Source organism: Polyangium sp. 15x6 (assembly GCF_029960785.1).
Taxonomy (GTDB): domain Bacteria; phylum Myxococcota_A; class Polyangia; order Polyangiales; family Polyangiaceae; genus Polyangium.
The window spans coordinates 1-57671 of record NZ_JASBQE010000058.1; the positions used below are offsets into that span (position 1 = coordinate 1).

Here is a 57671-nt window from a genome sequence, read left to right on the forward strand (position 1 = left end):
CAAACCTTTCAAGTACCTGGGCAAACCGGGCGCAAGATTTGGAGGACAAAGTAAGAAACAAACGACACAACCCCACCCAGGACCCGCTCGAGCCCGCGCAGAGGTGGATGAAGGTCCCGCAGTAGTGCTAGCACTCCTGCATATACGTCTCGAACCCACCGCCCCGCGCGCCCGCGACCTTTCACTCCGCCACGCACCGCAGCTCGTACCTGACGGCCTCGACGTCCTTCCCACTCCACGACGGGAAAAAAGCAAAGTTGAGCTGCCCGAGGTCCTGGCTCAGGCGAATCTCCGTGAGGTCGCCCGTCTCGACGCTGCCCGACGTGCCCGCGAAGGAAATGCGGATCTTACCAATGCCCGTACCGTCTTCGACGAGGCCGGCGATCTCGTACGTCTGCTCGGGGACGGGCTGGGACGTCCCGTAATAGAACGCCGCACATTCCTCGAACAGGCACATCGCCTCGTACCGCCCGAGCGCGTCGAACGTGATTTCGACGGGATACTCCTCGTAGGGAACCCAGCCGGCCGGGGTCTTCGCCATCCCCCGCCACTGCGCGGTGAAACCATAACGAAGGAGCCCGATGGCGTCGCCGGGCGCAGGCGCGCCGAGCGGGTCGCGGCCGCACGGAGGCGGCGTGAGATCGGGCGGATCGTCGGGCGGAGCCTCGCGGTCGATGACCACCTTGCCGCCGCAACCGACGCAAAAAAACGCGATCGAGGCGGCGAGGCACGCGAGCCGCGCGGACACGGAGAGAGAGCGCATGGCGGAATCCCTCGGGCGCTTCAGCACCCCTTCATGCACATGTCGAACGTGCCGCCCGGCGTCGGGCTCGCGATCTCCGTGCACGACGCGTTCACGATGCACGCCGATTCACACGCGTACTTCCCCGTGCATTTGTCCGGGTCCGGCTCGGCACACACGAAGTTGCATTCGTCGCAGAGCTTCTTCGCCGCGGCGCTGCACTGATTGCCGCCGCCGCAATCCGCGAGCGCGTCCTCTTCGATGTCGCAGCCGTCGAACGCGAACTTCTCGCCGTCCCGGCACTCGGCCTCTTTTTCGACGCACACGAGCCACGCGTCGTACTGCTCCGTGCAGCCCTTGCTCTCGGCCAGCGTCACCGTGCTCTCGATTTCGCCGACGCAATCGTCGCGCTCGGCCTCGGTGCAACCCTCGCACGCGCACTTGATGTCGCAGATGTCCGAGGCCCCGGGGCTGCAGCCGCCCGCCGAGCCGGCGAACGACACGAGACCCGCGCCGAGGGCGAGCCACGCGCCGAGCCTCGCGAGCGGTCGATTCTTCGTTTCCATCCGTGTCCTCCTCCCCCTCACGGACCACCACCGGAGCTCGAACCACCACCGGAGCTCGAACCACCGCCGGCGCCCGATCCCGGGTTCGAGCAGGCGACCACGCAATTGACGTAGGGTGAATCCGGCTGCGGGTTCGACAGATCGTCGCAGCTCGCCGAGAGCGCGCAGTACGCCGAGCACTCGTCTCCGCCCGTGCACGGGGAGGCGCCGCCCCCGCTGAGCCCGCAGGACTCGCGCTTCGCGCGCTCTTCCTGGCAGGCCGTCTTGATGAACGCCGCCGATCGAATCGAGCAACCCCGGAGCGCGTCCACCGCGGCCGCGCAGCTCGACGAGATGAACGCGCCATTGTTGCACGTTCCTTCATCGACGTAACAGGTGATGTAATTCGAATACTCGGCCGCGCAGCCGTCGTGCTCCGCGAGGCGCTCGGCGTCCTCCACGTCGTCCGTGCAGTCCTCGGTGTCGCGTTGGCTGCACCCCTGGCAATCACAGCGCGACGCGCAATACGACGCCGTGTCGCTCTGGCAGCCCCCGCCGACCGAGGCGAGCACGACGGAGAACCCCGTGAGCGCCGCCGTGACGAACCCCCGAAAGGGCCCGCGTCCCCTTGTGTTTCGCACGATTTCCCCTCCTTCGTCGCCCGGGTTCACGGCGCCGTGGGCTTGTTCATGTCCTCGCAGGACATGGGCCAGTACCCTTTCACCTTCGGCTCGACGCAGGCCGTGCACGCGTTCGAGAACGTGCGCGGCGTCGTCGAGGGGCAGGGCGCCTTGATGCAGCGGATGCCGTTATCCATCTCGCCGCAGACGGGCCGCAGGTCCTTGGTACACCCCGCCGCCTTGCGCGACTCCTCCGAGCACGCCTGGAACGCGAGCCTGCCGGCGGGTTTTTCCACGGGCGGGGGCGCCTCCGTGTTCGTGGGCGTGTCCGCGGGAGGCGGAGGAGGAACCTCGGTCGTGGCGGCCGTGGGCGCCGGCTCGACGGGGACCGTGGCCGTGGGGGCCGAGCCGTCGGTCGGCGGCTGCGTCGAGGCGCAGCCGAGGGCGAGGGCCGAAGCGAAAAGAGCGAGGGAAGCCAGGAATTTCATGATGGGGCGCGTTTCTAGCCGTTTTCCCTGGCCGCTTCAAGGCGAGGCTATACTCGGATCCATGCTCTCCCCGCGCACCCCCTCCTCGGTCTTCGTCGCCCGCCGCCGCGCCCTCGCCGAGCGCTCGCCGAACCCGGCGCTGCTCGCGGCCGGCCTGCCCCCGGCGCGCCAGTACCGCGCGAACACCTACCCGTTCCGCGCCAAGAGCCACTTCCTGTACCTCGTCGGCGAGCACATCCCCGGCGCGGCCCTGCTCGTCACGCGGGACCGGCAAATCCTGTTCGCCGAGCCCGAAGCCGACGGCGACGCGCTCTGGCACGGGCCGCGCCCGTCCTTCGAGGAGCTCCGCAAGACGCACGCCGTCGACGAGGTCCGCGCGCTCGCCGACGTGGACGTGGTCCTGCGTGATCTCGGCGCGCCCGTGGCCACGCTCCCGACCGAGGATGCGCCGAGCGCCGCGTGGCTCTCGGCCAAGCTCGGCCGCGTGATCACGGCCTCGGGCGGGGACAAACTCGAAGCGGGCGGCCCCGACGCCGCGCTCGCCGAGGCGATGATCGGCCTGCGCCTGCGCCACGACGAGGCGGCGATCGAGCAGCTCCGCGCCGCGGGTCAAGCGAGCGCGCGCGCGCACCTCGCAGGCATGCGGGCGACGCGTCCGGGCGGCACCGAGGCCGAGGTCTGTGGCGTGATGATCGGCTCGCTGCGCCGCGAGGGTTTCGAGGATGCCTACGGTCCGATCGTCACGATTCACGGCGAGGTCCTGCACAACGAGCACCACCACGGCACGCTCGCCGCGGGCGATCTTCTGCTCGCCGACGTGGGCGGCGAGACGCCCGAGGGCTTCGCCGGCGACATCACGCGCACCTGGCCCGTCTCGGGCACGTTTTCCCCCACGCAGCGCGCGCTCTACGACGTCGTGCTCGCGGCCCAGCGCGCCGCCGTGGCCAAGGTTCGTCCGGGCGTCCGCTACCGCGAGGTCCACGAGACCGCGAAGCGCATCATCGTGGAAGGCCTCTGCCACCTCGGGATCTTCCGCGGCGATCCGAGCGGCCTGCTCGAGCGCGGCGCGGCCGCGATCTTCTTCCCGCACGGCATCGGTCACCTCATCGGGCTCGACGTGCACGACATGGAAGACCTCGGCGATCGCGCCGGCTACGCGCCCGGCCGCAGCCGCTCGAAGTCCTTCGGCGACTGCTACCTCCGGCTCGATCGCGACCTCGAACCCGGCATGGCCGTGACCATCGAGCCCGGGTTTTACCAGGTCCCGGCGATCCTCCGCGACGCACGGTACGTCGGCGCGGTCGGCGACGATCTCCGCCGCGACGTGCTCGCGCGTTACGCCGACGTGCGCGGCATCCGCATCGAGGACGACGTCCTCTGCACGAACGGCGAGCCCGAGGTGCTCACCTCGCTCGTCCCGAAGGACGCGTCCGAGGTCGAGGCCGCGATGCGCGGCTGACCCCAGATCCCCTTACTCCCGGTACGGATTCGCCGCCTCCACGTACTTCCGCTGCGCGCGGGCCTTGTCGATCCCCTTGGGCTTCGCGGCGACGTCCTTCTTCGCGCCGGAGATCGTGCTCGTCTGCGCCGCCAGATCCTCGGCGAGCGCCTCGCCTTTGGTCCCTCCGGCCGCGCGCCTCGCCCGCTCGGTCACCTCGCGCAGCGTCTTTTCCTGCTCCGCGAGCTTGGCCTCCGCCTCCTCCGTGCGACCTTGCTCGAGGAGCTCGTTCACCGCGTCGAGCGTGTCGGCCGTCCGGGTCCGCTCGATCCGCGTCGCGATGATCGGATCGAGCTCCGAGCCCGCCTCCCCGTCCGCGCCGATGCGCACGTCGAGCTTGCCGCTGCACGAACCTCTCCCGCCCGCCTTCCGATCGTCGAACCCGAGCCGCACGTCGGCCACGGGCGTGATCCCTTCGGCGTCCGCGGGCACGCGCAGCTCGAGCAGCAGGGTCTTCGTGTCACCCGCGGAGAAGTTTCCGAGCGGGACCGTGAGGCGCTGCCCGTTCCGGGTGAACGAGCGATCGAACACGCGTTCGAGCGTGACGCCCTCGGCGAGATCGACCGTCACGGAGGCCGAAACCGCGACGGTCTTTCGCAGCTTGTCGGCCTCGGCGAGGAAGACGCGCTCGAGCGAGGCCGCGTCCTCGATGAAGTGGTGGCGCCCGCCCGAGTGCAGCGCGATCGCGCCCATGATCTTCTGGTTGTACGACGTGCCCACGCCGATCGTGCTCACGCCGATCCCCGCGTCCCGCGCCGACCGCGCGATCGACTCGAAGCCCGGCACGTCCCGCACGCCGGCCGTCGCGTCGCCGTCGCTGAGCACGATCATCCGATCGGCCGCGCCTTCGCTCTTCCGAAGCTCCTCCACGCCGGCCTGGATCCCGCACGAGATGCACGTGTCGCCGCCGAGCGAGATGTTCTGGATCGCGGACCGGATCGCCTGGCGGGTCGAGGGGTTGACCGTGGTCATCGAGACGTCGGTCGTGGGCCGCGTGTCGAACGAGATCACGCTGACCCGGTCGCCGTCTTCGAGGTGATCGACGGCCGCGTTCGCGGCGGCGAGCGCCCGTGGGAGCCTGTCGCCCTTCATCGAGCCCGAACGATCGATCACGATCGCCAGGTGGTTCTCGGCGACGCGCTTTCCATCCTCGGCGCCGTCGGCGTGCACCTCGACCATCACGTACGTCGTCCGTGTCCCGCCTTTTTCGAGCCGCCCGTGCCCGAGCCGGCCCTCCATGTGGAGCGTCGTGCCCGTGCTGAAGGTCGCGGCGGCCTCCGGCGCCGTCGTCGCCGGCGCGACGTCGCCGTTATGCGCTTCCGGGGCTGCGCCGAGCGTCGTGGCGCCCGAGGACGCGGGGGCGAGGAGGTAGACGGACGAACCGGACACCAGCATGCCGAGGGCGCTCAGGAGGGCGACGCTTTGGACCTTCATCGGGGGACCTCGCTCGGGCGCGGCGCGGGGAGGGCGCGCGCGGGACCCGTTCAGACGTACCACGGCCCGGGAAGATCCATCCCGGCGGGCGCGGGCGTCAGCGGCCTTCGTTCGAGGCGCGCAGCATGCCGAAGCGTTCTTCCGGCGTGCTCACGGCGTGCAGCTTGCCGTGGCGGACGTCGAGCACCCCGAATACGTGCCCCGGGCAGATGCGACCGAGGCGGCCCGCGAGCAGGCTCAGCATCACGCTCGTGCGGCGCGGCGTGAGCGGCTCGCCGCGGAAGTACATCTTGATCACGTGCGGCGTCTCGTCGATCGCGAGCCCGAGCTCCGGGTTCACGTCGACCTCGTGCGCGCCCATGCGATAGCGGGACCGCGGTGGATCGAACCATTTCATCGTCCCCGTCTCGAGGAAGCGCCGGTAGCCCTCGATGGCGCGCGCGAACACGCGGCGCTTCTTCTCGCTCGTCTCGCGGGCGACCACGGCGTCGAGCGTCACGGGCAACTGATCCTCGCGATGCATCGCCACGATCGCGTCGCGAAGCGGGTGATAATAATCGGGGGACGAATCTCCCTTGCGCTCCTTCAGCGGATCCGCGACGCCGCCTGCGCCAGCTTCGAGCACGAAGTCGACGAATCCCGTCAACGAGATTCTATCCATGATCCCTCCGCCACATCGTTACGCCAAGCTGCCGTATGCGTACCGGCACAGGCTTCCATACCACGGATCCCCTCGCGCCGATGGGCCATGGCAGATTTCCCCTGACGAAAAATGTCCGTGCGGACCCCTACAGCGGGGCCGATTCGTCCAGGTCGACGCGATCCAGCGGGGAAATCGACGCTCGCCGGAAAGTCGAGCGACCACCCCTGCGAAAGCAAGTTCGCGTCAAAGCGCTTCGTAAATCGTGGAGAACGCGGCGGCCTCGCCGCGCAGCAGCACTTCGAGGCGCGGATTCGGCAGGTCCTTCGCGGTGTGGAGCTTCGCGCGTGGCACGTCGAGCATCGTGATCACGTGATTCGGATAGAGGCGCGAGAGGCCGCTCGTGAGCAGCGCGAGGGCCACGGCGCTGCGCTTCGCGGCGAGCGGCTCCTGGCGGAAATACAGCTTGACGAGGTGCGGCTTCTTGTCGATCACGAAGCCAACCTCGGGGTTCAGGTTGATCTCGAGGTCGCCGAGCTTCATTGCGCCGTGGGGAGGCTCGAACCAGCGCTTGTCACCCGATGCCAAGAACTTCCGGTATCCGGCGGCGACGTGAGGATAGATACGGCGCCTTTTCTCGTCGGTCTGCATCGCGATGACCGTGTCGAGGACGGATTCGCACTCGCCCCGCCGGTGCATGGCCACGATGCCTTCCCGGATCGGACGATAAAAATCCGTGCTCAGCTCGTCCTTGCGTTCCTTGTATTCGCGGACGCCGGTCAGCTTGGGTGTCCCGGATCTCAGCACGAAGTCGACGAAGTACGTCAGCGAGACCTTCTCCATGGGGATCCTCCCGTGGGCACCGCTCCGGAATGTCGACCCCCCCGAGGCCGACATCACGAATTGGTATTTATCACGAACGTGATTCGAATGCTGCCCCTCGTTGGGGGTCGATGCGACGAAGAATGTCCCACCTGAACATGGGAAGTCCGCGATCAGGTGTTCCGCTTCCGCATCCAAGACGGCTTCTGCGAATCATGCGCGGACGCAATATGTCCCATGCACCGGGAGCGTTGCAGCAATGATATGTCGCAGAACGTCCGATCGGTCCCGCGGAGGCCCCGCGATCGGTCGTTTTCGATCCGAGGGTTGACGCCGCCCCGAGACCGTGGAACGGGCGGGCGGAGGAGGTCTTCGTGAAGGCAATCGTCATTCAGGGCTCGTTCGGGCTCGGCTCCCTCGCCGAGGTCACGCTGCCCGATCCCACCCCCGGGCCCGGCCAGGTCGTGATTCGCATGCGCGCCGCGTCGCTCAACTATCGCGACCTCATGATGGTCAGGGGCCAATACAATCCCCGCCAGCCGCTCCCACTCGTTCCGCTCTCGGACGGCGTCGGCGAGGTCGTGGAGGTGGGCTCTTCCGTGACGCGCCTGAAGAAAGGCGACCGCGTCTGCCCCATCTTCACGCAAGCGTGGCAGGACGGCGAGCTCGACGCCGAGAAGCTCAAGACGACGCTCGGCGGCCCCCTGCCCGGCGTGCTCTCCGAGCTCTTCGTGACCGGCGAGTCCGGCGTCGTGAAGGTGCCCGCGCACCTCTCGGACGAGGAAGCGGCGACCCTCCCCTGCGCGGGCGTGACAGCGTACAATGCGCTTTTTTTCGCCGGCAGGGTTTCTCCGGGCGATACGGTGCTCGTGCAAGGCACGGGCGGCGTGTCGATCTTCGCGCTGCAATTCGCCCGCCTCGCCGGCGCGCGCGTGATCGTGACGTCGAGCAGCGACGCGAAGCTCGAGCGCGCAAAGTCGCTCGGCGCGTGGGCCACGATCAACTACAAGACCACGCCCGACTGGGACAAGAAGGCCCTCGAGCTCACGGGCGGCGTGGGCGTCGACCACGTGATCGAGGTCGGCGGCGCGGGCACGTTCACGCGCTCGATGCGCGCCACGCGGATCTCGGGCACGATGAGCGTGATCGGCGTGCTCGGAGGCGCGGCGCAGGAGATGAGCGTGCTGCCCATCCTGATGAAGCACCTCCGGCTGCAGGGCATCATGGTCGGCTCGCGCGTGATGTTCGAGGCGATGACCCGCGCGATCGAGGCGGGCGGGCTCCGTCCGGCGATCGACGAGAAGACGTTCTCCTTCGGCGAGGCGCGCGAGGCGCTCACCTACATGGAGAGCGGCGGGCATTTCGGAAAGATCGTGCTGCGATTCTGAAGCGGCAGCCGAGCGCGCGTCACGCTCGTTCGAGGTGCACGCGCGTGCAGACGACCCGGAAGCCCACCCGCTGCACGTTGCGCTCGGTGGGCTCGCCGGGGAGCGATCCGATCGTCGCCACTGTCGCGCCGCGCGCCCGCGCCTCCGCGAGCCGCGCGCGGATGAGCGCCTGCTGAATGCCGCGCCTCCGCCACGCCGGCAGCACGCTCGTCCCGAACAGCGCCGCGACCTCGCCCCGCACCTCCGCGCTCCCCGCGCCCACCGCCTGGTCCCCGGCCCAGGCCATCACGCAGATCGATCGCGGGTTCTGCATCTGGCGCAGGCTCACCTCCAGATCCGCCTCCGACATGGGCTCGCCCTCGGGCCGGAAGCCGCTGCTGGACACCTCGATGAACCGCACCTCCTCGCCCGGCGAAACCTTTCGCACCACGATCCCGGCGGGCAGCGCCGCGCCGGCCACGGGATCCTCGTCCGCGGGGAGCTCCCGCGCGAGGAGATTCTCGAACCGCGTGAGCACGAACTTCCGCGCGGCGAGCATGGAGAGCAGCCCCGGATCCACGTACGGCGACAGCTCCATCCGGATCGGAACGCCGCGGCCCTCGTAAAACGCCTCGATTTGATCGAGCTCCTCGGCCTTGACCGGCCCGGCGAGGCCGATTCCAATGACGACGTTGCACCATGATCCCGGCGCGGCGAAGCAGGCGATCCCGCCGGCGACGCGGATGGATTCGGGCGCGATGGAGGCGAAGGCCTGCACCTGTCGGGCTTCTTCGATTCGGGAGAGCTCCTCAGCGGTTCTCATGGTCGCTCCTTGTCACCATCACCGTATCGAATACGAGAACAACCGGCACTCGATCGGACCATTCCAGACCGTGATCTCCTTCGACGGCCGGATCCGCATCGCCCGCGAGATCTCCGGCGTCCCCGCGAGCAGCACCACGGTGTGCCCCGACAACCGCCGAAACGCCTCCGCCATCCCCCGGTAGAGCTCCTCTCCTCCGGACAAACGCTCCCCGTACGGCGGGTTCGTCACGATGAACCCCGGCGGCTCCAGAGGCTCCACGTCCCGCACGTCCGCGCGCGAGAAATGCAGCCGCACGCCCGCGGCTTTCGCGTTTTGCTTCGCCGTCTCGATCGCCTGCGGCGACACGTCGCTCCCCGCGACGAACGGCCCCTCGCTCTTCACCCGCGCCCGCGCGGCCTCGCGCATGTCCGTGATGCGCCTCTTCTGCGTCTCGTCGTGGTTCGGCCACCGCTCGAAGCCGTGCCGCTCCCGCAAGAGCCCCGGCGCCACGTCGCGCGCCCAGAGCGTCGCCTCGATCGGGATCGTCCCCGAGCCGCACATCGGGTCCACGAGCGGGCTTTGCCGGTCCCAGCCGGAGAGACGCAGGATCGCCGCCGCCAGCGTCTCCTTGAGCGGCGCCTCCTCGATGCGCTTGCGGTAGCCGCGCCGGTGCAGCGACTCGCCCGAGAGATCCACATACAGGCTCGCCCGATCGCGCACCACGTGCACGAACACCCCGAGATCCGGGTCGTCGAGGTCCACGCTCGATCGCGCGCCGAGCTGCTTGCGCTGCTGATCGACGATCGCGTCCTTCGTCTTCTGCGCGATGAACTGCGTGTGCGTGAGGCGGCTGTCCTTGCACGCCGCGCGCACCGCGAGCGTGCGCTGCGGATCTACGTACGGGCTGAAATCCACGCGTGAAACGCCCTCGTAGAGCGCCTCTCCCGTCTCCGCCTCGAACTCGGCGAGCAGCGCGAGCACGCGCACGGCGATGCGCAGCTCGAGGCACGCGCGCATGCCCTCCTCGATGGGGCCCTCGAAGTGCACGCCGCCTCGATCCGCGCGCACCTCGCGGAAGCGCGCCTCGCGCAGCTCGTCGCGCAGCGCGCCCTCCGTGCCCTTCGCGGCCGTCGCGAAGAAGCGCATCACCTCGCCCCGGTTCTTCCGCTCGGTTCGCATGTCGTCGGTCCGGGGCGTACGCTTGTACAGCCCTTCGCGCAAGAGGTTGTTCGTGCCCGTCCCCCTTGCCGAACTCGCCCCGGAGGGCCTACGCTCCGCGCCCATGGCAAATCCGACTGCGCTCCTCGAGACCTCCCTCGGCAACATCAAGGTCGAGCTCTTCGTCGACAAGATGCCGATCACGGCGAATAACTTCATCAAGCTCGCGAAGGACGGCTTTTACGACGGTCTGCATTTCCATCGCGTCATCAACAACTTCATGATCCAGTTTGGCTGTCCGCACAGCCGCAACCCGAAGAGCCCGATCGCGGGCACGGGTGACGCGCCGCACGGGACGATTCAGGACGAGCATCCGGAAGGCGCCAAGATCTCGAACGAGCCCGGCACGCTCGCCATGGCGAACACCGGCGCGCGGAACAGCGGCTCGTGCCAGTTCTTCATCAACACCGTGCACAACGATTACCTCGACTGGTTCACGCCCGGCCCCTCGAAGCACCCCGTCTTCGGCCGCGTCGTCGAGGGCCTGGACGTCGTGCGCCAGATCGAGAAGACCCGCACCGACGGCGACGATCGGCCCCTCACGCCCGTCCGCATGAACCGCGTCGTCGTCGAAGGCGCCTGATGTCCTTGTCGGCTCGCCCGTTCGCCCTCCTCGCGGCGTGGGTCGTGCTCGCTTCGGGTTGCGGCGGAAATCGCCCGGCCGCGGCGCCTGCCGTCGACCTCGCCGCGGGGCCTCGCGCCGCGCCTCCCGAGGCGGAGTCCGATGGCGAGGTCCTGCTCTGGGGCAAGCAGGGCGACGGGCCGAAGACGACGTATCGCGTGGCGGACGACGGGCGAGTGCTCGGCGAAGAGCCGGGGATCGTGATTGCGACGAGCCGCGGCGAGCTCGTCTGGCGCGAGCGCGAGGCGGAGGTCAAGCTCGGCGGCTGCGAGGAGGGCACGCCCCCGGAAAACCTCGAGCCGGGGATCGTGACGCATGCGTGGCTCGCGCCGCGCGACGATGTGGCGCGGCAGGTGATCGTGGATCCCGGCGACGACGGCGCCGGCGTGGGCGAGCTCTCGCATCACGTCGAGCTCCTCGGCAGCGTCGGGCCGTATCTGTTCGTGCACGAGGACGTGTACGTTTACTCGTGCGGCGCGCACGGGAACACCGTGGCGAGCTTCAAGCTGTGGGACGCGGAGGCGGGCAAAGAGATCGATCTCATGCACCATCTGCCGAGCAAGGAGGCGCTCGCGCGGCGCGCCGAGCCCATGCTCGACGAGGGCGACATGGATCCGGAGGAGGCGCGCAAACACGAAGATCTGCCCGATCTCGTGCAAATCTTCCCCGTGTATGGCGAGCGCGGCGGGCTCCGCGTCGACGCGCAGTTCGCGCGCGAGGATTGTTATGCGTGCAGCGACGGCCTCTGGAGCGGGTACACGCGCAGCGTCATCGTACCGAGCGAATGGATGCCCGAGCGATTCGCGCCCTGGTCGACCCCGCCCGTCGCCGTCGTGAAGTTCTTGCAGTCGCATCCCGGCTTCGGGGTCGGGGGTTGGTCCCGGCGCTAGGGATTTCTGCTATCCTCGGCGCGCCATGCACGGCTCCCCCGAAGCGCGCGCGCTCCACGACCTCTACCCCGCGATCGATTTGCATGCCGACAGCTTGATGTGGTCGCGCTGGGTGGGCTACGACCTGCACGCCCGCCATGATCCGCCGCTCCCGCTCGCCGCGCTCGGCGGGCACGTCGACGTGCCGCGCATGAAAGAGGGCGGGATGGGGGCGCAGTTTTTTGGGCTCGTCTCGCTGCCGATCGGCCAGCGGCACGGGCTCGCGCGGGTCATCGACGAGCAGATCGACGCGCTCGAAGGGCAGATCTCGCGCGCGCCGCACCGCCTCGCCAAGGTGCGCACGGCGGCCGAGATCGAGGCGGCGCGGGCGCGCGGGCAGGTCGGCGCGCTCCTCGGCATCGAGGGCGGACACGCGCTCGAAGGTTCACTCGACAAACTCGCGCATTTCGCGCGACGCGGCGTGCGTTACCTCGGCCTCTGCCATTTCAGCCGGAATGAGCTCTGCTATCCGGCGTATGGCCGCGGGCGCAAGGACGATGCGGGGCTCACGCCGTTCGGCCGCGAAGTCGTGACCGCTTGCGAGGCGCTCGGCGTCGTCGTGGACCTCGCGCACATCAATCGCACGGGGTTTCTCGAAGCGTGCGCGATGGCCAAACGCCCGCCGATCGTCAGCCACACCGGGGTCATCGGCGCGTTCCAGCACTGGCGCAACGTGGACGACGACCAGCTCCGCGCCATCGCGGACAAGGGCGGCGTCGTGGGCGTCATCTTTTGCCCGCAGTTCCTCGGCGGAGACGGGCTCGCGCCGGTGGTGAAGCACCTGAAACACATCATCGACGTTTGCGGCGAGGATACGCCCGCGCTCGGATCGGACTGGGACGGCTTCATCGTGCCGACCCGCGATCTTTGCGACGCCGCGCGATTGCCGTTGCTCACGGACGCGCTCCTCGAAGCGGGGATGCGGCCCGAGACGATCGGAAAGATCCTACGGGGAAATGCGATGCGGGTCCTGGCGGAAGTGCCCTGACGGGGGAAAGCGCGGGCGACGGGGGGATCGCCGCCCGCGCAGCACGAATCAGAGGTTCGGCAGGGGGCCCGTGCCGTTGTCGCCGAACGTGGTCGCCTCTACGCCCACGCCCTGCAGCATCGAAATGAACAGGTTCGCGAGCGGCGTCTCGTCCGGATACACCACGTGCCTGCCGGGCTTGAAGATCCCGCCGAGGCTGCCGCCGACGAGGACCGGCAGGTTCGTGTGCCTGTGGGCATTGCCGTCCTCGATCTCGCTGGAGAAGAACACGGCCGAGCTATCGAGCGCGCTCATGCCATTACCCTCGTCGATCGCCTGGAGCTTGCCGAGCAGGTAGGCGAATTGCTCCACCTCCCACCGATCGATGATCGTGAGCTTCTCGTAATTCGTGTCGAGGTTCTGGTGGTGCGAGATCTCGTGATGCCCCTCGTTCACGAGCAGGAACGGATAACTCCGGCCGCTGCCCGCGTTGCCCAGCATGAAGCTCACGACCCGCGTCGCGTCGCATTGCACCGCGAGCGCGATGAGGTCGAGCATCATCATCACGTGCTCGGGGTAGGGCAGGTCGCCCGGCGGGCGGTTCATCGGCGTGCATTGCGGGCCTTCGCCCGTCTTCTGGATCTTCTTTTCGAGCTCGCTGATGCCCGTCATGTACTCGTCGAGCTTGCGCCGATCCGTGGTTCCGAGCCTGCCGTTCAGCGAGTTCGCCTCTTCGAGCACGTAATCGAGGACGCTCGTGCGGTAGATCTTCTGCCGCGCCTGCTCCTCGGCCGTGGCCTTGGGATCGAAGCCGCCGAACAGGATGTCCCAGACGACCTGGGGATTCACCGCTTTCGGGAGCGGCTGCGTCTCCGAGGCCCACGAGATGTTCCGCGCGTAGGCGCAGCTATACCCCGAGTCGCAATCGCCCGCGCTCGACCCGCCGTCGATGCCGAGCTGCAGCGACGGGATCCGCGTGAACTGGCCGAGGTGCGCCGCGGCGACCTGGTCCATGGAAATGCCGTTCTTGATGTTCGCGCCCTCGGTTTTCACGACGTGGCGGCACGTCAAGAAGCCCGCCGTGCCCGCGGCGTGATCGCCGGGCCCGTCGGGCCGCGCGGGCGTGTTCGCGAGGCCCGAGAGGACGAGGACCTTCTCCCGGAGCGCGCCGAGCGGCTCGAGGATCGTGGGGAGCTGGTATTGCTCCCCCTCGGTCGTCGGCGTCCAGGCCGGCATGTGGATGCCGTTCGGCACGTAAAACGTGATGATGCGTTTGAGGTCGTTCGGCTCGGCCTTCGCGTTTTTCGGGGAGAACATCTCGAGGGCCGGCAGGGCGAGCAGCGCGCCCGCTCCGCCGAGGAATGCGCGTCGCGACAGCTTGAAACGTTTCACTTTGCACCTCCCGGCGCCTCACCGCGCCGCATCCGGAACGGCTCGCTCGTCGCGACGAGCTTGATCAGATCGACGAACCTCTGCCCACGCTCGTCGAGCTCCTTCGTCAGGTGCTCGAGGTCGTCCGCGTCGGCCGGCTCGTGGCCGCGCCCGAGCGCGTAGGTGAGCATCTTCTCGGAGACGCAATGCAAGAAGCGCGGATCCTCGGCGAGGATGGCGCTGAGCTCCGTGAGTCCATTGAATGTCTTGCCGCCCGGCAGGACGCCGCTCGAATCGACGGGGAAGCCGAGGTCCTCCGTGCGGAACGAGCCGATGCCGTCGAAGTTCTCGAAGCCGAAGCCGAGGTTGTCCATTTCCTCGTGGCAGCCGGCGCAGATCGGGTTCGCGCGGTGGATTTCGAGCCGCTGCCGGATCGAGCCCGTGGGCATCTCCTCGGTGACGAGCCCCTCGACCCCCGGCGGCGGCGCGTCGGGCTCGGTGCAGAGCATCTGCGTCATCACCCATTTGCCGCGTTTCACCGGCGAGGTGCGCGTCGGATAGGACGTGACCGTGAGGATCGAGCCCTGCGCGAGCAGGCCCTGTCGATTGGGATCCTCGATCGTGACCTTGACGAATCCGGCTGGCCCGGGCGAGGGCATGTTGTAATGCGTCGCGAGCCGCTCGTCGATGTACGTGAAATCGGCCGAGAGCATCTCGGGGATCGGAAGATCGTTCTTCAGGAACTCGCGGAAGAAGAGGCGCGTCTCTTGCCGCATGGACTCGCGCAGCGTCTCGTCCCAGGTCGGGAACGCGTGATAGTCGGGCTGGTGATCGTCGAGGGCCCGCGTGAAGAGCCATTGCCCGGCGAAGTTGTCGACGAGCGCTTCGGCCCTCGGGTCGGCGAGCATGCGCTCGACCTGCGCCTCGATCTCGGCCGGATCCTGCAATTTGCCCTCGCGCGCGGCCGCGAAGAGCTCCTCGTCCGGCATGCTGCTCCAGATGAAATACGAGAGGCGCGAGGCGAGCTCGAAGTCATCGAGCGGGTGCGCCGGCGTGCTGGCATGCGGGTTCGGATCGAGCTCCGGACGGAACAGGAAATGCGGCGACGTGAGGATGGCGCGGAGCGCGATCTCGAGGCCTTCGTTGACGGTTTGTCCTTGCTGCTCGGCGAGCGCGACCACGCCCGCGAGCCGGTCGAGCTCGGCCTCCGTGACCGGCCGGCGGAACGCGCGCTCGGCGAACTTTTGCAGGATCTCCCGGACGCATGCGGCGCCGCCCGTCGGATCGCAGACCACGATGTGCTCGCGGATGGGGTTTTCCCCGACGACCCCGAGCGGGCCCTCGATCTCGATCCAGTCGACGTGCAGGTTCCGGTCGGCGCTCGCGGCCTCGTCGTAATAGTCGTTCGTGAATTCGACGGAGACGACCTGCGTGCCCGCATTCGCGTCGGCCTCGGCCTCGACGACCACGGGATCCGCGCTCGTCTGGCTGACGTCGAAGCTGCCCGCGATGGTGCCGCCGACGAGCAGGTTCACTTTCACGGGATCGGGGCCCGCCTGATCACCCCAGACCCGCGCGGCGATACGATATTTTCCGGTCGAGGGGAATTCGTGCGTGACCGGCAGCTCGCCGCTGCTCCACAGGTTCCAGTCCTCGCCTCCGGCCGCGCCGACCTGGCCCGTGAGCGTCTCCGCTTCCACGCGCAGCGTCGTGGAGGACGACGGGAGGTTCATCGCCTCGCGGGCGAGATCCTCGGCCGCGCGGGCATAAAGCTCGGCCTGGAGCGGCGAGATCGATAACACGTCGGCGATGTTGTCGAAGCCGTAACCACGATCGTCGGCGGGAAAATCGTCCGCGGGCCTGAGCGCCGTGCCGAGCAGGTCGCGGACCGTATTGTTGTACTCGACCCGATTGAGCCGGTGCATGGTGACGCGCCCGGGATCCGTCGCGGGCGTTCCGGCGTCGCTGGAGCACCCGATCGCGGCCGGCGCGAGGACGGCGGCGAGCACGAGCGGGGCAATGGTCCTTCCGCGCCTCCTCGGGCGCGGCCGATGAGAAGCTATCGAACGAGGCATCGTGTTCCTCCCTGGCGGCGAGGGTACACCGATGCCCGGCGCGGACGTGGATGAAATGGGGCGATGCGAGGCGAAATGGCCCTCGAATTCGTGAAATGTTTCGGCGAGGGCCGACGTGACGCCCTGCGGGTGGGCATCATTGGGGATGGTGGATACAGGCTACGCAGTGCAGTATGGGACGGCGCGAGCAGGCCCGCGCGTCATGCCCGATGCGCGAGCCATTCGTCGATGAGCTTGCGCGCAATGCTCATCGACGAGGGGAGCTTGGGCAAGGAGCCCCGGTCGAACCAGGCGGCCTCCTCGAGCTCGCCGTGATCGACGACGAGCTCGCCGCCCGAACGGCGCGCGAAGAAGCCGATCATGATCTGGTGCGGGAATGGCCAGGGCTGGCTGCCGAAATAGCGAATGTCGTCGATCTCGATGCCCGTCTCCTCGCGCGTCTCGCGCTTCACGCAGTCCTCGAGCGACTCGCCCGGCTCGACGAACCCCGCGACGAGGCCGTACATGCCCGGAGGAAAACGTGGTTGCCGCGTCATCAGGATGCGCGGTCCGTCCTCGATGAGCACGATGATCGCCGGGGTGACGTGCGGAAAATGCTGGTGCGCGCATCGCGTGCACCGCTTCGACCGGCGCCCGATTTCGAGGTCGAGCGGCGCGCCGCATATCCCGCAGAACTGGTGCGTTCGGTCCCAGTACTGCACCTGAAACGCCGTGCCCGCGGCGACTTCGAAGTCCGGATCGATGCGGCCGTGCAAGCGGCGGAGCGAGACGTAGGCGAAGCCGGGCGGGACGGGCGCATCGGGCGAGAGCTCGGCGGATCGACACGGGACGGCGTCGAGCCAGCCGAGCGGCTGGACGCGGACGGGTTCGAGGCCGAGCGCGCCGAGGGTTTCGAGGAGCGGCACGTCGTGAGGGAAAGGCGCGGGCGGGTCGCCGTCGACGAGGCGGACGAGGAGGTCGTCGCCGCGATACGCGAACCAAAGGCCGAGCGACGGCGCGCCGAGGAGCGCGGGATCGGCGCGGAAACGGGGAATCTTGTTCATGGTGTGAGAGACCTGCCGCGCCATGGTAGCAAGGCCGCGCTTTACCGCGGATCGAACCTCCGGTATTTTTCGTCGAGAAACGAACACGCCGGCGGGCGGCGGGCGTATCAGGGGGAGACGCAATTTTCATGGGGGCGCCCGAGCGCGTGATCGGCGGACGGTTCGAGATCCTCGAGCGCGTCGGCAAAGGTTCGTTCGGGGAAGTGCTCCGCGCCCGCGATCACGCGACCGGCGGCCTCGTGGCCATCAAGCGGCTCTTCGACGCGGACGCGAGCGCCGATCTGCGCGAGCGTTTTCACCGCGAGGCGCGTTATCTCGCGTGCATCCAGAGCCCTCATGTCGTCCGTTTCGTGGGCGAGGGGATGGACAGGCAGGGCAAACCGTGCATTGCCCTCGAATGGCTGGAGGGCACGGACCTCGCGCACGTCCTCCGGCGCGGGCCGCTCCCCGTCGAAGTCGCCGTCGAGGTCGCGCGGCGCGCGGCGCTCGGCCTGCACGCGCTCCACGAGCAGGGCATCGTGCACCGGGACGTGAAGCCCGCGAATTTCTTCCTCGCTTGTGATGCCGAGCGGCTCGCGGAGATCGAGTCGCCCCCGGTGAAGCTCATCGACCTCGGCATCGCGCGCGCCTCGGGCGAACGGACCCTGACGGAGCGAGGGAGCCGGCTCGGGACGCCCGTCTACATGTCGCCCGAGCAGGCCCGAGGCGAGGAGCAAGTGACGGCGGCCTCGGACCTCTTTTCGCTGGGGATCGTGCTGTACGAGCTCGCCGCGGGAAGACGGCCGTTCACCGGGGACCGGACGCTCATCGTGCTGGCGAAGATCGTGCTGCACGATCCGCCGCCGCTCGATGTCGCGCGCCCGGACGTGCCCGCCGAACTCTCGGCCCTCGTGGCGCGCGCGCTTTCGAAAAACCCCGCCGAGCGGTTCGGTTCGTCGCTCGAAATGGCCCGCGCGCTCGAACGTGTGTCGATCGAGCTCGCCCGGCGCGCGCGTGGATCGATGCCGCCGCCTTCGTGGGCCGCGGTGCGGGCCGATCCGTCGCGCCCCGCGTCGGGAATCGAGCCCGTGCCCCACGCGAGCCTTCCTTCGAGGCCCGCGAGCGAGCTGCTCTCGGGGCGCGGCGAGCAACGCGTGATCACCGCGGTCTTCGCCGATCTCTCGGCCGCCGCGGACAGGACCGCCGGGCGGCTCGCGCTGGAGCTCTCCGCGTCGGAGCTCGGAGGCGTTTGTCATGGCACGCTCGGCCATCAGGTGATCGCCGTGTTCGGCAGCGCCGCGTCGGCCGGGGACGAGGCGCTGCGGGGCGCGCGGCTCGCGCTTTCGGTGCGAGCGCGCGTGCCGGGCGTGCGGATCGCCGTGGCGACGTCGCGCGCGCGCGTGGGCGAGACGGGGCTCGCCGCGGACGCGATCGAGCGCGGATCGGGGCTCCGGCCGACCGGGGCCGGGGAGGCGATCGTGCTCGATGCGCCGACGGCGCGGCTCGTGGGCGCGCAGCTCGCGGTCGAGGAGATCGACGGCGGATTCCTCCTGCGTGGCGAGATCGGCGCGAGCGTGCCTGCCTATCCGCGCTTGCTCGGGCGCGCGACGCCGACGGTCGGGCGCGATCGGGAGCTCGCGATGCTCGAGGCGATGTACACGTCGTGCGTCGCCGATCGGGCCGCGCGGCTCGCGCTCGTGACAGGGCCCGCGGGCGTGGGGAAATCGCGGTTGCGCTGGGAGATGTCGACGCGGCTCGCGGGGCGCGCCGAGACGCCGACGATCTTGCTCGGCCGGGGCGAGTCGCTGCGCGCGGGTTCGCCGTACGCGATGATGGCCGACCTCGTGCGCCGCGCCGCGGGGATCGTCGAGGGCGAGCCGTCCGAGGCGCAGCGTCGCAAGATCGAGGCGAGGATCGCGCCGCTCGTGAGCCCGGTCGATGTGGGCCGACTGGTCGATTTCCTGGGCGAGCTCGCGCAAGTGCCGGCCGCGCCGGGCGCCGCGAGCGCCGCGCTGCGGGCCGCGCGCTCGGATCCGGCGTTGATGGGCGACGCGACGCGGATGGCCTTCGAGGACTGGATCGTGGCCGAATGCGCGCGCGCGCCGGTGCTCATCCTGCTCGAAGACCTGCACTGGGGGGATCTGCCGACCGTCAAGCTCGTGGCCTCGGTCGTCGCGGTCGCGCGCGACCTGCCGCTCCACGTGCTCGCGCTCGCGCGGCCGGAGGTGCACGTGCTTTTCCCGTCGCTCGCGAAGGAGGAGCGCGCCACGGTGATGCGGCTCGAAGCGCTGCGGCCGGAGGCCTGCGAGGCGCTCGCGCGCGTGGTGCTCGGCGCGGACGCGGATCCGGCCGTGGTGCGGGTCGTGGCAGCGCGTGCGGGCGGCAACGCGTTTTACCTGGAGGAGATGATCCGGGCCGCAGCCGAGGGCAAAGAGGGCCTGCCCGATTCGGTTCTGGGGCTCGTGCAGGCGCGCCTCGACGCGCTCGGGCGAGCGTCGAAGCGGGTCCTTCGGGCGGCGAGTATCTTCGGCGAGCGGTTTTCACCGGCGGGCGTGTGCGCGCTTTGCGGGGGGGATGAGGCGCTCGTCTCGGACGCGCTCGACGAGCTCGTCGCGCGGGAGGTGCTGATCCGCTGCCCGGATCCGGCGCGGGCCTCGCAGGACGATCTCGCGTTCCGGCACGCGCTCGTGCGCGAGGCGGCGTATGCGATGCTGTCGCCGGAGGACCTCGCGCGCGGGCACAAGCTCGCGGCCGAGTATCTGGGCGCGTCCGGGGAGACGGACGCGGCGCTCGTGGCGACGCATTGCGAGCGAGGCGGCGAGCCCGAGCTCGCGATCCGCTGGTGGGTACGAGCGGCGGAGCAGGCGCTCGTGGGCAACGATTTCGACGCGGCGATCGAACGGGCGGAGCTCGGGGCGCGGCGCGCGGAGGGCGAGGTGCTCGGGAGCCTCCGGCTCGTGCAGGCCGAGGCGAGCCGGTGGAGCGGGGACGCGCAGCGCAGTTCGTCGTGGGCGCGGGAGGCGGTCTCGCTCTTGCCGCGCGGCTCGGCCGCGTATTTCCGCGCGATCGGCGAGCTCGTGTCGTCGGCGGGCCGGCGCGGGGCGTGGGACGAGGTCGAGCGCTGGCTCGACGAGGCGCTCGCGCTCGAAACCTCACGCGAGGCGCGGAGCGCGCAGATCGCGTGCGTTTGTCCCGGCGCGACATTGCTCTTGCAGGCGGGCCGGACCGAGCGGGCGGCGCGGGTGGCCGAGCGGGCGCAGGCGCTCGCGAGCGGGGTCCGGGACCTCGAGCCTTATGCGGTGGGGCGCATCGGGCAGCTCCGCGCGTTCCGCGCGCTGCACGAGGGTGATCTCGCGGGGGCGCGGCGCGGCTACGTGCGCTCGATGGCGCTGTTCGAGAGCGCGGGGCACGTGCGGCAGGCGTGCGTCGAGCGGATCAACCTGGGGCACGTCTGCGCCGAGCTCGGTGATCTCGATCGGGCCGAGGAGGTGCTGTCGACGTGCCTCTCGGCGGCGCAGCGGATGCGGCTCGGGACGGTGGAGGCGGCGTGCCATTTGAATCTGGCGCGCGTGCTCTCGGAGCGGGGGCGGCTCGCGGAGGCTTGGCTCGCGGCGGCGCGCGCGGAGGAGCTGGGACGCGCGCACGGTGGGCATCGCATTGCGGGCGCGGCGGAGGTGCATCGATCGGGGATTGCTTATCGCCGGGGCGATTTCGTGGAGGCCGAGGTGCTCGGGCGCAAGGCGGAGGTGACGCTCTTGAACGTGCCGCCGCTCTGCGCGGGGGCGATGGCGTCGCGGGCGCGCGCGCTCGTGGCGCTCGGGCGCGTGGAGGAGGCGCTCGTGGAGGCGCGGCGCGCGAATGCGATCGTGGAGAGCGGCAAGCACGAGACGCTCGACAAGCTCGTGCGATTGGTCCACGCGGAGGTCTTGTGGGCGGCGGGGGCAAAAGAGGAGGCGCGGGCGGCGATTGCAAAGGCCCGGGCCGAGATCCTGCGGAGCGCGGATCGAATCGTGGAGCCCGAGCTGCGCCGGAGCTTCCTGGAGAATGTCGAGATACATGTGAGGACGATTGGGCTTGCCGCCGCGTGGGGAGCCTGACGGGCGGAACGGGCTGCAATGCCGACCGGGCCGGCGCGGCCAATGAAACGAAAATGCCGTATGCCGGGCGCTCCGTTTGACGTAGAAGGGCATGATGAGCCCTCCTCGCGAGTGGATGTGCGGGCAACAACGATTATGGATGGAGAGGTCAGACCTCTTGTGCATGGAGCTACACGGCACCTTCGAGGTCGCGGCGGTCGAGGCCTACCTGCGCCTCATCTTCGATCTCGGTGACCGTCAGGGCACGTTCTCGCTCCTCGCAGACATGCGCGACCTTCGAGGCATTTCGCCCCAGGCGCGGTCGAGGCTCTCCCGGGTCGAGCGCCCGTATCCGTATCGCGCAGTGGCCCTTCATGGCGCGAGCTTCACGTTCACAATCATGTCGATGATGGTCGTCAAGGCTGGACGCACGCTCGCCCCCGCCGCTTTCCCCTTCGAGCTCGCCTTTTTTCAGACGGAGGCCCAGGCGCGCGCGTACCTCGCCCCCTATCGGGATCCGCAGGGGCGAGGGTAGCCCATTCCCTCGGGGCGTTTACCCGGGCATGCCCATCGCCGGATCGGTGATCGACGGCTGCCCGTTCTCGATGCGCCCCGCGACACGACGGCTGAAGGCAGTTTGTCCCTCCACGGTCAGGGCGAAATCGTACCAGCGGCCGCTCTCCGATACGTCGAACCACGCGTCCGCCGTCTCCCCAGGGCCGACGTCGAGCGTCGCGCCCTCTTTCGTGTACGCGCGTGGCGTCACGAGGAAACGCTGCAGGGTCCCGCCGGCATTCTTGCAGCGAATCCCGAGTCGCGATCCTTCCGCGTCGTACATCGTCTCGATTTCGAGCCCGCCTTGCGAGCCGGCATCCACGAAATCGCGATGGAAGCCGTTCGGCCCGAGCACGAAGAGCGAATATTGGTTTCCCGTCGCCGGCCACCGCCCTTCGAGGGACTTGCCTGCTTCCACGGCGTAGCGCCGGGGGATCTCCGCGAGCGCGAGCCGGTCGTACACGTGGAACACCGCACCTGCTTTGCCGGTGTTCACGAACGAAAGCACCGCCTCGTCCCCGTCGACCACGCACCCGACGTCGAGCTCGTAGGGCAATGCGCGTGAAGGCCGTGTCCCCGTCTCCTGCTGCGGGAGCGAGCCGTTCTCCCCTGTCGGTACCGTCACCTGCGCGAGCTGCTCCTGGTCCGTACGAATGGCATCGGCCTCGTCCTGCGAGAGGCTCGGGAGCATGGGCAGGTCTTCGTCGTTCGGCGTCACGAAATCGAACGCCGAGAGGAGATCGCCGCACATCGCGCGCCGATAGGGGCTGATGTTGGTCTCCTTCACGCCGAATCGAGCTTCGAGAAAGCGCAGGATCGACGTGTGGTCGAAGTTCTCGGAGCAGACGAATCCCCCGCGGCTCCACGGCGAGACGACCCACATGGGGACACGCACGCCGGGCCCGTGCGGGTGGCCTCCGAGCGGATCCGTGAGCGTCTCGTCATAACGCTCGCCGGTATCGTCCACCGTGCTCGCGCCCATGAGCACGCCGTCGTCCCGCCGCGAGGGAGCGCAGGGCGGCGGCACGTGGTCGAAGAATCCGTCGTTTTCGTCGAACGTCACGAAAAGGACCGTCTTCGCGAAAACCTCGGGGTTGTCGGTGAGAGCCTCCAGCACCTGCTGCACGTACCAGGCGCCCTGCACCGGGCTCGACGGGCCCGGGTGCTCGGAGTAATCGGCCGGCCCGACGATCCAGGAGACGTGGGGCAGCCGTCCCGCGAGCACGTCCTCCCGAAATCCGTCGAGGTTCTGGTTCGATAGCCTCGAGTCGATGCCCTTCTTGAAGAGCGTCGACTCCTGGTCCTCGAAGAACGCCTTCCGGAACGACCGGAAGCCGACGAGCGGATTGTCGGAGAAATTGTCGGTGGAATCCTGATACACGAGCCACGAGACTCCCGCTTCCTCGAGCCGCTCCGCGTACGTCTTCCAGGTGTATCCCCCCTCGATGGCGCCCAGGAAATCGTGCGAATTGTCGATGGCGGGGCCGCCGTTCTGCCCGAGGCTGTCGATCGTGCCGGTGAACGCGTAGAGGCGGTTCGGGTTCGTGCTCGTGTGGGCGCTGCAAAAGTAGGCGTCACAGACCGTGAATGCCTCGGCGAGCGCGAACTGGAACGCGAGTTCGGCGCGCTTGTAATATCCCATCGATTGGGGCTGTTTCCACTCGGGCCACTTGCCATACCGGCCGTGATCCCAGGCTTCGTGGCCGTCGACGAAGCTGTGCGGCGTGCCGTCCACGCGCTGGGCGTTGCCGGCCGTCGAATCGAGGTGATAAGGGAGGATCACCTCCACGCCGTTTCGCTGGCGGAAGACGTTCGGCTCCTCCACGAGGGGAATGGTGAAGCGGTCGCCGAAGCCACGCACGCCGCGCATCGTGCCGAAATAATGGTCGAACGAGCGGTTCTCCTGGATGAGGATCACCACGTGCTCGACGTCCATGATCGATCGTGTCGCCGTGTGGGCCGGAATCTCGACCGCCTTCTCGATGCAGCCCGGAAAAACCCAACCGCCCGCGGCAACGCCGCTCATGTGAAGAAAGGAACGCCTGCTCAGCTTCGACACGGGAGACCTCCGTCCGGAAAACCAAGGACTCCCGGGAGACTATCCTGGCAGGTGGAGCTCTGTCCATGCACTTTCAATGGCGGATCCGCCGCAAGAGCTCGGCGCGCCGCCGGGCGGTATCGAGAACGAAGACGAAGGCCGGGACGGCGGAGCCGGATCGGCTGCGGGATCGGCTTTCAGCTCCGCCATTCTCGGGTCATGTTTGGCGTATGGATCGCGCGCATCCTCCTTGGTGGCATCGGAGACGCCCGCTGCGGCTGAGCCGGCTGCTCTCGCTGGCGATCGCTGCGCTCTCGTTCCTGGTCGTCCTCTCGGCGGTATCGCTGTTTCTCTCGACCGCGGTCCTGCATCGCAATACCGAGCGGCTCGACGCGGCCATGATGGGCGCCGGGCTCGCGCGTGACGTGGAGCTCGAGCTCCTGCATTACGGGCGTCTGGTCGAGCACGCCGTCACGCGCGACGGCGTGGAGCCGCACGACCAGCGAGGGGCCGTCCAAAAAGCCGTCCAGGACCGGCTGGTCGAGGCCGAGGCGCACGTCGGCAGCGACATGGAAAAGCAGGTCCTCGGCGAGCTCTCGACGCGGACGGAGACGTATTTCACGGCGCGGGATCGCCTGGAGAAGGCCGGCGTGCCGCTCGGCCAGGCGCTGCAGCAGACGCAGATCGATTTCGACGACGCGCTGGCGAAGGCGGCCGAGCTCGTGACGATCAACCTGGCGGACGCGGCGCAGACGCGGAAAACCGCGGCGTTCTGGGACGACGCGCTGGATACGGTCAGCATCATCGTCATCAGCGGGCTGCTCCTGCTCGTCCTCGCGCTCGTGCAAGGCGCGCGTTCCCAGATCTACGTCCCGCTGTCCGCGCTCCGGGGCGCCATCGAGCGGTTCGCGCGCGGGGACGACCATACACGCGCGCCCGATGTCGGGCCCGTCGAGATCCGGGAGCTCGCGGCGGTGTTCAATGAAATGGCCGCGTCGATCGCGCGAAAACGCGAGGAGCAGATCGCCGTGCTCGCGGCCGTCGCGCACGACATCCGCAACCCGCTCGCGGCGATCAAGATGTCCACCACCGTCCTCGCGCGCGGCGCGCCTTCCACGGACCCGCGCGTGGCCCGGACGTTGACGATCGTGGATCGGCAAATCGATCGCCTGGCCCGGATGACGGACGATCTCCTGCAAGCCACGCGCATCCAGGCGGGCCAGCTCGAGCTCTCGAAGAAGCCCTGTGATATCTGCCGGATCGTGAACGACTCCGTCGAGCTTTACGCTTCGACGTCGCCGAACCACCGCATCTCGCTCGTGATCCCCGAAGGAACGCTGGTATGCGACGTCGACGAGACGCGGGTCGAACAGGTCCTCGACAACCTGATCGGCAATGCGATCAAGTATTCACCCACGGGCGGCGAGATCCGGATCTCGGCGAATCGCGACGGCGAAGAGGCGGTCCTGGCCGTCTCGGATCAGGGGGTCGGGATCGAGCCGGAGGAGATCGAGCGGATCTTCGAGCCATTTCATCGCGCGGTCTCGACGCGAAAGGTGGCGCACGGGGTCGGGCTCGGGCTCTCGGTCGCGCGGAAAATCATCGAGGCCCACGGCGGCCGCGTCGAGGTGGAGAGCCGGCGCGGGGAGGGCACGACGTTTCGCGTGCACCTACCCTTGCTGCGCCACGAGTCCATCCGGCGATCGGCGTGAAGGCGAATCAGATTCCGCCGTTCGCGCTGAGGACCTTTCCGTTCGCGTAGGTGTTGTGGAGCGCGATCCAGGTGATCGTTTTCGCCGCCTCCTCGGGCGTTCCGAGGCGCCGGAGCGCGCTGAAGCTCCGGTATTCCTCGGCGAGCTTCGGATCGAGCTCTTTCCCGATTCCGGCGTCGAGCAGGCCCAGGGCGATGACGTTCGCGCGCACGCCGCGCGGGCCGAGATCCTTCGCGGCAGCCATCACGAGCGCGGACGTCGTGCCCTGCGACGCGGCGAAGATCGCGGGCACGGGCAGCGATTGCGTGCGATCGAGCGCGGAGACGAAGACGAGGTCGCCGCCGCGGCCTTCGAGTCGCCGGCCGAATTCGCGACAAACCTGGAAGACCGAGCGGGCATTGATGGTCATCGTGGCCTCCCAGTCGTCATCCGTCGCCTCGAAGATCGCCGCGGGGCGCACGACGGCGGCGCAATGAATCACGACGTCGGGGAGCGCGCCCTCCGTTTCGAGCGACGCCGCGAGGCGACCGAGCGCCGCGGGATCGGCGAGGTCGAGCCGAAAGGGGCGCGCGGAAAGCTCGCTTTCGAGCGCGCGGGCGCGGGCCTCGGCGCGATGGTACGTGAATGCCGACGGGACCCCGGCGCGCGCGAGCTCCGCGAGGACGGCGCTCCCGACCGCGCCCGTGCCGCCGAGGACGAGCGCTCTGCGTTTCGATTCGTTCATCCGAGCCCCTCGATGTAGTCGAGCTCCTCGCCCACGGCCACGACGAACGCGTCGAGTTTTTCCTCGGGGATGTCGAAGCGCGGCTGGAGCCGGAAGAGGCTCCAGTCGTGACCGCAGGTGAAGCAGAAAAAACCGCGGCGGTAGAGCCTGTGGCAGACGAGCGGGGAGATGATCGATTTCTGGCCGAGGTCCTCGAAGCCGAAATGCTCGAACGAGAGCCAGGGGTGATCGGGGCTGTTCAACGCGACGCCCTGCATGAAGCCCGCGCCCCGCGCCTCGCGGAAGAGCGGCGAACGCGCGAGCGTATCGGACAAACCTTTCTTGAGCTTCGCGCCGAGACGACCGACGCGCTCGATGCGCTCGTCGGTGAGGAGGTCGAGCGCGGCGAGCGCGGCGACGCAGGAGAGGGCATTGAAGCCCATCGTCGTGTTGTGGCTCTCGCCCGAGGCGAAATGGTCGCCATAAGCGCGGAGGAAGGTCTCCCGTTTGGTGAGCATCGCCGAGATCGGCGTGATGCCGCCGCCGAGGTGTTTGGCGAGGAGAACCACGTCGGGGCGGCGCGGCCAGCTCGCGGTGGCGAGAAAGCCTCGGCCCGTGCGGCCGAGCGCGGTCTGGACCTCGTCGGCGACGAGCAGGGTGCCGTGTTTTTCCGTGAGCTCGCAGAGCGCCTCGACGAACGGAGCCGGCAATTCGCGCACGCCGCCTTCGCCCTGGATGGGCTCGACGACGATGGCCGCGACGTCACCGGGCGCGAGGGCCTTGGCGAGCGCGTCCACGTCACCGAAGGGCACGTGCTCGGCGCCCTCGACGAACGGGGCGAACGGGTCGCGGAGGTAGCCCTTCGTCATGAGCGAGACGCTGCCGAAGGTGCAGCCGTGATAAGCGCCTTCGAGGCCGAGGAGGCGCGGGCGCTTCGTGAGCGCGCGGGCGAGCTTCAGGGCGGCCTCGACCGCGTCGCTGCCGGTGCAGGCGAAGAAGGCGTTGTCGTAATGGCCGGCGCGCTCGCAGAGCCTTTTCGCGAGGCGGCCGGCGAAGGGATTGACGCGGGCCGGGTACCAGGAGGGCGCGTCGGAGTCGAGGTACCTCCGGATCGCGTCGGCGATGTACGGGTTGCGATGGCCGAAGGCCTGCGTGCCGTGAAAATCCTCGACGGCGTGGCCATGTTCGTCGTACAGGACGCCGCCCTCGGCGCGGACGAGCTTGATGGGCTCGCCGGCGAGCGCGGCGCGCTGCGCGATGAGGGGGTTCACGAATTCGCGGTACTCGTCGAACCCGCGCCGAAGGATGTCGTCGTACGAATCCACTAGAGCCCTCCGTCGAGCACCACCTTGGCGCCCGTCATGAAGGTGTTCGAATCGGAGACGAGGAACGCGGCCATCTCGGCGATCTCGCCCGGCCGCGCGAGGCGGCCGAGGGGGCATTTGTCGAGGTACTCCTTTTGCCGGTGCTGCGGCAATCCCTGCGCCATCCCGACCTCGGCGAGGCCCGGCGCGAGCAAATTCACCCGGATCGCATAGCGGCCGACCTCGCGCGCGAGCGCCTCCGTGAGCCCGCGGAGCGCGGATTTCGAGGCGGCATAATGGATCGGCGACTCGATGATGCGCTCGGAGGCGAAATTGCCGATGTTGAGGATGCTGCCCTGCTTCGCCCGGATCATGTGGCGCAGGACCGCGCGGCTGTAGAGGTAGACGCCCTTCACGTTGACGTCCATGAGCTCGTCCCAGTCCGACTCTTCGAGGAGCGAAATGGGCAGGACCTGCGTGATCGCAGCGTTGTTGACGAGCACGTCGATGCCGCCGAACGCGGAGACGACGGCCGCGACCGTGGATTTTACGTGCGCGCTGTCCGCGACCGAGCCCTTGAAGACGAGCGGCTCGTTCCCCGCGGCGGTGACGGCGCGTTTCGCGTCCTCGGCGTTCGCGTCGTCCTTGTGGTAGGTGAGCGCCACGCGGGCCCCGTGGCGCGCGAACGCGACGCACATCGCGAGGCCGAGGCCACGCGTGCCGCCCGTGACGATGCAACGTTTTCCCTCGAGGAGGCGCGTCACGTCACGTACCCCCTTGCACGAGCGGGAGCGAGCGCCTCCCCGCGCGCGGCCCCCAAATGCGCGGCTTCTCCATGAAGCGCGCCTCCTTCTCCCGGTAGAGGATGTTGTAATTGCAGACGGGGATCGTCGAGCCGTCCGCATAACAGTTCGAATCGCAGCATTGATACGTGCGCTCCACGTCGAACGTCTCCTCGTCCATGTGCGAATGCACGTAGACGGCCTTCGCGGCGCGCTCCGAGATGCGCAGCGCCTCGGCCGGCGAGAGGCGTTTGTCCTTCGGGAAGAGCTTGCGGACGAGTTGGTCGAGGAGCTTCAAACCGCGCTCGTCCCCCTCGTCCCCGCGCGCCCAGAGCATGTCGATCGCGTCCTGCAGCGCGCGTTCGAGGCGCGTGCCCGGCTCCAGGTAGAGGTGGTCGGCGAGGCAATCGTACATCGTGTCGGGATCGAGGAAACGGAGGAACGGGAGCGCGGGGCCGCCCTCGTCGTCGAGCAGGAGATAGGCGATCTGGTAGCAGAGCGGGTGCGCGCTCGGCGAGGGCACGAAATCGGAGACGCGGAGCAGGCCGTCCGTCGTCTCCTCGATGGATTCGAGCACCTCCAGCATGGAGATGCGGCCCGAGCGATCGAAGGAGACGCCGCCCTGGCCGGTGTACGTGATCGTGTGGATCTCGAGGTGGCGCACGCACGAGAGCTCGAGGCCCATGCGGATGATCCGCCCGACCTCCTTGTCGTTGTAGCCACGCGTCATCACGGGGATGAGCGTCGTGTCGACCTGGTGTTTGTCGAGGAGCTCCAAAACGCGGGTTTTGAGGTCGACGAGCGTGGCGCCTTGCAAGGCGCGATCGACGTGTTTGTCGAAGGTGTCGAACGAGAGCGCGATGCGCGCGCCGTGGTCGGCGAGGCGCTTGACGAAGTCCTCGTCGCGCGCGAGGCGCACGCCGTTCGAGCACACGCTGACGCGGTGGATGCCGCGCGCGCGGGCCATCGAGACGAATTCGAGCAGGTGCGGGTGGAGGAGCGGCTCGCCGCCGGTGAGGTTGACGATGTCGAGATCGCCGCCGTGATCCTCGACGAGGTGATCGAGGACCCGGGCGAACTCCTCCCGGCTCATGTGGAATGCGTCGTCGTTCTTGTTGTGGACGTAGCAGATCGGGCAGTCGAGGTCGCACGCGCTCGTGATCGTGACGACGGGCAAACGGACCTTCTGCGTGTGGCTCTCGCACGGGCCGCAGTCGAAGGGACAACCATGCTCGATCGGGCGTCGGATCTTCGCGGGGCGCGCGTCCTTCGGCACGATGGCGCGCGTGCGCTCGTACCAGGCCGCGCTCGTCGAGAGCCGCACCTCCTGCTCGCCGTGCGTCGGGCAGCGCTTCTGCATCCATGCCTCGCCGTTCGGCGTCGCCACGACGCGGGCCGGGAGGGCGTCCTTGCACATCTTGCAGAGGCTCGTGGTTTCGTGGAGAAGTCGCTCCGCAGCCTGCATGATGGTGCGAGGATACTCGAAGAGCTGGGCGAATCGGATAGGCTTCGGGGCGGCATGAACGAGGCGCGGGCCCAGGAGATCGTCCGAGCCGTGGGGCTCACGAAGCGCTTCGGCGAGACCGTGGCGCTCGACGACGTGAGCTTCGTGGTGGAAGGGCCCGGGCTCTGCGCCGTGCTCGGCCCGAACGGAGCGGGCAAGACGACGCTGCTCGACATCCTGGAGGGGCTCGCGGAGCCGACGCGTGGCGCGTATCGGCTCTTCGGCGAGGAGCCGCGGCCGTATCCGCGGAGGCGCGTGGGCGTGGTGATGCAGAAGGAGGCGCAGATCGAGCGGGTGACGGCGCGCGAGTACGCGGTGCTGTTCTCGTCGATCTACGGCGTGCGCGGCGGGCCTTCGCAGATCCTCGCGCGCGCGCGGCTCGAGCACCGCGCGGGGACGGCCGTGACACGGCTCTCGGGCGGCGAGGCGGCGCGGCTCTTCATCGCGACGGCCGTGGTGCACGATCCGACGCTCGTGTTCCTGGACGAACCCACGGCGCATCTCGATCCGGAGAACAAACGGATCGTGGGAGAGATGCTGCGCGAGCTCGCCGAGGAGAGGACGCTCTTGATGACGACGCACGATCTGCGCGAGGCGGACGCGCTCGCGGATCGGCTGCTGTTTCTCGTGGGCGGGCGCGTGCGCGCGAGCGGCACGAAGGACGAGCTCGTGCGGGCGGTGCCCGAGGCCGAGCGGCGCGGGCTCGGGGTCGAGGACGCGTTCTTCCATTTCTGCGCGATCGAGATCCGCGAGGGCCAGGCGATCGGGCGCGGGGAGGCGACGTGAGCGCATTCTTGGTGCTCGTACGAATGCGGCTGCTCGACACGCTCCGGAACCGGAGCTCGGTCGGGTTCACGTTGGTTTTCCCGGTCGTGCTGCTCGCCGTGCTCGGGCTCGTGTTCATGAACGGGCATCCGTTCGAGCGGCGCTACGTGGCCGTGGTGTCCATGGAGACCGAAAGCGCGGCGATCGAGCGGTGCGTGGCCGAGCTCGGGGCGTTCGAGGAGGTGCGCGTGGGGCGCGAGCGGACCGAGGCCGAGGCGCTCGGCAAGCTCCGCGCGCGCATGGCGAGCGCCGTGCTCTCGGCCGCGCCGGACGGGGAGGGCGTGATCCTGCGCGTGGGGACGCGTGATCGGATCTTCGGCGGCGGGCTCGCGGCGGCGCTGCCGGCGCGGGCGCGCCTCGACGTCGTGGAGGGGCCCGCGTGGGGGTACGTGCATTACCTCTTCCCGGGCATCCTCGCGTTCTCGGTGCTCGCGTCGGGCCTGTTCGGGATGGGGTATCCGATGGCCCTGTTCCGGCAGAATCTGTTCTTGAAGAAGCTCGCGACGACGCCTTTGCCGAAGGGCACGTTCATCGCGGCGAACGTGGCGGCGCGGTCGTCGATCGTGCTCGTGCAGGTCGTGTTGCTGATCGGGACGGCGCGGCTCTTCTTCGATTTGCCGCTGACGCTCGTTTCGTTCGGCTGGCTCCTCGTGATCTCGATGCTCGGCGTGATCACGTTCCTCGGCGCGGGCTTCGCGCTCGCGACGGCGATCGACAACGCGGAGCTGCTCGTCGACGTGATCAGCGCGATCAACATGCCGATCGTCTTCCTGTCGGAGATGTTTTTCCCGCTGGAATCGCTGCCGCGGCTGCTGTCCACGGTGGGCGCGCTCTTGCCGTCGACGGAGATGGTGCGGCTCTCGCGCGCGGTGTTGCTCTACGGGGTCACCGACGTTTCGAACCTCGCGGGAGGGCTCGGGATGATGGCCCTCTGGGCGGCGGCGACGTTCGCGATCAGCCTCGTGTCGTTCGAGTGGCACGCGTGAGAGGGTGCTGCCACAGGCTGCTGCGCGGCTCGACGCTTCGATCGGCCTCGCTCGACGTACAGTGTACGCCTCGCTCGGCCTCCCTAGCCTCGAGCCGCTCGCGACGCCTGTGGCAGCACCCTCTGAGGCGCGCGCCCGACGTGCATGCGGCGCTTTCGTAGAGGTCGGTGCCGCGTCGTCGAGCGCCGCGCCGCGCCCGCGACGTGTGGAGGGGACACGCTGCGGGCGCGGCGACAGGCGCGAGGGAGAGCATGGCAGACGGAAAGGATCCAGGAAAGGGGGCGATCGGACGTAATACGTCCTATGGACAGAATATGTCCGGTCGTGGAACGGTGGGACGAGAAAGTTCCTTCACGGGGGCTTTCTCGGTAAGGTGCGGCTCCGCGATGGCCGACGTTCCGGTGCGTCTCCTCCTCTCGATCGGCGTCGCGCTCGCGTGGGTGGGGGCGCCTTCGCGCGCGCAGGCGGGCGCATTCGAGGTGCAAGGGCTCGGGCCGGAGGGCGTCGCGGAGGCGTCGGCGAGGAGCGCGCGCGCGGAGGACGGGACGGCCGCGTATTTCAACCCCGGCGGGCTCGCGCTCGGGCAGGGGACGTCGATCGGCGTCGCGCCGATCGTCTCGGTGTCGACGCTCGAAGCACAAGGAGAACGTTTGCCATTCGAGGAGCCGCTCGGAATCGCGGTGTCCGCGAGCGGGACGGTTCCTCTGGAGGGCCCGCTCGCGGGGCGCATTCGCCTGGGTTTCGCGGGGCATTTTTTACCGACGCGGGCGCTCCGGCTGCTCGCGCGGGCGGGGGATCGGGCCTTTCAACCGTATTACGACAATCGCACGCAGCGGCTCGTCGTGCTGCCGTCGCTCGGCGTGCGGATCACGCGGCATCTCGGGATCGGTGCGGCGGTCAATGTGCTCGCCGGGGTGCGTGGGCCGGCGCGGCTCGAGGCGGGCGCGACGGGGGCGCCGGAGCCGCGAATCGATATCGATGCGAATACGGTGATGGCCGGCGTGTTCGGCGTTCGTTTCGATCCGACCGAGGGCGCGCGGGTCGCGCTCGTGGTGCGGCAGGCCTTCGGCATTCCGATGCGCATCGAGACGACGGCGGACGTGGGCGGCGTGCCGCTCGTGACGAACATCGAGACGAAACGCGCCATGTTCGATCCGCTGACGGTGGTGCTCGCGTCGAGCTTCGACGTGGGGCGCGCGAGTTTCGAGATCGACACGGCGTGGCATCAATGGTCGGCGTGGGAGGGGCCGTTTCTTTCGGTGCGCTCGACGCTCCCGGGGGTGAACCTCGGATCACGTCCGATCGGACGGCTCTTTCGGGACGTGGTTTCGCTGCGGATCGCGTCGAGTGTGCGGTTCGACCTCGGGAAACAGAGGACGCTCGTGCTCCGCGCCGGCGCGGGCGGCGAGCCGACGATGATGACGAGCGCGCCCCAGGGGAGGACGAACCTGGTCGACGGGGACAAACTCACGGTCGGGCTGGGGGCGACGCTCGTGCTCACGAACGTGCTTGCGAAGGCGCTCCGGATCGGGCTCGGTGGGAATGGGCAGTTTGTCTCGGCGGCGGGGAGCTTGTTCTCGACATCGCTCGGCGTGGGGGTGGATCTGTGAGCGCGGGGCGGCTCTCGGGCGGGGTAGGCCTCGCAATTCTGCTCGCGAGCGGGCGCGCGGAGGCGACGGCGCCTGCGACGTTCGGGCACGGGGGGCGGAGCGCGGCGCTCGTGCGGGCGGACGTGGCGGACGCGGATCCGGCGGGCGCGCCCGTGCAAAATGCGGCGCTCGCGGCGGCGCCTGGAGCGCGGGTCCGGCTCGGATACGGGTATGGGGTTCTGGACCTGCGGATCGATGATCGACGGGCCGACGTGGCCGACGTGTCGGGTCTGGATCTCGGCGTGCAGGCGGGATTTCGGCTGCCCGCGTCGTTTACCCTGGGATTCGCGTTCGCGGCGCACGTGCCGGACGCCCAGATTGCGAAGATAGGATTTCGGCCGGGGACCGAGCCGCAGTTCGTCCGGTACGAGGCGGCCTTGCAGCGGGCGACGTTCGATCTCGCGCTCGCCTTGCGGCGCGGGCCGTTTGCCCTCGGCATGGGCGCGGCGCTCGCGCTCGACATGGGCGGTGAGGGGACACGTTTCGAGCTGGGGCAGGATGCGGAGGGGACGTATGCGGACGCGGCTTCGGACATTTCGCTCGCGTATCGAGCGGCGCCGATCGTGGGGATTGCGGTGGATCTCGGCCGCGTCGCATTCGGGGCCTCGCTGCGCGGGGGGCTCGGGGTCTCCGTGGCGGTCGACAGCGACGTACGGATCGCGCTGGCGGAGAATCCGCTCAATGGGACGACGCAGGTGCGCGTGCGTGGGGTGAGCGGGTACGATCCGCCGCGGTTCGTGTTCGGGGCGCGGGCCAAGGTGGGCTTGGGTTTTTCGGTGCTGGGATCGATCGAATGGCAGGGGTATTCGGACGCGCCGCCGCCGGTTGCGGACGTATCGCTCGACGTGGCGCTCGGGACGTCGCCCGGGCGGACGGAGGTGCAGTTCGTCGCGCCGAACTTCCGGGATGTGCTCGTGCCGCGGCTCGGCCTCGAATGGGCGACCGGCCGGTGGGCGGCGCGCGCGGGGTATGGGCTCTCGCCGTCACCGGTGCCGCCGCAACGTGGATTCACGAGTTATGCGGACGCGACGCGGCACGCGGTGGGCCTCGGCGGCGGCGTGGCGCTCGGGCGGGTCTGGGGCGTGGATTTGCGGGCGGATCTGGCGGCGCAGGTGTCGGTCCTGGCGGAGCGGGCGGAGGAAAAGGCGAGCCCGGCCCTGCCAAACGCGCGGTACGTGGTTTCGGGTCGCGTGGTTCACGGGGCGCTCTCCGTGGAGGCGGCATTTCGATGAAGAGAGCGGCGGCGTGGATGTTGCTCCTCGCCTCGTGCGGGCTCGCGTCGGGGGAGGGGGAAAGGGCGCCCTTTCCGGCGGACGGCGTGGGCGCGTTCGGGGAGGCGTCGCCGGTGGAGGTTTGTCGGGGGGCGGCGCGGATCGTGGCGCCGGCGCTGGCGACGGGCGCGACGGCGCTCTGTGTACCGGAGGGACAAACGGAGCGCGCTTGCGGGGCGGATGGGGATTGCGAGGGGATCGAGCGGTGTATCTGCGGCCGCTGCGTGGTCGCGCCTTGCCAGGGGGCGGGATCGTGCGAGGGGCAGGAGGTTTGTCGGGGGAGGCGGTGCACGCGCGCCTGCGGGGCGGACGGCGATTGCGCGTCGGGCGAGCGTTGCGTCTCCGGGGGATGCGCGCGGTCGTGCGCGTCGGATGGCGATTGCCACCACGGGGAGTCGTGCGACGCGCTCGACGATGTCTGCACGGCGTCGCTGTGCGGCGGCGGCGCCTCGTGCGGCAGCGGGAATTCGTGCGTCGCGGTGGCCGAGGTGGCCACGCTCGGCGAGCCCGCGCTGCTCGGGGATGAGCCGATCGCATTCTTGGAACTCACGCGCGGGGCCGAGACGGTTTTGCTGCGGGCGCGTATCGAGGCGCCCTCGCAGTGGCGCATGGATCCGGAGGCTCCGGTGTTCGTCGTGCCCGGGGAGGAGCGGGTGGGGGCACCGAGCGTGCTCCGGCGCGGAGCGCGCATGGAGCTTTATGCGGAGGTGGGGGATCCGGCGAGGATCGTGCGGGCCATCTCGACGGATGAAGGGCGGAGCTTCCTCGTGGACCAGGATCCCGCGCTTCTTGCAGCCGAGCCGTGGGAGGAGGGCGCCGTGGGATCCCCGTCGGTGTTCGATTTCGACGGCGCGACGTATCTGTTTTACGAAGGCGGGAGAGGCCGGGGGATCGGGCTTTGCCAGGTGACCGAGCAGGGCTGCACGCGTACCTCGCCAAACCCGGTCCTCGCGCCCGCGGACGTGGAGGATCCTGTCTTCTGGCGAGGTGTGACGGAGGTGGGGGCGCCGCACGCGCTCGTCAGGGGAGGCATCGTGCAAATCGCATTCACGGCGCGCGGGACGGAGGGGCGCGCGGCGGTGGGGCCGGAGGGCGCTCTGCCGCCGGATCCCAATGATTCGATCGGGCTCGCGGCGACGACCGATCTGAAGACGTTTTCCCTGTACCCGGTGGGGCCGATGTACGCGCGGCTCGTGAACCTGCGCGCGTACCTGGGCGAGCGGGAGGCCGCCGTGCGGGCGCTCTCGGCGGGGGCCGAAATGGTGTTCGTCTCGGCGGATGCGTCAGGGGAAGGCGTGACGGGGATCTATCGGGCGGCGGGGCGCGGTGCGCCCTGAATCAAGCCCGCGGGCGATTGCGGCGCGCGGTGAGCAGGGAGACGGCGGCGAGGGCGAAGAGCCAGGCCGCGCGGGAAGGCGCGGGCGCGCCGGGGGCCGCCGTGGTGCAGCTCGCGGACGCCGAGGAGGATTGCGCGTCCTCGAATGCCTTCCAGTCCATGCAGTTCGAGGTCTTCTCGTCGCAGATGACCTCGGCGCCGGAGCAATCGTCCACGGACGCGCACGTCGCGAGGCAGGCGCCGTTGCGGCACGCGTAGGGGGCGCAGCTCTGCGGGGTGCCGTCCGGGAGCTCGAGCATCTCGTTGTCGAGGCACTTCGTCGGCAATGTGATGCAGATCTTCGTCTCGGTGTTGCAGGTCGAGCCGAGGGCACACGAGGTGTTGCTCGTGCACTTCGTCTCGCAGGAGAGCTCGACGGCATTGCAAGTGTACGGCGCGCAGTTGTTGCTCGTCGACTCCGCGCAATTGCCGCTCCCGTCGCAGGCGAACAGCGTGAGCGTGGACTCGTTGCATTTCTTGTCGCAATTGTTGCCCGACGGGTAGGAGCATTCGAGCGGGTTCACGCCGTCACACGTGGCGCAGGCCTCGCTCGTGCCGTCGCACGCCGGGCGAGCCCCGTGAGGTTTGCCCGCGACCGGCTCGCAGATGCCGACGCGCGGGCCGTCGCAGGCCTCGCACTGGCCGTCGCAGGGCGCATTGCAGCAGACGCCGTCGACGCAGAAGGAATCGTCACACGGGGTCTCGAGGCCGCACGGCGCGCCGAGCGGCGTGTAGATCTCCGCGTCGACGAGGACCCCGGCCGGCCCCGTCCCGCCCACGACGAGGACGCGGCCATCGAGGAGCGTCGTGGAGGTGTGGAACGAGCGGGGTTTTTCCATGGCCCCGGCCGCGGCCCAGCTCTGCGTGGTCGGGTCGAAGATCTCCGTGGTGTAAGGGATGTCCTCGAATCCGCCGCCCGTGACGATGATCCGACCGCCGGCCATCACGCTCGCCGCGTGATCCTTGCGCGGGCGCGTCATGTTGAGCCCCGGATGCCATTCCTCCGACGCGGGATCGAAGAGCTCGATGGTCTGAGCCAGGATCATGCTGCCGCCGGCTACGAGCACGCGCCCCGAGGGGAGCCGCGTGGCCGTATGGCCGGAGCGCACGCGGTTCATGGAATTCGTCGACTTCCAGGTCTTGGTCTCCGGATTCCAGAGCTCCGCGGTCTGCGAGGGGCCGGCGCTCTCGCCGCCCGCGACGAGGATACGATCCTCGTCGAGCAACGTCGCCGTGTGATTGTAACGCGCTAGGTGCAGGTCCCCGACCGTCTCCCACGTATCGGCCTCGGGGTCGTAAATTTCGGTCGTGCCGACAAGTGCGGAGGTTTTTCCGCCCGTCACGAGGACACGCCCATCACTCAAGAGCGTCGCGGTGTGCAGGGCGCGGGCGAAGTTCATGGGCTTCACGGTGGACCACGAGCCCGGTGCGTTGGGCTGGTTGTTTCCGGGGGTGAAGATCTCGGCGGAGGCCGTCACGTTGAGGACCCCCTGCACCATTCCCTTGCCGCCGAGGACGAGCACACGGCCGTCCTTCAGCGTCGTGGCCGTATGCCCGAGTCGGGTTTGCCCCATGGACGGCGCTTGCATCCACATTTTGAGGCTCGGGTCGTACACCTCGGCGAACTCCAGCGGGACTTCGCCGCCCTTGTCGCCGCCCGCGACGAGGACACGGCCGTCGGGCAAGAGATTCGCCGTATGGCGGAGGCGCTTGAGGGCCATGGCGTCCGTGAGGGTCCACGCGGGATCGACGAGCAGCGGCGCGCGTACGGTCGTACCCTCCCAGGAGAGTTTTACCTCGCATTGCCGCGCGCCGGGATCGACGACCGGGCGGCCCATCGGCAATCGTGGATCCGCGCCGATCTTGCAACCCTCGACGGAGACGTTCATCCAGACGGTTTTGCCGTCGCCGTCCTTGGCCCAGGGCGGCGCCATGCGCAGGCGCGGCGCGCCGCCCGCGTCGAGCAGCTCCAGCGTTTTGCCCACGAGGCGGAGCCCGGCCACGTCCTCGCCGAGCGTGATCGTGTACCGGAGCTCCGGGACGTCCGGGAGGGCGTCCCGGAAAAACACGTAATCCTCGGTGCCACGCTCGGTCGGGCGATGCACGATGTCGGCGACGCCGCGATAGCCCGACGGATACATGACGATCCCCGCGCCCGCCTCGCCCGCGACCTCACGCGCGCCCGCGAGCGCGACCTCGACCGCGAGCCCGCTTCCCGGGTCCGCGACACGAAATGCGCCGCTCGCGCGCAGGGGCAAATGCACGTCCGCGCGCGGGGCCTCCCTCCGCGGCGAGGCCATTTCACCCATGGGCGCGAGGCCACGGGCGAGGTGGAGGCGGATCGCCTCCGCGGTCTCCACCGCGACGCGCGCCTCCGAGGGCGCGGCGAGCGATTCTGCCGCGCCCGGGGCATCACCGCCCGCCGAGCACGCTCCACACAAACCCGCTGCGAGACCGAATCTCCACGCCGTGCGCCATCTCGTCCCCATGGTGGCCTCCCTCGTAAGGTATGGAAGTCAGAATCGGTACGTCGCCACGAGACCGGGAGATACCGCGAACATCGAGGCGCCGGTCAGCGTGTCGGAGTCATATTTGCCCTGACCGTCCGTGCTCGCCTGGACATACCCTTGCTCGGGCACCCAGGCGGGAGGCTCGGGGACGAAAAGTACGAGGGCCGAGACCGAGAGGGCGACGTCGAGCTTTTCCGAGATTCGCATGCCAGCCCGTACCTCGGGCGCGAGGTAGACGCCGATCGCTGCCTGCGTCTCGGTGACCCGATCGACCGTATAGGGCACGCTCTCCTTGCGCCGCGTGCCGGTGGCGCTCGTCGGGTCGGGGATGTCGCGCGCGGTCGTATTGTAATGGCCGGAGCGGTCGTCCTCGGCCGAGCCGAAGAAGCCGCCCACGCCGAGGCGGAACGTGACGGGGAATCGCTCGCCCACGGTGCGCGCGACGGAGGCGCCGACCTGCGCGCCGCCGAGGGTGATGACGTCGTTGGTGAGGCCTTTGTTGGGCGCGATGTTGCCGAAGACGTGCACGTCTTCGCCGGGGCGATCCGTGAAGGCGCGGCGCGCGACGAGGCCGCCGAGCTCGACGCCCACGGCCCATTTGCGACGGATTTCGAGGCCGAAGCGGAGCGTGCCGCCGCCCCCGAGACCGAGCGAGGCCGCGCACGAGCCCGTGCAGCTCGCGTCGAGGCTGCCGCCGAACGTGGGCGCGATGGCGAACGTGGCGCCGAGCTCGCCGAAAAGGCGTTTGTCCGCCCAGAACCCCGACGGCGGGGGGACGGGCTCGAGGGCGACCGCGACGGCCTCCCGTTTGCCGGCTTCGAGCTCGACGCGTCGCTCCTCTCGGACAAACCCATTCGCGGTGATCTCGATGCGGTGCGAGCCGGCCCGGACGGGGCCTTCCCACGCGCCGCGGCCGACGCGGACGCCGTCGACGGAGATGTCGGCGGTTTTCGTCCTGGCCTCGACGCGCAGGACCGAAGGCAGCTCCTCGGCGATGAGCAGGATCGGAGTGATGAGGCTCGGGCGGACCTCGACGCGTGCCGGCTGGGTGCCGAGGCGTTTTTCGCCGCGCAGGCTGACGAGGTGGTCGCCGGACGCGACGAGCCCGCGCCAGGGCGTCTTGCCCACGGCCGCGCCGTCGATGAGGACCTCCATCGAATAGCCGGAGGCCTCGTCGACCTGGAGCCAGCCGGCGAGCTCCAGTCGCGAGAGGACGGCCGGGAGCTTGGCCGTTTTGCCTCCGACGACCTGCAATCGCGCTTCGAGCGTCTCGAAGCCGGCCTTGAAGATGCGGACGGTGCGCTCGCCGACGGGGACGTGAAGGGGGTTTTCGAGGGGCGTCGTGCCGCGGGGTTTTCCGTCGATCGAAATGGTCGCGCCGGCGGGGACGCCTTCGATGACGAGGTCGCCGACGAGCGGCCGGAGCTCGGCAATTTCGCGGAGCGCGACCTGCTTCTCCTCCTCGGTGATGCCCGGGAACGCGAGGAGCTCTTCGTTCATGTCGAACGCTTCGTCGAAGCGATTCAAGCGGCGAAGGCAAAGCGCGGCGTTTTTCTTGGCGGCGCGGGTCGGGTAAATGGAGAGCGACGTGAGGAACTCGGGCAGCGCGGCCTCCATGGAGCCGGCGTCGAAGAGCGCGAGGCCCTGCTCGAAATGCTTGCGCGCGTCGTCCTTGGCCTTGGCCTCGGCCTCGGCCGCGGGATCGGGCGGCGGGGGCGGCGGTGGAGGCGGCGGCGGGAGCGGGCCGCCTTTTTTCATCCACGAGGGCTGCGGCTTGGACGTGGTTTGTCCAGCAGGTGCATTCTGAGCGAGCGCGGACGTGACGAAGGTCGAGGCGAGCAGGGCGGCGAGGGCCTGGCAGATCGGGGAGGGGAGGGCCGCAGAGCGTTTCATTCGAAGGTTCGCGCGGGCTGGGGATCTTTGGAGGGCGTCGTTGCCGTGGGCTTCGGGACCGGGTGGGCCGCCGTCGTGACCGGCGCCGTCGTGGTCGCAGGGCCCGCCGGAGGGGCGGCCGACGAAGGCGGAGCCCCGGGCTTGGGTTTGGTGCTCGTCTGCGCGAGCTTCGGGTCGTCGCCTTCGAGCGTGAGTTTGTCCGGTAATGCGCCATTCGCGGTGACGGCGACCTCGACGCGGGTCTCGCGGCCGTCCTTGTGGATACGCAAGGCGTGGGTGCTGCCGAGCGCGCCGGAAATGGTGACGTATCCGTCGCGATCCACGGGGGCGCTGCGGCCATTGACCTCGACCTGGGCGTCGGGCGGGTTCACGAGGAGGCGCGCGGTGCGGAGCGCTTCGACCGGAGCGACGGCGGGGCCCCCTTGCGAGGAGATCCCCGCGGGAGGCGCAGAGGCGCCGCGCGCCTCGGGAGAAGCGTCGGCGTCGGTCTTCGAGGCCCGCGTGAGAATGAGGCCGGCGCCGACGGCGAGCGCGACGGCCGCGCCGAGCACGACGGGGACGAAGATACGCGACGAGGACGCGCGCGCGCCGCTTTCGGCAGGTGAGAGCGTGCTCCGCGGGTCGGAGGCGGATGCGCGGGGCGACGAGGCGCGATCTCCGCCGTCGATCGTCATCGGGGCGGCGACGGTGACATCGGTGCCGAGCTTGTTCGTGCGCGCATCGACGGCCTTGCCGCTCGACGGGATGATCTCGATGCTCGGCCGTGATCGCAAAGTCGCGCGGATCCCGGCGAGGAGGCCAAAGGCCTCGACGAGCTCGGCCATGCTCTGGAAACGCGCGGCTTTGTCGCGCGCGAGCGCTCGCTCGAAGAATCGATCGACGGCGGGGTCGAGCGAAGGGACGAGCGACGAGGGCGGCGGGGCGTCGTCGGTGCAGATCGTGACGAGGAGCTTGCCGATGTTCTCGGCCTCGTCGAAGGGGAGGCGGCCCGTGATCGACTCGTACAGGATGACGCCGATCGACCAGAGATCGCTGCGGTGATCGACCTGCTTGGTCTCGCGGATCTGCTCGGGGCTCATGTACGAGGGAGAGCCGAGCATCACGCCGGAGCTCGTGGAGGTGGCGGGGCCGGTGATCGTGACGTCCTTGGCGATGCCGAAATCGAGGACCTTGACGATCTCGTCGTCGCCGCTCCGCGCGAGGAAGATGTTGCCGGGCTTGAGGTCGCGGTGGACGATGCCGAGGTCGTGCGCGCGGCGGAGCGCTTTGCCGAGAGGCTCGAGGATGCGGTAGGCCTCGGCGAGATCGAGGCGGCCGCCGCGCTCGAGGCGCCTGCCGAGGTCCTCGCCTTCGAGCAGCTCCATCACGATGTACGGGATGCCGTCCTCGACCCCGTAGTCGAGGACCTGCACGACGTGCGGGCTCTTGATGAGGGCCGCGGCTTTGGCCTCGCGCTCGAATCGCTGCCGGAGCGATTCGTTCGCCGCGATGCTGCCCTCCATGAACTTCACGGCGACGTCGGTGTCGAGCAGCTGGTGGCGAGCGACCCAGACCGCGCCCATGCCGCCCTTGGCGAGAGGTCGTTCGAGCCGAAGCTTGCCGCCGATGATGGCGCCTTCTGCGATGGACACGCCCCGACACCCCTCTCGTGAGCCCGACCGTGCGCGGGCAAAATGAAGCCACCTGCGAGCATATCATGATCCGAAGGCAGGGCTCCATGGCGAGCTTTCGCCCGCGCACGCGGAAACCACATCGACGTGGAGGGTCGATCGGCCGTAGGCTCGACATCTCTTCGCCCTCGTGATGCCCGTTCTCCATCCTCGCTCCGCCCGCGTCGTCCGTCGCCTCCTCGCGCTCGGGGCGCGCCTCGTCGTGCCGCTCGTTCTTGTCGCAGTGTCAGGCGGTTGCCGGTCGAAGGAGTGCGTGCCGGGTCAGCAGGTCGCGTGCGCATGTCCGGCGGGCGCGCAGGGGACGCAGGTCTGCGACGACGAGGGGGCGCGGTATTCGCCGTGCGCCTGTGATGCGCCGGCCGCCGAGACGGCCGCGCGAGGCGTGGAGCCGCCGCGGCCGCGGCCGGTGCTCGCGAAGAAGCAAATTCGTTGCGGGACGAACGTTTGTGATACGGCGTGCTGCGCGACGTTCGAGCCGCCGTCGTGCACGCAGGACGGCAGATCGTGCCCGCGGACGGCGAACGGGGAGGGCGTGATCTTCGAGTGCGACGGGCCCGAGGATTGCGGCGCGGAGGCGTGTTGCCTGATCCCGGGCGACCGGACGATCGCGGCCGTGTGCGTGCCGAAAGGCGAGTGCGCGGGGACCTTCACGCACCCGCGGCTCGGGACGACGGTGTCGCCGCGCGTGGTTTGTCACGTGAACCAGGATTGCGCGCTGTCTGCGGTCTGCTCGCCGGCGGGCGCCGTGGCGGGCATTTCGGTGTGCAAGTAAAGCGCGTCAACGCGGGCGCGGTTCGAGGAGGGAGCGGTCGATCGACGCGAGCGAGGGGCAGCCGGAAAGCGCCATGGCCGTCGCGAGCTCGTCGCGCAGGATGTCGAGGACCCGGAGGACGCCCGCCTCGCCGGCCGCCGCGAGGCCCCAGAGGACGGGCCGGCCGAGCATGACCGCCCTCGCCCCGAGCGCCAGGGCCTTGAGCACGTCCGTCCCCCAGCGCACGCCGCCGTCGACGAGCACGGGGACGCGGCCGGAAGCCGCCGCGACGACGCGCGGCAGGACGTCGAGCGTGGCCGGCGCGCCGTCGAGCTGACGCGCGCCGTGGTTCGAGACGATGATGCCGGCGGCGCCGGCGTCGATCGCGCGCAATGTATCGTCCGGACGAACGATTCCTTTGAGGAGCAACGGCAAGCGGGTGATGCCGCGCAGCCAGTCGACGTCGCGCCAGGAGAGCGAGGCGTCGTGCCGTGACGCAATGTACCGGTGGAGGGCCGAGCCCGAGGCGCCGGCGGCGACGTTCGTGTTCACGAGGTTCGCCATGACGAGGCCGGTTGGCAGGCCGAACCCGTTGCGCACGTCGCGGAGGCGGCGGCCGAGGATGGGGGTGTCGACGGTGAGGACGATGGCGCGATAGCCGGCGGCCTCGGCGCGCTCGACGAGCGAGCGGGTGAGCTCACGGTCATTGTGGACGTAGAGCTGGAACCAGAGCGGGCCATTCGAGGCGCGCGCGATGTCTTCGAGGGAGGTCGTGGCGAGGGTGGAGACGGTATAAACGGTGCCGGCGCGGGCAGCGGCGCGGGCGGTCGCGAGCTCGCCCTCGGGGTGCGCGAGCTTGTGGTAGGCCGTCGGCGCGATGAGGATCGGCATCGACACGGGCGCGCCGAGGATCTCGGTTTCGAGGGTGAGGCGCGAGACGTCGACGAGCACGCGCGAATGGATCTGCCAGCGGCGATAGGCGCGGAGGTTCTCCCGGAGCGTGCGCTCGGCGTCGGCGCCGGAGCGATAATAATCGTACGCCATGGCCGAGAGCACGGCGCGCGCGGACTTCTCGAAATCACGGACGGTCAGGAGGCCGGAGGAGGCGTCCCGCTGCGGGGCGTGGAGCGGTGGGTTCCCGGAGTCGTCGCTCGAATGCATGTCGCGCCGTTTTTACCACCAACGGTGATGATCGACGAGAATCCCGTGGAGGGGCGCGAGGAGGGGCTCGATTGCTGAGTATTGGAGGCGCTTCGCTGGGGCGTTGCCCCAGGCCCCACCAGGGGCTGTCCGCCCCTGGACCCGGGGCCTGCGCAAGCGCTGGACCCGGGGTCGATGAACTGCGCGATGCGCAGTTCATCGAACGGGCCGAGGCAAGACCGGCGACGACCCTGCCAACCGAGACCGCCGCGACCGGCAACGTTGCCCGTGGTCTTGCCACCGGCCTGTGGGAAGAACTGCGCATCGCGCAGTTCTTCCCCCTGAGGTCCAGGGCTTGCCCTGGTTCGGGTCGAGGGGCGAACAGCCCCCGCGGGGCCCGGGGCAGCGCCCCGGCGCGGCGGCCCCAAGAAGAGACCCTACGGCGGCAGAGGGCGCACGAGCACGAGGGCGTCGGCCTTGCCCGCGAGGAGACGAAGCTCGGCATTGCCCTTGGCTCCGGCGTCGCCCGCGCAGAGGCGGTCGGCCAGAACGAACCGGCCGCGGGTGACGGTGTTCTCGCCGGTAGCGGCGTTGGCGAGGCGGAGATCGAGGCCCGTGCCGCCGCGATCGAGCGCCGCCGTGACCTCGACGCAGCCGCGCGCGGGGACATCGAAGGGCAAGGCCGTGCGCGCGCCCGCGTCGAGCGAGACGGCCTGGGCCCCGGAAGCGGACGCGGCCGAGATGCGCGCGCCGCCGGCGTCGAGGACGGCGAGCAGGCGCGCGGCCGCGAGCGGATGCGCGACGAGCGCGGCGGGCGCGGCGTCGTCCTTGCGCAGCTCGACCGCGAAGGGGCCGGGGCGCGCGAGGGCCTCGACGTCGAGCCGCGCTGGGCCGCTCGGGCCACAAGCGAAGAGCGTGACGCCCGCGCCGCCGCGGCCCTCGGCGAGCAGCGCGCCACGATCGTTCCAGAGCGAGGCCGCGGCGTCGGCGAGCGGCTTGCCCGCGACGACGTCGATGCGCGCGCAGCCGGCGGGCAAATCGAGCGAGGCGGCGGCGCGGCTGCCGAGCTTGGCCGAGCCGACGAGCACGGTCTTCGGGGCGCCGAGGCCCTTGCCGGCGAGGTCCTTCGCGAGGGCCGCGCGGGCCTGGTCGAGCTCGCGGGCCTCGGTGACGTGCTCGGCGCGCGCGGAGGGGTCGAGGGCCGCGCCCGCGCCCGGCGCCGAGCGGCTCGCCACGACGGCGGCGAGGCCGGTGGAGGCGCGCGGGCGGATCGCGACCGTCACCTCGTTCGTCGTGGCGGAGCAGAGCACGATCGAGCGGTCGCGGCCGCGATCCTTGCCACGCGCGAGGATGCGGCCCGCGGGGTCCTCTGCGACGACTTCGAGCGAGCCGACCTCGTCGCTCGGGGAGACGAAGACGTCGAGGCAGCGGCCTGCCTCGACGGCGATCGTGAGGCGCGTGGCGGCGCGTGGCGCGACGGGCACGGCCGCGCGGCGCACGTCCTCCCAGCGGCCGCCGAGCCAGGCGCGATGCGCGATGAGCTTTGCTTCGAGCCCGGGCCACGCTTCGAGCCGGCCCGTCTCGCCGCCGGATCGGCCGCGCGCGCCGGCGGCTTGCTCCACCGCGGCCATGGCGGACGTCGGCACGCTCTGCACGCCCAGGCCGACGAGGCCCGAGCCCGCCACGACACGCGCCGCGAGCCAGAGCCGCTTCGGGTGCGGCGGGCAGACGAGGAGCGCCGGGCGCGCGTCCGTCGACTCGTCGACGGCGAAGCTCGCGCCGTCGTCCTCGTACGCGAAGAGATCCACGTCGACGACCGAGGGCGATCCGCGCGCCATGACGAGCGCGCACGCGTCGAGCGGGATCTCGACGAAGGCGCCGAACTTGTCGCCCTCGGAGAGGTACTCCGAGGCGACGACCTCGAGCGCGCCTGCGCCCGCTTCCTTCACACGCGCGGCGTCCGCGGCGAGGAGCGCGTGTCCATCGGCCTTCCCCGGGAGCACGCGTGGAGGCGCGGGGCGCGCCGCCGCGGGCTTTTCCGGTTTCACGGGCGCGCCGCCGCACCCCGCGACGAGCGCGGCAAGCGCGAGCGAGGCGATACGAACGGGCAGACGCTTCAAGGTTCGCCCCCTCCGAGCGCGAAGAGCGCGAACGTCCACCAGACGCCCGAGCCGCGCGCCTCGACGTCGATCCGCGCCGACTCCTCGCTCTCGGCGCAGAACGCGAGCACGGCGCCCTCGGGACGATCGACCACCTCGTCGCGCACGTACTTGTCGCCGACGGTCGCCGCGAGCCTTAGGCCCCGCGACTCGCCCCGCGCGACCGCGAGGGCCGCGAGGTAACAGCGCCCCGGCTCCAGCGTGATCGGCACCATCGTCGGGCCCGCGACGCCGAGCGATTCGAAGACGGGCGCCGTCGTGGGCTCGGGCGCGTTTCGCCTGCGGAGCGCGTACGCGAAGCCGGCACGCGTGCGCGCGCCCCAGTGGTTCGGGATCGCCCGCGGGATCGCCCAGACCGCGTCCGTCGCCATCATCGGCACCACGCCCGCCGCGCCCGCGAACGGCACGGTGACGCGCGTCGCTTCGCCGAGGCAGAAGTCGAGCCGCGCGTCCGCGGTCTCGCTGCGATCGCGGGCGAGCACGCGGCCCGCGTCGTCGCGCGCTTCTGCGTCGACATCCGTCGCGCGGTGCGGGAAGGTCGGGGGCACGGCGGCCATGATCTGCACGCGGTGGCAGCCTTCGCCGAGGCGGAGCTGGTACTCGCCCGCGCCCTCGGCCGAGGCGACCATGGGCACGCGCGTGAACCGCTCCGCACCTTCGGCGTGCGCTCGCTCCTCGGCGCGGACCGTGCGCTCGGCGAGCGGACCCGGCTCGATGGGCCTCCCTGGATTGCCGCGCGGCGCGACGAGGCCGAAGGCGCGCTCGGGCAGGGCCTCGCGGTGATCGCCGAGCGGCGCGGGCGATCGCGCCACGAGGACCTCGAGCGCGCCGCGGGGCGAGCGCATCGAGACGACGAGCCGATCGAGATCGGCGCGCCGCGGGCCGCATCGAACGAGCGACACGGCGCCGAGCGAGCTCTTCGTGCCGCGATCCTCGGCGTCGACCGTGGGATGGCCCTGCGGCAGCAGGCCCGGCGGGAACGTGGGGCCGTCGGCCTCGGCGGCCGTGAGCACGGCGAAGTCGGCGCTCGGCGCGCCGAGGAAGACGACCGTCGTGCAGCCGGGCACCTCGTCCTCGGGGCGCTCTTGCGAGACCTCGACGCGCTTGTTCCGACCGTGTTCGAGGAAGACCGTCGGCAGGCGCGCGGTCTCGGCGCCGCGGGCTTTCCAGGTGCGCGCGAGGCGATCGGCGTCCTCGGCGAGCTCGGCCTTCGCGCCGGGCGCGGCGAAGACGAAGAGGGCGCCCGTGATCAGGGCTGCGAGCGAGGCCCCGCGGCGAGCACCTCTGCGATCTCGGGCCGCAGCACCTCGGGCGGCGGCGCTTCGCCGCGCGCGAGCATCGCGAGGATCTCCGCCTCGGTGAGCGTGATCCACGTGGACGTGTCCCCGGGGGCGCTCCGCGAGGTCGCCATCGAGTTCGTCCGGGTGGAGTGAAACGCGTCCTCGAAGCAAAGTGGCACGACCCCGAGCTCTCCGGGAGCATAGACGCGGAACGCCCGCTCTGCACCGCTCACGCCGCCTGCGTACGTCGATCCGACCAGGAGGGCGTGGGAACACCCGTGGTTCTGGCACACGATCGCGTCGAGCACCGCCTGCCGCCCCCCGCCGCGCCGCGCCGGCAGGCCCGCCGACAGGACCACCCGCTCCGCCGGGAAATACCGCTCGACGAGGACCTCGTGCGAGCGCAGGCGCATGGAAAGGCTCGCCGCCTCCGGCTCGCCGTCGCCTTCGAGCGCCTCGATCACCTGGAACCACAGCCCTCCCGTGATCTCCAGCGCCACCTTCGCCAGGTGCTCCTCGGCCCGACGCGGCAGCGATCGCGCGCGTATGCCTGCGACGGTCGTGAGGCCCCGTGCCCTGAACATCTTCCGCGTCGTGCCCACGCCGTGGAGCGAGGGCCCTGTGTTCGGTTCGAACACGGACACCTGGCCGCCCACGAGCACGGGCCCGCGCGCAAGGGCCCGCGCGAGATCCGGATCCTCCTCGCCGAGCGGCGAGGCGAGCGACGTCGGCGGGCGGTACACGTCGTTCACCTCGATCATCGCCACGGTTCGACCGTCCCGTGCCCGCAGCGTGGCTATCGCGCCGATGCGCAGCCCCCCGGCCACCTCCTCGCTCACGGGCAGCGTGATCGGCACGGGCCAGGCCAGGCCGTTTTCGAGCCGCATCTCCCTCGCGACACGAAGGAAATCCTTCTCGCCGAGGAACCCCTTCAGCGGCGAGAGCGCGCCCGTCGCGAAGAGCGCGACGTCGATCTCGGCCTCCGCGTCGAGGTCGATCACCGGCTTCGATCGCAGGTATTCGGCGAGCTGCCCCCGCGGGGCCGAGGTCGTGGCGCGGCTCGTGAGCTCTCCTCCGTGCGGCCATCCGAGCGGCGGCGGGCGGAGATGCGCGCGCACGCCACCCACGCTCCGCTTCAGCGCAGGGACGTACCCGAGCTCCTCCAGCCGCGCGACGATCCGCGCGAGGCTCTTTTCCTTGCTCTCGCGGTCCGTGTACACGGTGACCTCGGGCGACTCGGGCGGCTCGTACGGGTCGTCGATCCCCGTAAACCCCTTGATCTCGCCCGCCAGCGCCTTGCGGTAGAGGCCCTTCGGATCCCGCTCGGCGAGCGCGTCGATCGACGCCGAGCAGTACACCTCGACGAACCTCTCGACGGCCGCGCGTTGCTCGTCGCGGATCGCTCGGAACGGGCTGATCGCGCCGGTGATCGCGCACGCGCCGCTCCGCGCGACGAGCTTCGCCACGAAGCCGATGCGGCGCACGTTGGTGTCGCGATCCTCCCGGGAAAAACCGAGCCCCTTCGACAGGTGCGTGCGCACCTCGTCGCCGTCGAGCACCTCGACGTGCACGCCGCGCGTGCGGAGCTCCGCCGCGAGCAGCGCGCCGAGCGTGCTCTTGCCGGCGCCGGAGAGACCCGTGAACCAGACGACGAAGCCGCTCACGTCGCGTTACTCCTCGACGACCGTGATCGCTTGGGCCACGAAGACCCGCGCCTCCGCGTCCCACACGAAGAGCCGGTGCTCGTCGATCTTGCCGTCGCGCACGCTCGTCACGAGGAACGCGAGCGGCCAGGCCGGGCCCGGGCCCATCGTGATCTCGCCGCCCTCGTGCGCGGGCGGCTCACCCATGCTCATCACCGCCGCGTCCGTGGGGCTGAAGTACGCGCCCGCGTCGAGGTGCGAGTGATAGAGGATCTTCACGGGGCGGCCTTCACGCGCCGCGGCGCGGACCGCGTCGTCGAACTTCTTCTCGTTGAACGAGAAGTACGTGCGCGCCGTGCGGAAGTACCGCTCCGGATCGATCGCATGCAGCTTGTTCGCGACGTTCTGCAGGATCACGGCCTCGTCGCAGTGGAGCGGGATCGAAGCGGGGCCGCGCAGATACCCGCACGCCTCCTCGTCCGCCGCGTACCCCCGGAGCGCGTCCTTCTCCACGACGGCGAGCGCGGCGCGCGTGATCGTCAGGTTGCCGCGCGTCCACGGATGATCCGTCACCATAGATAACGCCTCTCCCATTTCATCGGCGCGAAGTATCGATCGCCGCGATCACACACGATCGCGACCACGCACCCGCCGCCTACCGTCTGGTGCAGCTCCTTGGCGATCTCCACGGCCGCGAACACGTTCGCCCCGCTCGAATGCCCGACGAGCAGCGCCTCCTCGCGCGCCAGCCTGTCGGCCATGTCCCAGCCGTCCTCCGTGGTGACCCTCCGCGTCTCGTCGTAGGCGCTCGCGTCGTGGATCGCCGGCACGAGCGAGCTCGGCAGGTGCTTCAGCCCTTCGAGCCCGTGCATGGCCTCCGTGGGCTCGACCGCGACGCAGCGGATCGGGCGCGTGTGCTCCTTCAACCGGCGCGACGTGCCCACGATCGTCCCGCTCGTGCCGATCCCCGCGACGAAGTGCGTGATGCGATCGCCGAGGGCGTCGAGGATCTCCACGGCCGTGCCGTGGTAGTGCGCGAGCGGGTTGTTCGGGTTCGAGTACTGGTCCGGGTAGAAATAGACTTCCGGATCCTTCGCCACGATCTCGCGCACGTACCGGATCGCCCCGTCGGAGCCCTCCATCGGATCGCTGAAGATGATCTCCGTGCCGAAGGCGCGCGCGATGTCCTTGCGCGCCTTGGTCACGTTCGAGGGCATGACGAGGCGCACGGGCACGCCGAGCGCGGCGCCGAAGATCGAATACGCGACGCCCGTGTTGCCGCTCGTCGAGTCGATGAGGATCTTGCCCGAGCCGAGCTTCCCCTCCTCGATCGCCTTCGTCATCATCCGCAGCGCGGCCCGGTCCTTCACCGAGCCGCCGGGGTTCGCGAACTCGAGCTTCGCGTACACCTCGACGCTCGGCGCCTCTCGGGCCACGCGATCGAGGCGGACGAGCGGCGTGTTGCCGACGGCCTCGGTCACCGAGCCGAAGCGGCGCGACCGCACGAGCGACGACCGCATCCTAGGCGTCGCTGCCGCCCGCGATCGCGGGCACGATCGAGACCTGATCCGTCGGCTTGACCTCGGACTTCAGGCCCTCGAGGAAGCGGATGTCCTCGTCGCCGACGAAGATGTTCACGTGGCGGCGGACGCCCTTCGCGTCGAGCAGCCGGTCGCGGAAGCCCGGGTGGCGCTTCTCGAGGTCCTCGATGATCTCGCCGACGGTCGTGCCCGTCGCTTCGACCTCGTCTTTGTTCGCGGTCAGCGTGCGCATGGGGGTGGGGATACGAACGACAGGCATGTGGATCTCTCCGTGGGATGCGTTGATCTCGCTGCTACTTGAAGTACTCGTCGAGGCTGAAATATCGCTCCCCCGTGTCACAGAGCACCGTGACCACGTTGGCGCCGGGGCCGAGCTCGCGCGCGACGTCGAGCGCGACCCGGACGGCCGCGCCCGCGCTGATCCCCACGAGCAGCCCCTCCTTGCGGGCGAGCGCGACCTTCGTCTCGTACGCCGCCCGATCGCTCACCGTACGCACCTCGTCGACGTGCTCGGGGTGATAGTTCTTCGGCACGAACCCCGGCGCCAGGCCCTGGATCTTCGTGGGCCCGCGCTCGCCGCGCGAGATCGTGGCGCAGGCCTCGGGCTCGACGGCGACGATCCGGGGACGCGGGCTCCTCCGGCGCAAGAGCTCGCCGACGCCGCTCACGGTGCCGCCGGTGCCGACGCCCGCGACGAACGCGTGGATCGGCTCGTTCGCCATCGCCTGCAGGATCTCGCGGGCCGTCGTCTCGCCGTGGACGCGCGGGTTCTCGGGGTTGTCGAACTGCGCCGGCATGAACGCGCCCTTCGTCGTCTCGACGATCTCGCGCGCCTTCGTGATGGCGCCTTCCATCTGCTCTTCGGCTTCGGTGAGGATCACCTCGGCGCCGTACGCTTCGAGGAGCTGCCTCCGTTCGAGGCTCATGCTCGCGGGCATCGTCAGCACGCAGCGATAGCCCTTCGCCGCGCAGACGAGCGCGAGCCCGATCCCCGTGTTTCCGCTCGTCGGCTCGACGACGACGCCGCCCGGACCGAGCGCGCCGCTCGCCTCGGCGGCCTCGATCATCGCGAGGCAGATGCGGTCCTTCACGGAGCCGCCCGGGTTCTGCTGCTCGGCTTTCGCGAAGACGCGGCCGCGCGGCGTATCCACGTCGACCCCCTGGATCTCGAAGAGCGGCGTGTCGCCGACGAGGTCGAGCACCGAGCCGACCACGCGCGGATGCGAGGGCAATGCAGGCTTTTTCCCGGGCTCGTGCATCACGCTCCTAGATGACGTAGTCGACCCGCTCGGCCGCGCCGCGGCGCAACCCGAGGGCCTCGCCGCGCTGCACGACGTCGGCGATGGAGATGTCGTCGAAGGCTTTTTCGATGGCGACCGCGAGGTCCTTGAAGGCCGCGGCCGTCGCGTCCGGGCCGCAGGGCTCGGCGCCGCGCGGGCCTTCGTCCTCGGTGGGGCAGACGACGAGCGGGCCTTCGAGGGCGCGGAAGACGTCGCCGATCGTGATCTCGGAGGCGGGCTTGGCGAGGTGATAGCCGCCGCGGGGCCCACGCTTCGCGCCGAGGAGGCCGGCCTTCTTCAGGTCCTGGAAGATCTGCTCCAGAAAGCGCGCGGGGATCATCTCGCGCTCGGCGATCTCGCGGATCTGCGTGGGGCGCCCGTCGTTGTGGAAGGCGATGTCGAACAACGCCCGCACCCCGTAGCGGCCCTTGTTGGACAGCTTCACGAGGAACCGATGTAGGTTGTTGCATCGGAAAAGTCAAGAAACCGCGCCGCCGACCCGATCCGATGTGTCCTCCAGAACAAGGTAGCACCGCCTCGACCCGATCCGAGACCGCCTCGACCCGGTCGGCGACCGCCTCGACCCGGTCGTTCGACCCCCTCGAACCGGTCGGCGACCGCCTCGACCCGATCGTTCGACCCCCTCGAACCGGTCGGCGACCGCCTCGACCCGGTCGATCGACCTCCTCGACCCGATCGGCGACCTCCTCGACCCGATCGGCGACCGCCTCGACCCGGTCGCCGACCGCCTCGACCCGATTGATGAGACAGCAAGTTTCCGTCTGCATCGACTTTCGTGCGCGCGCGTTCAACCTGCGCGCATCGATTTCGCAGCTCGATGAACCCCAGCGCCCCTTCGAGGATCGCAATGGCCCCGCGCCGCGATGCGTTTTTCTCGGGTGTCATGGTCCTGAAGAGGGATCCGGAGAATGCCATGCCCATCCTTCCCGTCCCCGTCGGCTCGCTCGTGCTCGATTGTTCGAAGCACGCTTCGTTTCTCATCGATCTCCCGCATCGCGCCCTGCGCGGCCTGCTCGTCGAGCGCCCCGGATTCTCCGAGGCGGTCTCGGAGGTCGTCGCCAATCAGGCCAGCGTCGGGCCCAAGGCCGGCGTCACGCAGGACGACATCGACGCGATCCTGGTCGACAATGCCCACATCGCCGATATCGACGCGGTCCTGCCCGCCGCCCGCAAGCTCGTCGAGCTGCTCGAAGAGAGCCGCGCGCATTACGACGACGACAGACAACGCAGGATCCACGCGATCGCGAACCTGATCGAGGGCCGCGCGCGCACGACGGGGATCGCCGAGCTGCTCGCGAAATACGACAAGACCCGCGCGTACCGCTCGGCCACCGGCGTGAAGGGCGCCAAGACGCGCAGGGCCAAGAAGAAGAAGGCGGAGAGCACCTCCCCCGCGCCCTCGAGCCCGGCCGATTCCCGATAAACGTTGGCTGCCCCGCCTCCCTCCCGCCTCACCCGGCCCTCGGGCCGGGTGTTTGGCCTTCCAAATCGAAGCCTTCCCCTCCCGGCGAGCGCCGAGTATCCTGCACGGGTGTCCCGCAGGCCCATCCCTACCTGGTTCTTCGCGATGGTCGTCGTGCGGCGTGGTGACGAGTACCTGCTCGTGCACGAGCGCGGGCACGGGCAAACGTGGTACCTGCCCGGCGGGCGCGTGGAGCCGGGCGAGCGGATCGTCGACGCCGCGGTGCGCGAGACGCTCGAAGAGGCCGGCGTGCGCGCGGCGATCCAGGGCGTCCTGCGCGTCGAGCACTCGCCGCACCCGAGCGGGACGGCGCGCTGCCGCGTGTTTTTCCTGGCGAAGCCCGACGGCGACCCGACCCCGAAGAGCGAGGCCGACGAGCACTCCCTCGGCGCCCGCTGGGTGAAGCTCGACGAGCTCGCCGGTCTGCCCCTGCGCGGCGAGGAGGCCCGCGAGATCCTGAATGCGGTCGCCGCGGGCGCCCCCTCGTATCCGCTCTCCGTGCTCACGTACGAGGGCGCCTCGTGGTCGCCTCGACGTTAAAAGCGATTGCTCATTTGCTGAGCTCGGCCGCCCGCGCGGCGACGGTCTTGTCCTTGTCGTTCTTGAACTTGGCGACGTAGGCCGGGCCGTCCTTGGGATCGCAGCCGATGACGGCCTCCATCGCGTAAGACCGCGTGTTTCCGTGGACGGTGGTGGCGTCCGTGAGGCGACGGGCGGCCTTGCTCCCCTTCTTGCGCTGGGCGGGCGTGAGGTCGCTCCGCTTGCAGACCTTTTGCAGCGCCATTCCCATCTCGAAGCTGACGTTTTTCTTCACGTCGACGGTGGAGAGGTCGTCGAGGAGCTCGTCCGTGAAGGACGCGCACTTGCTGATCGAGGCGATCCTCTCCGACGCGCGGCTCTTGACGAAATCGTCCTTGTCGGCGCGAAGGGCGTTGATGGCCTTGCAGGCTTCGTCGGGAAAGTGCGGGGCGAGGTCGCCGAGCGCATTCAGCCCGTAAGCGCGCCGGGAGGAGGACGCTTCTTTGCTGGCCTCGATCGCGTAGGCCACGACCTTGGGGTCACGATTCGTGCCGCCAAAGCCCACGGTGCGCAGGAACGCGTCCGTGTAATCCGATACCGGGTGCGCCTTGGCGATCGCGATCGCCCGATCGATTTTGCCCACCTTGACGAGGGGGAGGCCGCCGACGAACCGCCCGAACAGATCGACGAGGTTCTCGTCGCGCTCCTTCTCGGCCGCGTCGAGCACGGCGTCCACCTGCGCGGCGTCGGCGGTGTCTTCGTTCAGCGTCTGGTTGAGCTTCTCGGCCGCGACGCGTCGCTCCTTGGGATCCTGGCTGCCGAGCATCTTCAAGAGCTCGGGGTTCGCCTTGCCATTCTCGAACGCTTGCTCGGCGTCGAGCCATTGCCGGAGGGCTTCGCAGTCGTCGAGCGAGCCGTTCTCGTCGGGGGTGCAGGCCATCGCGGCCTTGCGCAGCTCCGCGAAGCTCGGCTCCGGGGGCTCGGCATCGCCTTCGCCCTCCTCGGAGGGAGGCGCTTCGGCCGCAGCTTCGCCCTCGGGCGCGGCCGTTTCGGATTTCGGGGCTGCTTTCGTGGTGTCGGCCGAGGCGGGCGGCGGCGTGGAAGCGCCGCAACCCGCGGCGAGCGCGGCGATCGAGAGAACGAGTGCGAGGGAGAACCGACCTTCGAGCATGGCGGCGTCCCGTAGTCGATTCTACGTCACGCGGGAAGCCGATTCTGCGTATACTCCCGCGCGATGGCGTTCTACCAAGCTCCCCCCGAGATCGGCAACCAGTACGACGACGACCGTGTTCTCCGCTCGTACTTGAAGCGTGTGTTCCCGTCCGACGTCCTCCGCGAGGCCGAGCCGAGCCTCCGCGAGATGGGCGAGCTCGCCGGCGGCGAGCTCTACCGGCTGCAGCTGGAGGACCGCCTGAACGAGCCCAAGCTGACGCAGTGGGACGCGTGGGGCCACCGGGTCGATCAGATCGAGGTGACGCAGCTCTGGAAGCGCGCCGCGCGGATCGCGAGCGAAAAAGGCGTGGTCGCGACGGCGTACGAAAAGCGGAGCGGTGACGTGTCCCGCGTGCACCAGTTTGCCCTGGTGTACCTCTTCGATTCCTCGACCGACGTGTACACCTGCCCGCTCGCGATGACGGACGGCGCCGCCAAGACGCTGCTCACGCACCGCGACGTGCGCGACGAGAACGATTTCGCGGCGAGGGCATTCGCGCGCCTGACGAGCCGTGATCCGTCGCAGGCCTGGACGAGCGGGCAATGGATGACCGAGCGGACCGGCGGGAGCGACGTGGGGCTCTCCGAGACGGAGGCGCGCAAGGACGCGGAGGGGAACTATCGGCTCCATGGGACGAAATGGTTCACCTCGGCGACGACGTCGCAGATGGCGCTGACGCTCGGCCGGCCCGAGGGCAATCCGCCCGGCGGCCGTGGGCTCGCGCTGTTTTACGTGGAGGTCTTCGGGCCGGACGGGCGGATGAACGGGATCCAGGTCAATCGGCTGAAGGACAAACTCGGGACCCGGAAGGTGCCGACGGCCGAGCTGACGCTGGCGGGGGCCTTGGCCGTGCCGGTGAAGGGGCTCGCGGACGGGATCCGGAACATCTCGCCGATGCTGAACGTGACGCGGACGTGGAATGCGGTCTGCGCGGCGGCGGGGATGCGGCGGGGCATTGCGCTCGCCCGCGATTATGCGCGTCGCCGCGTGCAGTTCGGGGCGCCGCTCTCGGACAAGCCTTTGCACATCGACACGCTCGCCGATCTGTCGGCCGAGGCCGAGGGCGCGTTCCATCTCGCGTTCCGCGCCGTCGAGCTGCTCGGGCGCGAGGAGGCGGGGACGATCACGGAGTCGGAGGCGCGCCTGCTCCGGCTCGTGACGCCGCTCGCGAAGCTGACGACGGGCAAGCAGGCGGTCACGGTGCTGAGCGAGGTGCTCGAATGCTTCGGCGGCGCCGGGTACGTGGAGGACACGGGGATCCCGCGCATCTATCGCGACGCGCAGGTCTTGCCGATCTGGGAGGGCACGACGAACGTGCTTTCGCTCGACACGCTGCGCGCCCTGCAAAAAGAGGGGCCGCTCGAGGATCTGCTCGCCGACATTCGAGCGCTCGTGTCCACGGCGTCGGACGAGGCGCTCCAGCGGGCGGGCGAGGGGGCGCTTTCGGCGGCGAGGCACGCGGCGCGGTGGCTCGCCGAGACGTTCCAGAAGGATCCGCTCGGGGTCGAGGCGGGCGCGCGGCGTTTCGCGCTGACGCTGGGTCGCGCCTACGAGCTCGCGCTGCTCGTGCGGCACGCGTCGCACGCGCTCGCGCACGAGAATGACGGCCGCCCGCGGGCGGCGGCGCTGCGGTTTGCCACGCGCGGGGTGGATCTCGTGCGGGACGAGGACGATCGCGCGCTCGCCGCCGCGCTCGCCAACGACGTCGCGTTCTGACGGGGAGATGTCATGACGACCGCCGCCCGCCTCGAATTCGCGCCGCCGGAGGTCGTCGTGACGAGCCTCCCGGGCGGTGGCATGATCCTGCGCTCGCCGAGGCCGCTCCCTGCGTATCCGCGGCACCTCGGCGAGGTGCTTTACGCCTGGGCGGACCAGGCGCCGGATCGGGTGTTTCTGGCCGAACGGGAGGCGTCCGGGGACGTGCGTCGGGTGACGTACGGCGAGGCGGCGGCGGTCGCGGCATCGATCGGCGAGGCGCTTGCGCGGCGGGATCTCTCCGCCGCGCGGCCGATCGTGATCCTGAGCGAGAATGGCATCGATCACGCGCTGCTCGCGCTCGGGGCGATGCTCGTGGGCGTGCCCGTGTGCCCGGTTTCGCCGGCGTATGCGCTGCTCTCGCGTGATTTCGAAAAACTGCGGTACATCCTCGGCCTCGCGAAGCCGGGCCTCGTCTATGCGCGGGACGAGGGGCGGTTTGGCCGGGCGCTCGGGGCGCTCGACCTCGGGGGCGCGGAGGTCGTGGTGTCCGAGGGCGGCTCGTCGGCGACGCATTTCGACGAGCTTTGCCGCGAGCTGCCGGGCGAGCGCGCGGGGCGCGCCATGGAGATGGTTGGGCCCGACACGGTCGCGAAGGTCCTGTTCACCTCGGGATCGACGGGCGAGCCGAAGGGGGTGCTCAACACGCACCGGATGCTCTGCTCGAATCAGCAGGCGATCGTGGAGGTCTGGCCTTTCTTGCGCAAGAGGCCGCCGGTCGTCGTGGATTGGCTGCCCTGGAGCCATACGTTCGGGGGCAATCACAACTTCAACATGGTGCTGTTCCACGGCGGCACGCTCTTCATCGACGAGGGCCGCCCGATGCCCGAGCTCGTCGAGAAGACCATACGCAACCTGCGCGAGGTCGCGCCGACGCTGTATTTCAACG

General features: G+C 69.7%; 47 protein-coding genes (1 of these 47 running past the window's edge). 18 read left to right on the forward strand and 29 right to left on the reverse strand.

The genetic code is table 11. From position 1 onward, the window contains the following. Positions 1-181: 181 nt before the first annotated feature. From QHF83_RS33365 to QHF83_RS33380, 4 genes are read right to left on the reverse strand one after another with little or no spacing between them, the layout of a single operon-like run. A complete protein-coding gene (locus QHF83_RS33365; protein WP_282422054.1) occupies positions 182-763 on the reverse strand; it encodes a hypothetical protein in 582 nt (193 codons plus the stop codon). Between the two features lie 20 nt (positions 764-783). After that, on the reverse strand, positions 784-1308 hold the full coding sequence (locus QHF83_RS33370; protein WP_282422055.1) for a hypothetical protein: 525 nt from the start codon (positions 1306-1308) through the stop codon (positions 784-786). A gap of 17 nt (positions 1309-1325) precedes the next feature. After that, the gene (locus tag QHF83_RS33375) at positions 1326-1928 is read right to left on the reverse strand and encodes a hypothetical protein (RefSeq protein ID WP_282422056.1); all 603 of its coding nucleotides are present in this window, start codon (positions 1926-1928) and stop codon (positions 1326-1328) included. A gap of 26 nt (positions 1929-1954) precedes the next feature. Next, a complete protein-coding gene (locus QHF83_RS33380) occupies positions 1955-2395 on the reverse strand; it encodes a hypothetical protein (protein WP_282422057.1) in 441 nt (146 codons plus the stop codon). A gap of 61 nt (positions 2396-2456) precedes the next feature. Between QHF83_RS33380 and QHF83_RS33385 the strand changes: the two genes are divergently transcribed. Next, positions 2457-3854 carry an aminopeptidase P family protein gene (locus tag QHF83_RS33385; protein WP_282422058.1) on the forward strand — a complete coding sequence of 466 codons (1398 nt, stop codon included), beginning with the start codon at positions 2457-2459 and terminating at the stop codon, positions 3852-3854. Positions 3855-3866: 12 nt separating this feature from the next. Here the strand turns inward: QHF83_RS33385 and QHF83_RS33390 are convergent, their stop codons facing one another. From QHF83_RS33390 to QHF83_RS33400, 3 genes are all read right to left on the reverse strand, one after another. After that, positions 3867-5327: a VWA domain-containing protein gene (locus QHF83_RS33390; protein ID WP_282422059.1), complete on the reverse strand. Its 1461-nt coding sequence runs from the start codon at positions 5325-5327 to the stop codon at positions 3867-3869. 97 nt (positions 5328-5424) lie between these two features. Next, entirely contained in the window at positions 5425-5988 is a 564-nt protein-coding gene (locus QHF83_RS33395) for a hypothetical protein (RefSeq protein WP_282422060.1), read from the reverse strand. A gap of 225 nt (positions 5989-6213) precedes the next feature. After that, positions 6214-6810, reverse strand: a complete 597-nt coding sequence (locus QHF83_RS33400; protein WP_282422061.1) for a hypothetical protein — start codon at positions 6808-6810, stop codon at positions 6214-6216. Between the two features lie 353 nt (positions 6811-7163). On the opposite strand from QHF83_RS33400, the gene QHF83_RS33405 reads away from it, so the two are divergent. Next, positions 7164-8177, forward strand: a complete 1014-nt coding sequence (locus tag QHF83_RS33405; RefSeq protein WP_282422062.1) for an NAD(P)-dependent alcohol dehydrogenase — start codon at positions 7164-7166, stop codon at positions 8175-8177. 19 nt (positions 8178-8196) lie between these two features. On the opposite strand, the gene QHF83_RS33410 is transcribed toward QHF83_RS33405, so the two are convergent. After that, complete coding sequence (locus tag QHF83_RS33410) at positions 8197-8979, reverse strand: GNAT family N-acetyltransferase (protein WP_282422063.1); 783 nt, start codon at positions 8977-8979, stop codon at positions 8197-8199. Positions 8980-8997: 18 nt separating this feature from the next. Further along, complete coding sequence (locus QHF83_RS33415) at positions 8998-10140, reverse strand: THUMP domain-containing protein (RefSeq protein WP_282422064.1); 1143 nt, start codon at positions 10138-10140, stop codon at positions 8998-9000. A gap of 103 nt (positions 10141-10243) precedes the next feature. On the opposite strand from QHF83_RS33415, the gene QHF83_RS33420 reads away from it, so the two are divergent. The 3 genes from QHF83_RS33420 to QHF83_RS33430 are packed head-to-tail and all read left to right on the forward strand — an operon-like array spanning position 10244 to position 12718. Beyond that, positions 10244-10762 carry a peptidylprolyl isomerase gene (locus tag QHF83_RS33420; protein ID WP_282422065.1) on the forward strand — a complete coding sequence of 173 codons (519 nt, stop codon included), beginning with the start codon at positions 10244-10246 and terminating at the stop codon, positions 10760-10762. Further along, positions 10762-11691: a hypothetical protein gene (locus QHF83_RS33425; RefSeq protein ID WP_282422066.1), complete on the forward strand. Its 930-nt coding sequence runs from the start codon at positions 10762-10764 to the stop codon at positions 11689-11691. The genes QHF83_RS33420 and QHF83_RS33425 overlap by 1 nt, the downstream gene beginning before the upstream one ends. 25 nt (positions 11692-11716) lie before the next feature. Further along, positions 11717-12718 carry a dipeptidase gene (locus QHF83_RS33430; RefSeq protein ID WP_282422067.1) on the forward strand — a complete coding sequence of 334 codons (1002 nt, stop codon included), beginning with the start codon at positions 11717-11719 and terminating at the stop codon, positions 12716-12718. Between the two features lie 48 nt (positions 12719-12766). On the opposite strand, the gene QHF83_RS33435 is transcribed toward QHF83_RS33430, so the two are convergent. From QHF83_RS33435 to nudC, 3 genes are all read right to left on the reverse strand, one after another. Further along, on the reverse strand, positions 12767-14089 hold the full coding sequence (locus QHF83_RS33435; RefSeq protein WP_282422068.1) for a DUF1552 domain-containing protein: 1323 nt from the start codon (positions 14087-14089) through the stop codon (positions 12767-12769). Further along, positions 14086-16077, reverse strand: a complete 1992-nt coding sequence (locus QHF83_RS33440; protein ID WP_282422069.1) for a DUF1592 domain-containing protein — start codon at positions 16075-16077, stop codon at positions 14086-14088. Before QHF83_RS33440 ends, QHF83_RS33435 begins: the two co-directional genes overlap by 4 nt. 266 nt (positions 16078-16343) lie before the next feature. Continuing rightward, entirely contained in the window at positions 16344-17186 is an 843-nt protein-coding gene (nudC, locus tag QHF83_RS33445; protein ID WP_282422070.1) for an NAD(+) diphosphatase, read from the reverse strand. Between the two features lie 128 nt (positions 17187-17314). On the opposite strand from nudC, the gene QHF83_RS33450 reads away from it, so the two are divergent. Then, positions 17315-21262, forward strand: coding sequence for a serine/threonine-protein kinase (locus QHF83_RS33450; RefSeq protein WP_282422071.1), 3948 nt, complete (start codon positions 17315-17317; stop codon positions 21260-21262). A gap of 139 nt (positions 21263-21401) precedes the next feature. Next, the gene (locus tag QHF83_RS33455; protein WP_282422072.1) at positions 21402-21776 is read left to right on the forward strand and encodes an STAS/SEC14 domain-containing protein; all 375 of its coding nucleotides are present in this window, start codon (positions 21402-21404) and stop codon (positions 21774-21776) included. Positions 21777-21794: 18 nt separating this feature from the next. Here the strand turns inward: QHF83_RS33455 and QHF83_RS33460 are convergent, their stop codons facing one another. Then, the gene (locus QHF83_RS33460; protein WP_282422073.1) at positions 21795-23855 is read right to left on the reverse strand and encodes a phospholipase C, phosphocholine-specific; all 2061 of its coding nucleotides are present in this window, start codon (positions 23853-23855) and stop codon (positions 21795-21797) included. A 209-nt stretch (positions 23856-24064) separates the two neighbouring features. On the opposite strand from QHF83_RS33460, the gene QHF83_RS33465 reads away from it, so the two are divergent. Continuing rightward, positions 24065-25546, forward strand: coding sequence for a HAMP domain-containing sensor histidine kinase (locus tag QHF83_RS33465; protein ID WP_282422074.1), 1482 nt, complete (start codon positions 24065-24067; stop codon positions 25544-25546). A gap of 7 nt (positions 25547-25553) precedes the next feature. Here the strand turns inward: QHF83_RS33465 and QHF83_RS33470 are convergent, their stop codons facing one another. From QHF83_RS33470 to QHF83_RS33485, 4 genes are read right to left on the reverse strand one after another with little or no spacing between them, the layout of a single operon-like run. After that, positions 25554-26270, reverse strand: coding sequence for an SDR family oxidoreductase (locus QHF83_RS33470; protein ID WP_282422075.1), 717 nt, complete (start codon positions 26268-26270; stop codon positions 25554-25556). Beyond that, on the reverse strand, positions 26267-27574 hold the full coding sequence (locus QHF83_RS33475; RefSeq protein ID WP_282422076.1) for an aspartate aminotransferase family protein: 1308 nt from the start codon (positions 27572-27574) through the stop codon (positions 26267-26269). Before QHF83_RS33475 ends, QHF83_RS33470 begins: the two co-directional genes overlap by 4 nt. After that, positions 27574-28317: an SDR family oxidoreductase gene (locus tag QHF83_RS33480; protein WP_282422077.1), complete on the reverse strand. Its 744-nt coding sequence runs from the start codon at positions 28315-28317 to the stop codon at positions 27574-27576. Before QHF83_RS33480 ends, QHF83_RS33475 begins: the two co-directional genes overlap by 1 nt. A gap of 1 nt (position 28318) precedes the next feature. Beyond that, positions 28319-29800, reverse strand: coding sequence for a radical SAM protein (locus QHF83_RS33485; RefSeq protein WP_282422078.1), 1482 nt, complete (start codon positions 29798-29800; stop codon positions 28319-28321). Positions 29801-29854: 54 nt separating this feature from the next. Between QHF83_RS33485 and QHF83_RS33490 the strand changes: the two genes are divergently transcribed. From QHF83_RS33490 to QHF83_RS33510, 5 genes are all read left to right on the forward strand, one after another. After that, positions 29855-30625 carry an ABC transporter ATP-binding protein gene (locus QHF83_RS33490; protein ID WP_282422079.1) on the forward strand — a complete coding sequence of 257 codons (771 nt, stop codon included), beginning with the start codon at positions 29855-29857 and terminating at the stop codon, positions 30623-30625. Then, complete coding sequence (locus QHF83_RS33495) at positions 30622-31650, forward strand: ABC transporter permease (protein WP_282422080.1); 1029 nt, start codon at positions 30622-30624, stop codon at positions 31648-31650. The genes QHF83_RS33490 and QHF83_RS33495 overlap by 4 nt, the downstream gene beginning before the upstream one ends. A gap of 386 nt (positions 31651-32036) precedes the next feature. Beyond that, positions 32037-33260, forward strand: a complete 1224-nt coding sequence (locus QHF83_RS33500; RefSeq protein WP_282422081.1) for a hypothetical protein — start codon at positions 32037-32039, stop codon at positions 33258-33260. Further along, entirely contained in the window at positions 33257-34531 is a 1275-nt protein-coding gene (locus tag QHF83_RS33505) for a hypothetical protein (protein WP_282422082.1), read from the forward strand. The genes QHF83_RS33500 and QHF83_RS33505 overlap by 4 nt, the downstream gene beginning before the upstream one ends. Beyond that, complete coding sequence (locus QHF83_RS33510; protein ID WP_282422083.1) at positions 34528-35907, forward strand: hypothetical protein; 1380 nt, start codon at positions 34528-34530, stop codon at positions 35905-35907. The genes QHF83_RS33505 and QHF83_RS33510 overlap by 4 nt, the downstream gene beginning before the upstream one ends. Before the next feature lies 1 nt (position 35908). Here QHF83_RS33510 and QHF83_RS33515 read toward each other — a convergent pair whose 3' ends face one another. The 3 genes from QHF83_RS33515 to QHF83_RS33525 are packed head-to-tail and all read right to left on the reverse strand — an operon-like array spanning position 35909 to position 41979. Continuing rightward, positions 35909-38434 (reverse strand): kelch repeat-containing protein, encoded by a 2526-nt coding sequence (locus tag QHF83_RS33515; protein ID WP_282422084.1) that lies wholly within the window; start codon positions 38432-38434, stop codon positions 35909-35911. A gap of 27 nt (positions 38435-38461) precedes the next feature. After that, positions 38462-40348, reverse strand: coding sequence for a PEGA domain-containing protein (locus tag QHF83_RS33520; RefSeq protein ID WP_282422085.1), 1887 nt, complete (start codon positions 40346-40348; stop codon positions 38462-38464). Beyond that, positions 40345-41979 (reverse strand): serine/threonine-protein kinase, encoded by a 1635-nt coding sequence (locus tag QHF83_RS33525; protein ID WP_282422086.1) that lies wholly within the window; start codon positions 41977-41979, stop codon positions 40345-40347. The genes QHF83_RS33520 and QHF83_RS33525 overlap by 4 nt, the downstream gene beginning before the upstream one ends. A gap of 172 nt (positions 41980-42151) precedes the next feature. Between QHF83_RS33525 and QHF83_RS33530 the strand changes: the two genes are divergently transcribed. Beyond that, positions 42152-42790 carry a hypothetical protein gene (locus QHF83_RS33530; protein WP_282422087.1) on the forward strand — a complete coding sequence of 213 codons (639 nt, stop codon included), beginning with the start codon at positions 42152-42154 and terminating at the stop codon, positions 42788-42790. A gap of 6 nt (positions 42791-42796) precedes the next feature. On the opposite strand, the gene QHF83_RS33535 is transcribed toward QHF83_RS33530, so the two are convergent. The 8 genes from QHF83_RS33535 to QHF83_RS33570 form a co-directional block, all read right to left on the reverse strand. Beyond that, positions 42797-43930 (reverse strand): alpha-hydroxy acid oxidase, encoded by a 1134-nt coding sequence (locus QHF83_RS33535; RefSeq protein WP_282422088.1) that lies wholly within the window; start codon positions 43928-43930, stop codon positions 42797-42799. 416 nt (positions 43931-44346) lie between these two features. Next, entirely contained in the window at positions 44347-46029 is a 1683-nt protein-coding gene (locus tag QHF83_RS33540) for a hypothetical protein (RefSeq protein WP_282422089.1), read from the reverse strand. Positions 46030-47317: 1288 nt separating this feature from the next. After that, on the reverse strand, positions 47318-49012 hold the full coding sequence (cysC, locus tag QHF83_RS33545) for an adenylyl-sulfate kinase (RefSeq protein WP_282422090.1): 1695 nt from the start codon (positions 49010-49012) through the stop codon (positions 47318-47320). Between the two features lie 6 nt (positions 49013-49018). After that, on the reverse strand, positions 49019-49567 hold the full coding sequence (locus QHF83_RS33550) for a Mov34/MPN/PAD-1 family protein (RefSeq protein ID WP_282422091.1): 549 nt from the start codon (positions 49565-49567) through the stop codon (positions 49019-49021). After that, on the reverse strand, positions 49561-50496 hold the full coding sequence (locus tag QHF83_RS33555) for a cysteine synthase family protein (protein WP_282422092.1): 936 nt from the start codon (positions 50494-50496) through the stop codon (positions 49561-49563). Before QHF83_RS33555 ends, QHF83_RS33550 begins: the two co-directional genes overlap by 7 nt. A 16-nt stretch (positions 50497-50512) precedes the next feature. Continuing rightward, on the reverse strand, positions 50513-50791 hold the full coding sequence (locus QHF83_RS33560; RefSeq protein ID WP_282422093.1) for a MoaD/ThiS family protein: 279 nt from the start codon (positions 50789-50791) through the stop codon (positions 50513-50515). A gap of 34 nt (positions 50792-50825) precedes the next feature. Continuing rightward, a complete protein-coding gene (gene cysK, locus QHF83_RS33565) occupies positions 50826-51791 on the reverse strand; it encodes a cysteine synthase A (RefSeq protein ID WP_282422094.1) in 966 nt (321 codons plus the stop codon). A 7-nt stretch (positions 51792-51798) separates the two neighbouring features. Continuing rightward, complete coding sequence (locus QHF83_RS33570) at positions 51799-52257, reverse strand: Rrf2 family transcriptional regulator (protein WP_282422095.1); 459 nt, start codon at positions 52255-52257, stop codon at positions 51799-51801. A gap of 489 nt (positions 52258-52746) precedes the next feature. Here QHF83_RS33570 and QHF83_RS33575 point away from each other — a divergent pair, with 489 nt between their 5' ends. After that, entirely contained in the window at positions 52747-53256 is a 510-nt protein-coding gene (locus tag QHF83_RS33575) for a hypothetical protein (protein ID WP_282422096.1), read from the forward strand. A gap of 108 nt (positions 53257-53364) precedes the next feature. After that, positions 53365-53835, forward strand: coding sequence for an NUDIX hydrolase (locus QHF83_RS33580; RefSeq protein WP_282422097.1), 471 nt, complete (start codon positions 53365-53367; stop codon positions 53833-53835). 10 nt (positions 53836-53845) lie between these two features. Here QHF83_RS33580 and QHF83_RS33585 read toward each other — a convergent pair whose 3' ends face one another. Then, positions 53846-54985, reverse strand: a complete 1140-nt coding sequence (locus QHF83_RS33585; protein ID WP_282422098.1) for a hypothetical protein — start codon at positions 54983-54985, stop codon at positions 53846-53848. A 63-nt stretch (positions 54986-55048) separates the two neighbouring features. Between QHF83_RS33585 and QHF83_RS33590 the strand changes: the two genes are divergently transcribed. Together QHF83_RS33590 and QHF83_RS33595 are read left to right on the forward strand one after the other, a co-directional pair. Beyond that, positions 55049-56743: an acyl-CoA dehydrogenase family protein gene (locus QHF83_RS33590; RefSeq protein ID WP_282422099.1), complete on the forward strand. Its 1695-nt coding sequence runs from the start codon at positions 55049-55051 to the stop codon at positions 56741-56743. A gap of 12 nt (positions 56744-56755) precedes the next feature. Continuing rightward, on the forward strand, positions 56756-57671 hold the 5' portion of the coding sequence (locus tag QHF83_RS33595; RefSeq protein ID WP_282422100.1) for a feruloyl-CoA synthase. The gene runs 911 nt beyond the window's last position; the window shows 916 of its 1827 coding nt (coding positions 1-916); it begins with the start codon at positions 56756-56758; its stop codon lies off the right edge, out of view.

Bases quoted from the DNA above. Each gene is read 5' to 3' on its own strand.
- QHF83_RS33365 (WP_282422054.1), bottom strand. From the start codon at position 763: ATGCGCTCTCTCTCCGTGTCCGCGCGGCTCGCGTGCCTCGCCGCCTCG.
- QHF83_RS33370 (WP_282422055.1), bottom strand. From the start codon at position 1,308: ATGGAAACGAAGAATCGACCGCTCGCGAGGCTCGGCGCGTGGCTCGCC.
- QHF83_RS33380 (WP_282422057.1), bottom strand. From the start codon at position 2,395: ATGAAATTCCTGGCTTCCCTCGCTCTTTTCGCTTCGGCCCTCGCCCTC.
- QHF83_RS33385 (WP_282422058.1), top strand. From the start codon at position 2,457: ATGCTCTCCCCGCGCACCCCCTCCTCGGTCTTCGTCGCCCGCCGCCGC.
- QHF83_RS33390 (WP_282422059.1), bottom strand. From the start codon at position 5,327: ATGAAGGTCCAAAGCGTCGCCCTCCTGAGCGCCCTCGGCATGCTGGTG.
- QHF83_RS33395 (WP_282422060.1), bottom strand. From the start codon at position 5,988: ATGGATAGAATCTCGTTGACGGGATTCGTCGACTTCGTGCTCGAAGCT.
- QHF83_RS33400 (WP_282422061.1), bottom strand. From the start codon at position 6,810: ATGGAGAAGGTCTCGCTGACGTACTTCGTCGACTTCGTGCTGAGATCC.
- QHF83_RS33410 (WP_282422063.1), bottom strand. From the start codon at position 8,979: ATGAGAACCGCTGAGGAGCTCTCCCGAATCGAAGAAGCCCGACAGGTG.
- QHF83_RS33415 (WP_282422064.1), bottom strand. From the start codon at position 10,140: ATGCGAACCGAGCGGAAGAACCGGGGCGAGGTGATGCGCTTCTTCGCG.
- QHF83_RS33420 (WP_282422065.1), top strand. From the start codon at position 10,244: ATGGCAAATCCGACTGCGCTCCTCGAGACCTCCCTCGGCAACATCAAG.
- QHF83_RS33425 (WP_282422066.1), top strand. From the start codon at position 10,762: ATGTCCTTGTCGGCTCGCCCGTTCGCCCTCCTCGCGGCGTGGGTCGTG.
- QHF83_RS33430 (WP_282422067.1), top strand. From the start codon at position 11,717: ATGCACGGCTCCCCCGAAGCGCGCGCGCTCCACGACCTCTACCCCGCG.
- nudC (WP_282422070.1), bottom strand. From the start codon at position 17,186: ATGAACAAGATTCCCCGTTTCCGCGCCGATCCCGCGCTCCTCGGCGCG.
- QHF83_RS33450 (WP_282422071.1), top strand. From the start codon at position 17,315: ATGGGGGCGCCCGAGCGCGTGATCGGCGGACGGTTCGAGATCCTCGAG.
- QHF83_RS33455 (WP_282422072.1), top strand. From the start codon at position 21,402: ATGGAGAGGTCAGACCTCTTGTGCATGGAGCTACACGGCACCTTCGAG.
- QHF83_RS33465 (WP_282422074.1), top strand. From the start codon at position 24,065: ATGGATCGCGCGCATCCTCCTTGGTGGCATCGGAGACGCCCGCTGCGG.
- QHF83_RS33470 (WP_282422075.1), bottom strand. From the start codon at position 26,270: ATGAACGAATCGAAACGCAGAGCGCTCGTCCTCGGCGGCACGGGCGCG.
- QHF83_RS33485 (WP_282422078.1), bottom strand. From the start codon at position 29,800: ATGCAGGCTGCGGAGCGACTTCTCCACGAAACCACGAGCCTCTGCAAG.
- QHF83_RS33490 (WP_282422079.1), top strand. From the start codon at position 29,855: ATGAACGAGGCGCGGGCCCAGGAGATCGTCCGAGCCGTGGGGCTCACG.
- QHF83_RS33500 (WP_282422081.1), top strand. From the start codon at position 32,037: ATGGCCGACGTTCCGGTGCGTCTCCTCCTCTCGATCGGCGTCGCGCTC.
- QHF83_RS33510 (WP_282422083.1), top strand. From the start codon at position 34,528: ATGAAGAGAGCGGCGGCGTGGATGTTGCTCCTCGCCTCGTGCGGGCTC.
- QHF83_RS33515 (WP_282422084.1), bottom strand. From the start codon at position 38,434: ATGGGGACGAGATGGCGCACGGCGTGGAGATTCGGTCTCGCAGCGGGT.
- QHF83_RS33520 (WP_282422085.1), bottom strand. From the start codon at position 40,348: ATGAAACGCTCTGCGGCCCTCCCCTCCCCGATCTGCCAGGCCCTCGCC.
- QHF83_RS33530 (WP_282422087.1), top strand. From the start codon at position 42,152: ATGCCCGTTCTCCATCCTCGCTCCGCCCGCGTCGTCCGTCGCCTCCTC.
- QHF83_RS33535 (WP_282422088.1), bottom strand. From the start codon at position 43,930: ATGCATTCGAGCGACGACTCCGGGAACCCACCGCTCCACGCCCCGCAG.
- QHF83_RS33550 (WP_282422091.1), bottom strand. From the start codon at position 49,567: ATGGTGACGGATCATCCGTGGACGCGCGGCAACCTGACGATCACGCGC.
- QHF83_RS33560 (WP_282422093.1), bottom strand. From the start codon at position 50,791: ATGCCTGTCGTTCGTATCCCCACCCCCATGCGCACGCTGACCGCGAAC.
- cysK (WP_282422094.1), bottom strand. From the start codon at position 51,791: ATGCACGAGCCCGGGAAAAAGCCTGCATTGCCCTCGCATCCGCGCGTG.
- QHF83_RS33575 (WP_282422096.1), top strand. From the start codon at position 52,747: ATGCCCATCCTTCCCGTCCCCGTCGGCTCGCTCGTGCTCGATTGTTCG.
- QHF83_RS33585 (WP_282422098.1), bottom strand. From the start codon at position 54,985: ATGCTCGAAGGTCGGTTCTCCCTCGCACTCGTTCTCTCGATCGCCGCG.
- QHF83_RS33590 (WP_282422099.1), top strand. From the start codon at position 55,049: ATGGCGTTCTACCAAGCTCCCCCCGAGATCGGCAACCAGTACGACGAC.